Raw genomic sequence first — 56,596 nt, 5'->3', positions numbered from 1 at the left:
GGCCGATCGGCGAACGGGCGGCGCTGACGATGACGGCTTCGGGCATTGCGGGCTCCTCGCTGAGTGACGACGGACTTGGCGGTCCGGGAGGAAAGCTACCGCTTGGTAGCTCAACCGTCACCGGCCCCGGTGTGTGAGCTGGCCGACGTGTTCCCGGGGCCCTCGCCCCCCTCCCGCGCCGAGTCCGGGCCGACCCGCAGCCGGTGGCGCAGCAGGGCCCAGCGCCGGCTCGCGCCCTCCGCCTCCACGGCCGCGACCTCGGTGCCCGCCCGCCCGGCCGCCGCGGCGGCGGCCACCGCGACCGGCAGCACCGTCTCGCCCGGGACGGCGGCGCTCGGGCGCTCCTCCTCCGGCCACAGGCCCAGCACGGCGCACACCGAGGGCAGGACGGCCATCGCGGCGGTGGCGTAGCCCTGGGCGGAGGGGTGGTACCGGTCGGCGGCGAACATCTCCGGGCGGGCCGCGAACTCCGGGCCGAGCAGTGACCCCAGCGAGACGGTGCGCCCGCCCGCCTCCACCACCGCGATGGTCTGCGCGGCGGCCAGCTGACGGCTCAGCCGCCGGGCCACCCAGCGCAGCGGCGGGCGCACCGGCTTGATCGTCCCGAGGTCCGGGCAGGTGCCCACCACCACCTCGCAGCCGTTCGCGCGCAGCGCGGCGACGGCCTCGCCGAGCTGGCGGACGGCGAGTTGGGCGGGGCTGTGCCGGGTGACGTCGTTGGCCCCGACCATGATCACGGCGACGTCCGGGCGGTGCCGCAGGGCCTGTTCCAGCTGGCCGGAGAGGTCGGCGGAGCGGCCGCCGGAGCGGGCCACGTTGACCAGCCGCACCGGGCGCTCGGCCACCGAGGCGAGGCCGGCCGCCAGCAGCGCGCCCGGGGTCTCCCGGGCCCGGGCCACCCCGAGGCCCGCGCCGGTGGAGTCACCGAGGACGGCCAGCACCAGCGGCGCCTGCGGGGCGGCGTGGCGGTCGGCGAAGGCCTCGCCGTAGACGCCGTTCGCCTTGGGTGGGACGGTCTCCAGAACGCCGATGGCCTGGACGGCGAGCTTGCTCTCGGTCAGCAGCACCCCCACCAGGCCCACGCCCAGCAGGCCGAGCCCGCCGCCGCCGTACGCCGCCGCGGTGGCGATCCGCCGGGCCACCCGGGCCCGTGAGTCCTGTGCGCCTGGCATTCGGGACCCCCTTCGCGTCCTCGTGCCGTTCCCCTCGGGGCGGCGGCAACGCCTCACAGCGCTCTTACCCGCACCGGGGGCGGGAGTACCGGCGGCACGGACGGGGTGGGCCATTGGGGGCGCTGCGCCGGAGGGGAACCCCGGGGTGCCGCCCACGCCCTAGGCTTTGCAGTACCGAATGCACTCGCATGCCCATAGACCGGGAGGACCCCCGTGCGGTACCACAACTCGATCATCGACCTGGTCGGCAACACGCCGCTGGTCAAGCTGAACAAGGTCACCGAGGGCATCAGCGCGACTGTGCTGGCGAAGGTCGAGTACTTCAACCCCGGCGGCTCGGTGAAGGACCGCATCGCGATGCGCATGATCGAGGCCGCCGAGGCCTCGGGCGCCCTCAAGCCGGGCGGCACGATCGTGGAGCCGACCTCCGGCAACACCGGTGTCGGCCTGGCGATCGTGGCCCAGCAGAAGGGCTACAAGTGCATCTTCGTCTGTCCCGACAAGGTGTCCACCGACAAGATCAACACCCTGCGCGCGTACGGCGCCGAGGTGGTCGTCTGCCCGACCGCCGTCGCGCCGGAGCACCCGGACTCCTACTACAACGTCTCCGACCGCCTGGTCCGTGAGACCCCGAACGCCTGGAAGCCGGACCAGTACTCCAACCCGGAGAACCCGGCTTCGCACTACCACTCCACCGGGCCGGAGCTGTGGGAGCAGACCGAGGGGAAGATCACCCACTTCGTGGCGGGCGTCGGCACCGGCGGCACCATCTCCGGCACCGGCAACTACCTGAAGGAGGCCTCCGGCGGCAAGGTCAAGGTCGTCGGCGCCGACCCGGAGGGCTCGGTCTACTCGGGCGGCACCGGCCGTCCGTACCTGGTCGAGGGTGTCGGTGAGGACTTCTGGCCGACCGCCTACGACCGCAACGTCGCGGACGAGATCGTCGCGGTCTCCGACAAGGACTCGTTCCAGATGACCCGCCGCCTGGCCAAGGAGGAGGGCCTGCTGGTCGGCGGTTCCTGCGGCATGGCCGTGGTGGCCGCGCTGGAGGTGGCCCGCAAGCTCGGGCCGGACGACGTCGTCGTGGTGCTGCTGCCGGACGGCGGCCGCGGCTACCTGTCGAAGATCTTCAACGACGACTGGATGGCCGACTACGGCTTCCTGCCCTCCTCCACCGACGAGGCCCACATCGGCGAGGTGCTGGCCCGCAAGGAGTCCATGGAGCAGGGCGGCGTCCCGCAGTTCGTCCACATGCACCCCAACGAGACGGTCGCCGAGGCGGTCCGGGTGCTGCGCGAGTACGGCGTCTCGCAGATGCCGGTGGTCTCCCCGGGCGCCGGCCACCCGGACATCATGGCCGGCGAGGTGATCGGCTCCGTGGTGGAGAAGCTGCTGCTGGAGGGCATCTTCGCCAAGGAGATCGAGCTGTCCGACACCCTGGACAAGGTGATGTCCAAGCCGCTGCCGGTGGTCGGGTCGGGCGAGACCGTCACCAACCTGATGACCGTGCTGGAGAAGGCCGACGCGGCGGTCGTGCTGGTCGAGGGCAAGCCGCAGGGCATCGTCACCCGGCAGGACCTGCTCGGCTTCCTGACCACCCGCGGCGCGCACTGACGCCCGCGCACGGGGCGGGCGCGCGCTGACGCCCGCGCACGGGGCGGGCGCGCGCTGACGCCCGCGCACGGAGCGGCCGCGCGCTGACGCCCGCTCACCCCTGCTGCGCCCGTGGACGGACCGGAAGGATTCGTCCACGGGCGAAGTGGTACACCGGCGTCACCTGCCCGCAGCACGTGGTTAACAACGCTCCGGCATCGTGGTGGTCAACGGCGAGACGCCGAGCGAGACGGCAGCGGCCGACCGGGAGCGGCTCCCCGGCGGGCGCGGCCGGCTCCGGACACGTCGGACGGTCCTGACCCGACCGCCGTGTCCGCCCTCCCCGACCGGCATCGGAGGGAGGGGCCCTCCGCGGGAGGCGCCGTCGTCCCGCCCCTGTCCGGCTCCGGCCGGTCGACAGGGTGCGGCGGCTCCCGCGGCGATCACCGCGCCGCACGGCGCGGCTCCGCGGCTCCCGGGTGGGGGAGCCGAGGCGGAGGAAACGGTGGGGCCGGTCCTGTTCCGAGGGCCGGCCCTTCCCGTGCGCCCGGCCTCCGTGTGCGCGCCGGGGGGCCTTCGTTCCCGTACGCTCGCACGCATGACCAGCACTGAAACGACCGACGCCCCGCGCTACGTCAAGCTCAAGATCGAGCTCATCGCGGAGATCACCGACGAGGGCGCCCTCAAGGCGGCGGCCCTGCAGCAGGTCGCCGGGGACGAGTACCTCGACGACGAGGAGCGGGCCCAGTCCGTCGAGGCCATCGAGGTGGACCCGTCGGGTTCGCTCGCCCACTTCATCGACCCCGTCGCGCTGCTCGGCGACGTCCCGGGCGTCGAGCTCGCCTCGGCGACCTGGGAGTCGGCGCAGACGGAGTTCGACCCCGAGAGCGAGGAGTGGGACGAGTACACGGTGGAGGAGTCCGCCGAGTAACGGCCGTTCGTGCCGTGACCGCCCGTGAACGCCCGGCCCGCTCTCGGCGGGCCGGGCGTTTTGTCCATGTTCTGGGGGAAGTTGGGTCATCTCATACGATCGCTTACCCTTCGGTGATGGAACCGTGAGCAGCCGGATTGCGTTTCTGTATCCGTAATTGCCCGGGATGAATTCAGCAGGGAGACGCGACGTGACGGCACGGGACGGTCAGGGGCGGGTGGCCGGGGGCAACTGGAGCCGACGCGGAGTTCTCGCGGGCCTGATCGGTGCTCCGGTCCTGCTGCTCGCGGCCTGCAACGACAACAGCGGCAGCGGCAGCGGCGGCAACGCCGGCTCCGGCGGCGGCGCCAACGGCAACCAGGGTTCGGGCGGCGGCAGCGCCCCGAAGACCTCGGCCGCCGTGATCACCGTCACCCCCGCGGACGGCACCACCGGCGCCAGCTTCAGCGAGCCGGTCAAGGTCACGGTCAGCAACGGCACCCTGAGCGCCGTCAAGGTCACCGACTCCACCGGCAAGGAGCTGGCCGGCCAGCTCTCCTCCGACAACACCAGCTGGACCTCGGCGGCGGCCCCGGCCAGCGGTACCAAGTACTCCGTCACCGCCAGCGGCGTCGACAAGGACAAGCTGGAGGCGGACGCCAACGCCACCTTCACCACGGCCACCCCGGCCAACACCTTCGTGGGCTACTTCACCCCCGAGGACGGCTCGGTGGTCGGCGTCGGCATGCCGGTCTCGATCAACTTCAGCAAGCCGATCACGGACAAGAAGGCCGTCCAGTCGGCGATCAGCGTGATAGCCGAGCCGGGTGTCGAGATCGTCGGCCACTGGTTCTCCAGCACCCGCCTCGACTTCCGGCCGCAGGAGTACTGGGCCAAGGGCACCAAGGTCACCCTGAAGCTGCGGCTCAAGGACGTCGAGGGCGCCAAGGGCGTCTACGGCACCCAGTCCAAGGACGTGAGCTTCACCATCGGCCGCGCCCAGACCAGCGTCGCCGACCTCGCCACCAAGAAGCTCACCGTCACCACGGACGGCCAGGTCAGTGCCGTCTACAAGATCTCCGGCGGCGCCCCCGAGCACACCACCTGGGGCGGCAAGATGGTCATCTCCGAGCAGTTCACCCAGACCCGGATGAACTCGCAGACCGTCAACCTGGGCAGCGAGTACGACATCGCCGACGTGCCGCACGCCCAGCGACTGACCACCTCCGGCACCTTCATCCACGGCAACTACTGGTCCTCGCCGTCGATCTTCGGCGGGCAGAACACCAGCCACGGCTGCGTCGGCCTCCAGGACGCCAAGGGCGCCTCGGACAGCAGCACGGACGGCTACAAGTTCTACAAGTCCTCGATGGTCGGGGACGTGGTCGAGGTCGTGAACTCCGGGGACAAGACCGTCGCCCCGGACAACGGCCTGAACGGCTGGAACCTGAGCTGGGCCGACTGGAAGGCCGGCAGCGCGGTCTGACCCGCGGCTGACCACATCCGACCCGCAACCGTCCCGCATCCGACGCACACCTGAAGAAAGCCTCCGGGCGGACCGAACCTCGCGGTCCGCCCGAGGAGTCAGGTGGGTGTGAAACGCGAGCAGAGACAGCGACAGGACGCCGAGTTCAGCGCGTTCGTCGCCGGCAGCGGCCGCCAACTCCTGCGGACGGCCGAGCTGTTGACCGGCGATCCGGAACGGGCCAAGGACATCGTGCAGTCGGCACTGGAACGCGCCTACCTGCACTGGCACCGGATCACCGCCGACGACCCCACCGCGTACGTCCGCCGGATCGTGGTGAACCAGCACCGCGACTGGTGGCGCCGGCTGCGCAACCGCGAACTGCCCACCGACCGCACGCCGGACCGGCCGCTGGCCGAGGACCTGGCCGAACGGCAGGCCGAACGGGCGCTGCTGCACCAGGTTCTGGGCACGCTCACCCGCCGGGAGCGGACGGTCGTGGTGCTGCGGTACTACGGGGACCTCACCGAGGCCGCCATCGCGGACGAGCTGGGAATCGCCCGGGGCACCGTGAAGAGCACGCTCAACCGGGCGATGTCGAAGCTGCGCGCACACCCCGAACTCGCCGGCCGCACGGGCGGCCCGGTGGGTGCCACGACGCACATCGAGGTGACGGTATGAGCTTCGAGGACCGACTCGGAGAGCTGTTCAGGAACGAGGACCCCCGCGCGACCGGACCGGAAGCGGCGGCGGTCATCGCCGGTGCCCGGCGACGCCGTGCCCGGCACCGGGCGGGGGCCGGGGCGGTCGCCCTGGCCGTGGCGCTGATCTGCGGGGCGACGGCGGTGACGGCGGGCGGTGGCCGACCGGCCGGGAACGCCACGGCGGAGCTGGAGGCGGCGTCGGCGCCCTCGACGGGGGCGGCGCCCTCGGCGGGGGTGGCCGCGTCGACCCCGACCGGCTCGTCGACCCCGACCGGCTCGCCGACTCCGACCGGCTCGGCGAGCCCGACGCAGGCCGCGCTGCCGCTCTCGCCGGTGCGGCAGGTCGCCCCCGGGGAGAAGATCCTGATCACCGACGACACCCGGATCTGGTTCACCGCGAACCAGCGCTGCGACGAGTCCCGCGAGTCCGACGGGAGCTGGCACACCTCCTTCGGCTGCCGGGACGTGCGCAGCGACAACCTGGAGCACGGCCGGCCCAGCGTCTACGCGCAGACGAGCGGCAACCGTGACCACTCCGTCGTGGCCAGCTTCTACCTCGGTCCGACCCCGTCCCGGATCGTCGCGTTCTTCGACGGCAAGCCGACCGTCGCCACCATCGTCACCACCAGCGGGATGAAGGGCTGGACCGGCTACTACGTGGTCCTGCCGCCGATGCCTACGGGGGACCCGTCCGCGCACCGGCGGCCGGCCGGCCCCGCGATCGGGGTGTACGACGCCGAGGGCAAGCTGCTGGCGGAGAATCCCGGCACCGCCTCGGACGGCTCCGACGAGAGGGCGCCGCAGCGGCTGTGACCGGCCGCGGTCACCGCTTCGCGTAGTCCACGAAGCCCTGCCAGTCGACGATCACGCAGGCCTCGTCGCCGACCGTCCAGGCGTCGTGCCCGGGCGGGCAGATCATCAGATCGCCGGGGCCGACCTCGCACTCCTGCCCGTCGTCCATGACGAGCTTCATCCGGCCGGAGATCACGTACCCGGCGTGGGCCGCCTGGCAGCTGTCGGTCCTGGCGATCGGCTTCACGTGCTTGGACCACTGCCAACCCGGCTCGAAAACGGCCCGGCCCACCGGGCCCGCGTCCAGGTTGACCAGCCGAAGCTCTCCCGTTCCCTCCTCGAAGGGGCGGACTTCCTCCGGATCGTCGAAGTTCCGCTGGTAGAGACCGGCCATGGCGCACTCCTCTCCACACGAGGGACCGGCCCGGCCGCCGGGGGCGGCTGGGCCAGCCCTCTCCGGCCCTTCCAGTCTGCGCCCGGACCGGGGGCCGGTCACCTTGAGTGGCCGGTCGCCGGTCGGCCCCGGGCGTCCTACGGGCGTCCTACGGGCGGGCTCCGGAACGGGCCGGGCGGCGGAGGTCAGCCCTGGGTGCGGGCGACGCCGATCGGGCAGGAGGCGCCGGTACCGCCCAGCCCGCAGTAGCCGTTGGGGTTCTTGGCGTCCGACAGGTACTGCTGGTGGTACGGCTCGGCCGGGTAGAACGGGCCGGCCGGGGCGATCTCGGTGGTGATCGGGCCGTGACCGAGCGCGGTCAGCGCGGGCTGGAAGGCGTCCCGGGTGGCGGTCGCGGCGGCGGCCTGGGCGGGGGAGTGGGTGTAGAGCGCGGACCGGTACTGGGTGCCCACGTCGTTGCCCTGGCGGTTGCCCTGGGTCGGGTCGTGGGCCTCCCAGAAGGCCTTCAGCAGCCGCTCGTAGGAGATCACCGCGGGGTCGAACACCACCCGGACCGCCTCGGTGTGCCCGGTCAGCCCGCTGCACACCTCCTCGTACGTCGGGTTGGGCGTGTGGCCGCCCTGGTAGCCGACCAGCGTCGTCCAGACGCCGGGCAGCCGCCAGAACGTGCGCTCGGCGCCCCAGAAGCAGCCCAGGCCGAAGTCGGCCACCTCCAGCCCCTCCGGGTACGGCCCGGTGAGCGGGTGGCCGAGGACGGTGTGCGGCTCGGTCAGGGCGAAACCCGGGGTCTGGCGGCCGGGCAAGGCCTGGTCGGCGGGGACGAGCGAGGTCTTGTGGCGGTTGAACAGCACGGCCTGCTCCAGCGGGGTAGGGAGGGTTGCCAACGATTCAACGCACCGGGCCGTCCGCGGATTCCGGTCCGTCGATTCCGGCGAGCGCGCGGCCGTACGGCCGTTAGGCTCGGAGCCATGACCGAGCACCAGCTTCCCCACGGCTTCGAGACCCTCGCCATCCACGCGGGTCAGGAAGCAGACCCCCAGACCGGGGCCGTCGTCACGCCCATCTACCAGGTGTCCACCTACAAGCAGGACGGGGTGGGCGGCCTGCGGGGCGGCTACGAGTACAGCCGCAGCGCCAACCCGACCCGCACCGCGCTGGAGGAGTGCCTCGCGGCGCTGGAGGGCGGCGCCCGCGGCCTCGCCTTCGCCTCCGGCCTGGCCGCCGAGGACACCCTGCTGCGCACCATCCTCAAGCCGGGCGACCACATCGTGATCCCCAACGACGCCTACGGCGGCACCTTCCGGCTGTTCGCCAAGGTGCTGACCCGCTGGGGCGTCGAGTTCTCCGTCGCCAACACCCAGAAGCTGGACGACGTCCGGGCCGCGCTGCGCCCCAACACCCGCGCGGTGTGGGTGGAGACCCCGTCCAACCCGCTGCTGGGCATCACCGACCTGGCCGGGCTCGCCGAGGTCGCGCACGGCGCCGGCGCGCTGCTCGTGGTCGACAACACCTTCGCCAGCCCGTACCTCCAGCAGCCGATCTCGCTCGGCGCGGACGCGGTCGTGCACTCCACCACCAAGTACATGGGCGGCCACTCGGACGTGGTCGGCGGTGCGCTGGTGCTGGCCGAGGCGGGCCTCGGCGAGGAGGTCGCGTACCACCAGAACGCGATGGGCGCCGTGTCCGGGCCGTTCGACGCCTGGCTGGTGCTGCGCGGCATCAAGACCCTGGGCGTCCGCATGGACCGGCACAGCTCCAACGCGGAGAAGGTCGCCGAGCTGCTGAGCAGCCACCCCAAGGTCAGCCAGGTGCTCTACCCGGGCCTGCCCGAGCACCCCGGCCACGACATCGCCGCCAAGCAGATGAAGGCCTTCGGCGGCATGGTCTCGTTCCGGGTCGCCGGCGGCGAGGAGGCGGCCGTCGAGGTCTGCAACCGCGCGCAGCTGTTCACCCTGGGCGAGTCGCTGGGCGGCGTGGAGTCGCTGATCGAGCACCCGGGCCGGATGACCCACGCCTCGGCGGCCGGGTCGCCGCTGGAGGTGCCGGCCGACCTGGTGCGCGTCTCGGTCGGCATCGAGTCCGTCGACGACCTGCTGGCCGACCTCGAGCAGGCGCTCGGCTGAGGCTGTCGCCCGCTGTCACTGGCCCTGCTGGTCCGCCGTGTACGACTCCATCGCGAGGTTGAAGCGGGCCAGCAGGGCGCAGAACGCCTGCTGTTCCTCGGGCGGCCAGTCGGCCACCAGGCGGCGGGTCAACTCGGCCCGTCCGTCCCGGACTTCGGCCAGCCGACCGGTTCCGCAGGAGGTCAGTGCGAGCCGTACCGCGCGACGGTCGGCCGGGTCCTGCACCCGGCCGACCAGCCCGGCCGCGACCAGTGGGGCGACCTGGCGGGTCACCGTGGAGGAGTCCACGCCGAGCGCCTCGGCCAGCGCCTTGACGTTCGCCGGCCCGTGCCGCTCCAGGCGGTCGAGCAGCAGGTAGGCGGCCCGGTCCAGCGTGCCGACGCCGCCGCCGGAGGTCCGGACCTGTTCCATCCGGCGGGCGAACACCGCCAGCTGGTACTGGAGTTGGGTGTGCACGGGCTCGGTTCGGTCGGTGGCCTGGGGCGAGGGCGTCGTCATCGCGGCTCACGATCGTCATGCGGTGAGAGGAGCTCAGAAGCAGCAGCGTACGCGGGCGGAGCGGGCCCGGGAACAGGCCCGACACCCCCGATTGACGCCGCCCGCCGGTGCGGCCCGCCCCGACGCGGGGCGCCCTAGGCTGGGATCATGCACAACTGGCCGATCACCCTCGACGACGTCCGCGGCGCCCAGAAGATGCTCGCCGGGGTCGCCCGGGTGACTCCGATGGAGAGCAGCCGGCACCTGTCCGGGCTGATCGGCGCGCCGGTCCACCTGAAGTGCGAGAACCTCCAGCGCACCGGCTCCTTCAAGCTGCGCGGGGCGTACGTGCGGATCGCGGGACTCTCGCCGGTGCAGCGGGCCGGCGGGGTGGTGGCGGCGAGCGCCGGGAACCACGCCCAGGGGGTGGCGCTGGCGGCCTCGCTGCTGGGGGTGCGCTCGACCGTGTTCATGCCGGTCGCGGCGCCGCTGCCGAAGGTCGCGGCCACCCGTGAGTACGGCGCCGAGGTGCGGTTGCACGGCGCCACCGTGGACGAGGCGCTGCAGGCCGCGCAGCGGTACTCGGAGGCGACCGGCGCGGTGTTCATCCACCCCTTCGACCACTGGGACGTGGTCACCGGCCAGGCGACCGTCGGCCTGGAGGTCCTGGAGCAGTGCCCCGAGGTGCGCACCATCCTGGTCGGGGTGGGCGGCGGCGGGCTGCTGGCCGGGATCGCGGCGGCGGTCAAGCCGCTGCGGCCGGACGTCCGGGTGGTCGGAGTGCAGGCGGCGGCCGCGGCCGCGTACCCGCCCTCGCTGGCGGCCGGGCGGCCGGTGACGCTGGAGCACTTCGCCACCATGGCCGACGGGATCATGGTCGGGCGCCCCGGGGACATCCCCTTCGAGGTGGTCAACACCCTGGCGGACGGCATCCGTACGGTCTCCGAGGACGCCCTGTCCCGGGCCCTGCTGCTCGGCCTGGAGCGGCTGAAGCTGGTGGTCGAGCCGGCCGGGGCGGCCCCGATCGCGGCGCTGCTGGAGCAGCCGGACTCCTTCGAGGGCCCGGTGGTGGCGGTGCTGTCCGGCGGCAACATCGACCCGCAGCTGATGCAGCGGGTGCTGCGGCACGGGCTGGCTGCGGCCGGGCGCTACCTTTCGCTGCGGGTGCGGCTGGCGGACAAGCCGGGCTCGCTGGCGGACCTGCTGGGGGTGCTGACCAGGGTGGACGCCAACGTGCTGGACGTCGCGCACGTCCGGATCGACCCGCGGCTGGGGCTGACCGAGGTCGAGGTGGACCTGCACCTGGAGACCAAGGGACCGGAGCACTGCGCGCTGGTGGTGGGCGAGTTGCGGGACGCGGGGTACGTGGTCGCGGGCTGAGCACGTCCGGCCGCCGCCCCGGGGCCGCCCCCGGGGCCGCCCCGGCCGCCGCCCGGGGCTGTCTCCCCGGTCGTCTCCGAGCTTTCCCGGAAATCCCCTTGACGCGATGTATCGCGAGTTGCCAGACTCGCGATACATCGCGTTCTGTGCCGACGGCGGGGGACCGAGTCGCTCGCGCGCCCAAATGGAGGGCAAAGTGGGACAGATCGCTCAGATTCGTCCGAGGAGATGAGGCAGGCCATGGCGCCAGCCATCCAAGCCGAGAACCTGGTGAAGACCTTCGGCGACGTACGAGCCCTGGACGGCGTCAGCCTCGACGTCCCCGAGGGCACGGTGCTCGGGCTGCTCGGCCCGAACGGCGCGGGCAAGACCACCACCGTGCGCGTCCTCACCACCCTGCTCCGCCCCGACTCCGGCCGCGCGGTGGTGGCCGGGGTCGACGTCCTCGAACACCCGGACCGGGTCCGCAGCCTGATCGGGCTGTCCGGCCAGTACGCGGCGGTCGACGAGTACCTGACCGGCTTCGAGAACCTCACCATGGTCGGCGAGCTGTACCAGATGCGCACCCGCGACGCGAAGGCCCGCGCGCTGGAGCTGCTGGAGTGGTTCAACCTCGCCGAGGCCAAGGACCGCACCGCCAAGACGTACTCCGGCGGCATGCGCCGCCGCCTCGACCTCGCCGCCGCGCTGGTCGTGCGGCCGCCGGTGATGTTCCTGGACGAGCCGACCACCGGCCTCGACCCGCGCAACCGGCTCGCGCTCTGGGAGGTCATCGAGACCCTGGTCGAGCAGGGCACCACGCTGCTGCTGACCACCCAGTACCTGGAGGAGGCCGACCGGCTCGCCCACGACATCGCGGTGGTCGACCACGGCCGGGTGATCGCCCGTGGCACCGCCGACCAGCTCAAGGCCCAGATCGGCGGCGAGCGGATCGAGGTCGTGGTGCACGACCCGGGACTGGTCACGGACGCGGTCGCGGCGCTGTCCGGATACGCGCTGGGCGAGCCGGCGGTGGAGAAGAACACCCGGAAGATCACCGTCCCGGTCAGCGGCGGTGCCCGGGTGCTGGCCGACGCGATACGCGAACTGGACGGCCGGGGCATCGAGATCGACGACATCGGGCTGCGCCGTCCGACCCTGGACGACGTATTCCTCACCCTCACCGGCCACGTCGCCGAGACGGTCGAGGAGGGTGACGGCGCCGGCTCCGAGGGCGGCCGGGGTGGCCGGGGCGGCCGGGGCGGAGGGAAGAGCGGCGGCGCGGATGGCGCCGACGGGCACGGGGGCGACGGGGGCGGCGGTCAGGGCCACGACCAGCAGGCCGTCACGGCCGGAACGGAGCGCTGAGATGAGTACCGACACGGCCATCGAGCACGCCATCGGCGGGGCGGCACCGACGCCCCGCCGGGGCCTGTCCGCGACCCTGCACGACTCGTGGGTGGTCGCCAAGCGCAACCTGCGCAGGATGTCCAGGATTCCCGAGATCGTGGTGTTCGGGCTCATGCAGCCGGTCATGTTCGTGCTGCTGTTCTCGTACGTCATGGGCGGGGCGATCAAGATCCCCGGGGCGAGCTCCAGCTCCGACACGTACATCCAGTTCCTGATGGCCGGCATCTTCGCCCAGACCGTCACCTTCGCCACCGCCGGCGCCTCGGCCGGCATCGCGGAGGACATGACCAAGGGCCTGGTGGACCGCTTCCGTTCGCTGCCGATGGCCCGCTCGGCGGTGCTGGTCGGACGCACCCTCGCGGACCTGTGCCAGACCGCGTTCACCGTGGTCGTGCTGGCGCTGGTCGCGCTCGCGGTCGGCTGGCGGATCCACGACGGGGTGCTCGGCGCGCTCGGCGCCTTCGGTCTGCTGCTCCTGCTCGGCTACGCCTTCTCCTGGATCGGTGCGCTGATCGGACTGTCGGTGCGCAGCCCCGAGGCGGCCACCTCGGCCGGGCTGATCTGGCTGTTCCCGCTGACCTTCGTGTCCAACGCCTTCGTGCCGGTCAGCTCGATGCCGGGATGGCTCCAGGGCGTCGCGTACTGGAACCCGTTCAGCGCGACGGTGCAGGCCTGCCGGGACCTCTTCGGCAACCAGGTCGGGCCGGTGGACAGCGCCTGGTCGATGCAGCACGCGGCGCTGGTGTCGGTGCTGTGGTCGGTGGTGATCACGGCGGTGTTCTCCTGGCTGTCGGTGCGCAAGTACCGCTCGGCCGTGGGCTGAGCGTCGTGGGCTGAGCGTCGTGGGCTGAGTGTCGTGGGATGAGGGCTTGCCCCGTGGGGTGAATCGTTCCTGCCGGAAACGCCCGAGGGCGGCCGCGGGGTCCGTTCGGACTCCGCGGCCGCCCTCGGCGGTGTTTCGTGGGTGGGGTCAGCCGGCGTGCGGCACGACCTTGACGATCTTCACCATGGCCGGCTTGCCGTTCGGCAGCTCGTAGGTGGCCTCGTCGCCGATCTTCTTGCCGTCGATCGCGCGGCCCAGCGGCGACTGCGGCGAGTAGACGTCCAGGTCGTCGGCGCCCGCCACCTCGCGCGAGGCGAGCAGGAACTCCATGAGGTCGTCCTCGTCGCCGTCGAAGGCGACCGTGACGACCATGCCGGGGGCCACCACGCCGGAGTCCGCCGGGGCCTCGCCGACCTTGGCGCGCTCCAGGAGCTGGGTCAGCTGGCGGATGCGCAGCTCGTACTTGCCCTGCTCCTCCTTCGCCGCGTGGTAGCCGGCGTTCTCCTTGAGGTCGCCCTCCTCGCGCGCCGCCTCGATCTTCTGGGCGATCTCGATGCGCCAGGGCCCGGTCAGGTGATCCAGCTCGGCCTTCAGCTGGTCGTAGCCGGCCTGAGTGAGCCAGGTCACGTTCTCACTGGTCTGGGTCACGGGTGCTCCTCGTAGGTGCTGGGGCTGTGCTGAGGGTGTGAGTCGTCAGCAGGGTCGTCGGTGATATCGGTCGTAACTACAAAGCAACGCCCGCTCCCGTACCATCCGGTGCGGAAGGGGCGAAACCACGAGCCTAACAAGTCCTGCCGACAAGCGGGAGAGGCGTTGTCGTGGCATTGACGGTGGCGTTACGCCACGGTGTACAGGTACCGGGTGCGGGACTTCCTACGGATGCCCGTTCTGCCGGACGAATATGCGTCGCCGGGCCGCTCCGCGCGCCACTTCCGCCCGGTTCCCGGGTCCTCCCCGTCGCCTTCCCGCCTACTTCGCCGGGGTGCAGCCCAGCAGCTCGGCGGTGGTGCCGCGGGCGGTGGTGCGCAGGGTGACGGTGGCGTCGTAGCTCGACCCGGCCGCGGGGACGGGGAAGTCGGCCACCCCGACCACCGCGTGGTCGTCGCTCTGCGAGCGGACCGTGCAGGTGCCGGCCGTGCCGTCGCTCTTACTCACGGTCAGGTGCAGTTGCACCTCGGAGTCGGAGAGCACCTGGAAGGTCGGCACCGAGCCGTTGATCTTCGACTCGCGCAGCAGGTAGGAGCCGCCCAGCCAGGCGATCAGGCCCAGCCCGAGCACGCCGCAGACCGCGCCGACCACCTTCAGGCGGCGGTCCGACTCGCTGTCGCCGCGCCGGCCGTAACGCCCCTCGGGCAGCTGCGTGGCGGTGCTCTGTGCAGTCATCGGACTCCGTCCTCTCCTCGGGAGGGGCCGCGCAGGCGGTGCAGGGGAATGCGACGGTCCTCCAGTCCGTCACTATAGGAGGGGCACGCCCGCGGCCGGTCCGGCGGGGGCGGGGCTCGGCCGCGCCGGAGACCGGCCGCAGGCCGGCCTTGCGGCGACGCGGTCCCGAAGTGAGCGGTTCGTACGGTGGGCAGACCCGACTTCGCGGAACGCCCGATGATGTGGAAGGAACGCAAGGCGTTGACTGAGCAGTTGCGACTGATGGCGGTGCACGCCCACCCGGACGACGAGTCCAGCAAGGGCGCGGCCACCATGGCCATGTACGTCGAGCAGGGTGTGGACGTGCTCGTGGCCACCTGCACGGGGGGCGAGCGCGGGTCGGTTCTCAACCCCAAGCTCCAGGGGGACCCGTACATCGAGGAGAACATCCACGAGGTGCGCCGCAAGGAGATGGACGAGGCGCGGGCGATCCTCGGCGTCGAGCAGGCCTGGCTGGGCTTCGTCGACTCCGGCCTGCCGGAGGGCGACCCGCTGCCCCCGCTGCCCGACGGCTGCTTCGCCCTGGAGGACGTCAAGGAGGCGGCCGAGCCGCTGGTCCGGCTGATCCGCGAGTTCAAGCCGCAGGTCATCACGACCTACGACGAGAACGGCGGCTACCCGCACCCGGACCACATCATGACCCACAAGATCACCATGCTGGCCTTCGACGCCGCGGGCGACCCGGACGCCTACCCCGAGGCCGGCGAGCCCTGGCAGCCGCTCAAGCTGTACTACAACCACGGCTTCCCGATGGGCCGGATCCGTGCGCTGCACGAGTACCTCACCGAGCACGGCCACGACTCCCCGTACGGCGAGTGGATCGCCGGCTGGGAGAAGAGCGGCCGCAAGGAGCGGGAGATCACCACCCGGGTCCGCTGCGACGGCTGGTTCGAGACCCGCGACCGCGCGCTGATCGCCCACGCCACCCAGATCGACCCCGACGGTCCGTGGTTCCGCGTCCCGCTGGAGGTCCAGCGCGAGGTCTGGCCCACCGAGGACTACGAGCTCGCCCGTACCCTGGTTGACGTGGACCTCCCGGAGGACGACCTGTTCGCCGGGCTGCGCACCCCCACCCTGGCGGCCGAGGCCGTCGACGCGCGCGACTGACCCCCCGACGGCCCGGCTCGGCGTGAGCCGGGCCACCATAGAGATATGAGTGCCCCCGTGAACCTCATCCACCTCGCCGCTGACCTCGCCGTCGACGACGCCAAGGTCACCCCCGGTCTCCTCGGCTTCGTCGTCTTCGCCGCCCTCGGCGTGGCGACGTGGTTCCTGGCCAAGTCGATGAACCGGCAGTTCAAGAAGGTCGACTTCACGGAGGAGCCGGAAGCCCCGAAGGAGTGACCCGTCACGGCCGGTCCCCCGTCCCACGGCGGGGGACCGGCCGTGGGCGTGCCGACCGCGGCGGGAGACCCCGGGCCGTTGCGGATCGGCATCCGGGCTGGCCCGCCGGCTCGGCCCGGGACGACCGTCAAGCTCTGCCTGAACTCGGCCCTGCGGGGGCGGATTTCGGGGCGGAACGTGCGGCGGGGCGGGTCCCGGGAGCTGACCGGGGCGTCAAACTCGCCCGTTCGGCATATTCGGCCTGCTCAGAGGGGGTGGCCAAGTCGTCGAATGAGCCGATCGGCCGATGGAGGCCGGCCCGGAGCCGCATGAGGATGGCGCTGCGCCGAGGCGCCCGGAGGTGCTCCGGTCGCCGGGCGCGATCGTTCATCCGCGCCCGGCCCGGCCAGATTCCCGGGGCTTCGCCGCGCGGCCCCGGTTATGGGCCTTCAACTTGCGCTGCAAATCGGTCAGGTGCGTCTTGACGGTACTCAACGAGATGAACAGCTCGGCGCCGATGTCAGCGTTGGTCAGCCCTCGGCGACCAGGACGGCGACCTCCTCCTCGCGAGCCGTCAGGGGTTCGACCGGGGAGCTCGGGGAGCTGTGGGCCGGGCCTGACGCGTGGGTGGGCATGGATGCGCGAGGATGGGGGTCATGCCGAACCGTCTCGCGGACGCGACCTCGCCGTACCTGCTGCAGCATGCCGAGAACCCGGTCGACTGGTGGCCGTGGGGGGTGGAGGCCTTCGAGGAGGCGCGGCGGCGCGGGGTGCCGGTGCTGCTGTCGGTCGGGTACGCCGCTTGCCACTGGTGTCATGTGATGGCGCACGAGAGCTTCGAGGACGCGGAGCTCGCCGGGTACCTGAACGAGCGGTTCGTCGCGGTCAAGGTGGACCGGGAGGAGCGGCCGGACGTCGACGCGGTGTACATGGAGGCCGTGCAGGCCGCGACCGGGCAGGGCGGCTGGCCGATGACGGTCTTCCTCACGCCCGACGAGGAGCCGTTCTACTTCGGCACCTACTTCCCGCCGCAGCCCCGGCACGGGATGCCGTCGTTCCGGCAGGTGCTGGAGGGAGTGGACGCGGCCTGGCGGGACCGGCGGCAGGAGGTCGGGGAGGTCGCCGGGCGGATCCGGGCCGACCTGGCCGAGCGGGCCGCCGTGTACTCCGCCGGCGCCCACCACCCACCGGGCGACGCCGACCTGCACCAGGCGCTGGTCGCGCTCAGCCGGGACTTCGACCAGACCCGCGGCGGCTTCGGCGGGGCTCCCAAGTTCCCGCCGGCCATGGTCATCGAGTTCCTGCTGCGCCACCACGCCCGGACCGGTTCGGAGGCGGCACTGGAGATGGCAGTCCGCACCGCCGAGGCGATGGCCCGCGGCGGCATCCACGACCAGCTCGGCGGCGGCTTCGCCCGGTACGCGGTGGACGCCGGCTGGGTGGTGCCGCACTTCGAGAAGATGTTGTACGACAACGCCCTGCTGCTGCGGGTGTACCTGCACCTGTGGCGGGCCACCGGCTCCGGACTCGCCCGCCGGGTGGCGCTGTCGACGGCGGACTTCCTGCTGCGCGAACTCCGCACGCCGGAGGGCGCGTTCGCCTCCGCGCTGGACGCCGACAGCCTGGACGAGGAGACCGGCACCTCCGCCGAGGGCGCCTACTACGTCTGGGAGCCCGGCCAGTTGGTCGACCTGCTCGGCCCCGCCGACGCGGCCACCGCCGCCCGGCTGTTCACCGTAACCGCCGACGGCACCTTCGAGCACGGTGCCTCGGTGCTCCAGCTCCTCGCCGAACCCGACTCCGGGGACTTCGCCGAGTACGAGGAGATCCGGCGACGGATGTTCGAGGTCCGCGCCGCCCGGCCCGCACCCGCCCGGGACGACAAGGTGGTCGCGGCCTGGAACGGCCTCGCCATCGCCGCGCTCGCCGAGACCGGCGCCCTGCTGGACCGCCCCGACCTCGTCGAGGCCGCCGAACGCGCCGCCGACCTGCTGCTCGCCGTCCACCTCACCCCCGACGGACGGCTGCTGCGCACCTCTCGGGACGGCCGGCCCGGCACCAACGCCGGCGTCCTGGAGGACTACGCGGACACCGCCGAGGGCTTCCTCGCGCTGTACGCCGTCACCGGCGAGGCGGAGTGGCTCCAGCTGGCGGGCGGCCTGCTCGACACCGTGCTCAGGCACTTCACCGACGAGACCTCCGGCGCCCTCTACGACACCGCCGACGACGCCGAGGAACTCATCCGTCGCCCCCAGGACCCGACCGACAACGCCACCCCGTCCGGCTGGACCGCCGCCGCCGGCGCCCTGCTCGGCTACGCCGCCTACACCGGCTCCGCCCGGCACCGCACGGCCGCCGAACGCGCCCTCGGCATCGTCGGCGCGCTGGCCGGACGGGCCCCGCGCTTCATCGGCTGGGGCCTCGCCGTCGCCGAGGCGCTGCAGGACGGGCCGCGCGAGGTCGCCGTCGTCGGCCCCGCCGACGACCCGGCCACCGCGGCGCTGCGCCGGGCCGCGCTGCTGGGCACCGCGCCCGGCGCGGTGGTCGCGGTCGGCGTACCGGAGGAGGCCGCCGAGGTGCCGCTGCTGGCGGACCGGCCGCTGGTCGGCGGCGCGCCCGCCGCCTACGTCTGCCGGCACTTCGCCTGTGAGGCGCCGACCACCGATCCCGCCGTGCTCGGCGCGCGGCTGGGGGTCGTACTCGATTAATCGTGGGCGGGTGCGCGTCGAGTGGGGCGAGGATGGTCCATGACCTGGACCCTCAGCACCTCGCTCGACGACTTCCGCAGTCGGGCTGACGCTTTCCTGGCCGCCCGCCCGGCCGAGAACACCGTCCTGCTCACCATCGCCCACCGGCTCGCCGAAGCCGGGCTCGACGCGTTCGGGCAGCGGCCGCCGGTCTTCGGCTGGTGGCAGGCCGAGCCGGGCGGCCCGGTCGAGGGCGCCTTCCTCCAGACGCCGCCGTTCGCTCCCCGGCTCTCCGCCATGCCGCAGGCCGCGGCCGCCGAGCTGGCGGTCGAACTCGCCGCCGCCGGTGCCGGGTTCACGGAAGTCGCCGGGGTCGGCGGGGGAACGGAACCGGTTCGCGCCTTCGCCGAGGCCTGGACGGCCGCCACCGGCGCCGGGCAGTCCGTGCGCGTCGAGGAACGGCTCTACCGGCTCGGTGAGTTGACCGCTCCGCCGCGCCCACCGGCCGGCCGCCACCGGCTCGCCGGACCGGCCGACCGGGAGCTGGCGATCCGCTGGTGGCAGGAGTTCATGCTCGAAGTGAAGGTCCAACCCCACGACGTGAAACGGTCGGTGGACGACAAGATCGCATCCGGCGGTCTCCACCTCTGGGAGGACGCGGGCGCCCCCGTCGCCCTGGCCGGCAGCAGCCCGGTGCTCGCCGGGATGTCCCGGATCGGCCCGGTCTACACCCCGCGCGACCGTCGTGGCCACGGCTACGCCAGCGCCGTGACCGCCGCCGCCTCCGCCCACGTCCTCGGCCTGGGGGCGGAGGAGGTGCTGCTCTACACCGACCTCGACAACCCGACCAGCAACTCCATCTACCAGCAGATCGGCTACCGGCCGGTGGAGGACTGCCTGGTGCTGGACTTCCAGGTGCCGTAACGCCGTAACGCCGTGGCGTCGCAACGCCGTTGCGCCGTTGCGCCGTAACGTCGTAGCGAGGTCACGCGTCCTTGGTCAGATGGCCGCCGGTCACCCCGACCACCTTCGTCCCGAAGGGGTCGGAGGCCGGCGCCGCACCGGGCGGCGGCAGGTGGTCGGCGTTCTGGTATTCCTGCGCACAGGTGATCAGATGACCCCCGGCCGTCTTCATGTCGGTGGAGAGCTCGTTGAGCAGGCTCTTCCACGCACTGCTGCACCCCGTCAGCGCCGCCCCGCTCTGCCACCCGACCAGGCTCCCGGCGGCCGTGCTGCTGGGCTCCGCCAGCTTCGCGGTCTCGTCGGGGACTTTCCCGGCGACCGTCACCGCATTGTTCCCGGCAGCGGTCAACTCGCCTGGTTTGACCGTGAATCCCTTACCGTCCGCCATCGTGCTCCCCCGGTTTCGACGCGACAGTCGTGGGCTATGGTAGCGCCGAGTATTGGGGGGAACACTCATGGCTGATCCGGATCAGAAGGCGGGACAGAGCCGTCTTGACTTCGCAAGTCTGAAGAACGCCAAGCCGGCGGACCTGCATGCGGCGGGGGACGCCTTCGATGCGCTGCACAAGGCGTACACGCAGCACACCTCGGACTGGAAGAGCGGCACCACCGATCGGGTCCACGGTTCCGGCTGGAGCGGACCGGCCGCCGATGCCGCGATTCCCTCGCTGGACGCCACCACCACCCAACTGCACGCCGCCGAAACCGAACTGGCCGCGATCGGCCAGACCTTGCGGGATTACGCGGACCTCTTCACGCTCGCCCAGTCGAAGCTCCGGCAGGCCGTCGTGGACGCCGGTGCGAAGGGACTGACAGTCGGTGACGACGGAGCGGTGAGCTGGCCCGCGTCGAGTGGCCCGGTGGACGCCGACTGGGAAACGAAGCAGAAGGCGGCGGCCGACGGCATCGCCAAGCGGATCGGTGCCGCCATCACCGAGGCGAGCGCGGCGGACCAGACGCTGGCCGGTCTGCTCAACGGCTTCACCCAGCACGCCACCAGCAAGTCGGGTCTCACCCTCGCGGTCGCCGAGGCCGACCAGAAAGCGGCGAGCGGTCCGGGAACGCCGTATTTGAGGGACATGCCGGCGGTCGGGGCACCACCGACCGAGGTCAACAGCTGGTGGAACAACCTCGGCCCGGAGGGCCGACAGTGGTTCATCGATCACCACCCGGAGAACATCGGGAACCTGGACGGGATCCCGGCGGAGGTGCGGGACAAGGTCAACCGGCAGTACCTGGACAAGCGGGTGCGCGAACTCGAGGACGAGAACCGAACGACAGAAGAAGAGGCGGAGTACAACAAGCTCTGGCCCATCTTCGACCGCCTCAGGCAGGACGCCGAGGCGACGGACGGGCGGCCGCATACCTATCTGTTGGGTATCGGCACCGAAGGCCAGGGCCGCGCGATCCTGTCCTTCGGGAACCCCGACACGGCCACCGACATTGCGTCGTACGTTCCTGGTATCACCACCGATGCCAGCTCGCTCGGTAGGGCCAAGCCCGGTGACACACCAGGCACCAACGAGTCGGAGAACGCGCTGAACGTCTGGCGGGAGGCCAACAAGAAGGTCAAGCCTGGGGGGTCGGTGGCGTCGATCGTCTGGCTGGGCTACGACTCGCCGGGAGCCGACTTCGGTGCGGGCTCGCCGGAAGCCGCGATCAAGGGCGCACCGGCCTATGCGAACTTTGTCACCGGGCTGCGGGCGACTAACTCAGGCGGCCAGTGCCCGCACATCACGTCGGTTGGGCACAGCTACGGTTCGGTCGTCGTCGGTCAGGCCACGAAAATGGCCGCCCACAATCGGAACCACACCCTGCCGGATGACGTGGTGCTCATCGGTAGCCCCGGTACCGGTGTGGATCGCGCCGCGGACCTTCGACTCCCCGGTCATGTCTGGGCGGCAGCGGCGGACAACGACCCGGTCACCCACGCTGTGTCGGGCCGAGGCGCGATTCCTTGGCCTCTTGGCAGCCACCCGGACGAGAACTACTTCGGAAGAGATCCCGCAAGCGAATCGTTCGGCGCCAAGCGCTTCACCGTATCCAACTACAGCCAGGGGGTGAATCTGCTGGGGGCGCACACTAAGTACCTCACTCCGGAGTTCGGTGGCCCTTCTCTGGGCAATATCGCCTCCATCGTCACGGGTAAGGACAACGACGTTCACCTGACCGAGGGCCGATGACCTCGCGCCGGAACGCGGCCGGATCGATCCTTCTGGCCGTGGTCATTCTCATAACCATCGGTGGGGCGCTGTTCTTCAACGGTTACGGCCCGTTGGCGTTGGCCGATCGTCGGGTTCGGGTGAACCCTGGTGAGGCGAAGGGCTGGATCGACAACGCCCTGCGCACCACAATGGGAGCGGTCTCGCCGCCACTGACGTACGCAGGCGCCGACTTCGAGGTGAAGAGGGAAAAGGACCGCTGGGATGGTGAGCCGAGCATGGTCTCGGACGTTACCGAGATCATTGCGGTGCGGACCGTGATCTCCAAAGCGAAGCTCCCCGCCCTGATGGAGCAGGTGACTCGGGTTTGGCAGACACTCGGCAGTCGAGTGATCGATCGATCGGCGCCCTCCGATGAGATTCAAGCTCTGGACGGAGTGGGGCACGTGGGCGGAGAAACGTTCTTGACGTTCCTCGCGAAACCACAACAGGACTCGACCTACCTGGTGACGTTCAGGGTTGAGGCCGGAGGGGTGCTCTACCAACCTGCCCACGAGTACAAGCCACTGTCGCCGTTGGGTCGGACACCGCGTGACTCCAAGGGTTACGTGATCAACGCCCCCGTCGACGACCCGTACTGGTCGCACTGACCGCCCCCCTCACTCCCAGTCCCACCGGATTCCCAGGATGCACGGCCGTACCGCCGTCGCCACCAGGTGGACGCAGTGGTGGCCGTCGAGGGTCAACTCCTCCTCCTCGTAGGCGGCTTCGCCGGGCGAGCGGAGGGCGATGCGGTGGCAGCGGACGGGGAGGGCGGCGGGGTGGAAGGTGATCTGGAGGACGTACTGGCCGGCGCCGGAGTTGAAGCCGCGGACGTATTCGCAGCTGGGATCGGGGGAGGGGGCGTCGTCGAAGCCGTAGCCGAGGAGGTGGGTGTCGCCGGCGCGGAGGCGGCGGTCGAGGAGGAGTTCGGCGGCGAGGAGGTGGTGGGTGTGGTCGCGGCGGATGCGGCCGGGGCGGCAGTTCTCCTCGGCGCGGACGCCGACCCGGGTGATGTCGCTGCCCGGATCGCCCTGGTAGAGGGCGAGGTAGCGGTCGATGCCGTCGCGGTGGGCGCGCAGGGCGTGTTGGGAGTCGCGGCGGAGGACCTGGCGGTCGGGGCCGATCCGGACGCGTTCGATGTGGGTGATGGTGTGCAGACCGGTGTCGCGGGGGCTGGCCAGGGTGGCGAGCAGGTGGTCGACGGCGGTGGCCGGGGAGATCAGGTCGCGGTACGGGCGTACGGGTGGTCCGACGGCGGTGGACGCACGGCGGGGACCGAGGAGCCGGGTGAGGGAGTGTTCGGGCAGGTCGAGGACGTCTTCGAGGGCGGCGACGGCGCGCAGTGACTCGGGGCGTTCGGGGCGGCGCCGGCCCTGCTGCCAGTAACTGAGGCTGGTGAGGCCTACGGTGACGCCGCGCAGCGCTAGGTGGCGGCGGATGCGGTGCAGGGTGAGGCCGCGGGCGGTGATGGCGGTGCGCAGGGCGAGGTGGAAGGGGCCGGTGCGCAGGGCGGCGGCGAGGTCGGCTGGGTCGCTTCGGTGGATGGCGGCCTCCTGGCTGGTACCGAGCGGGTGGGACCGGGTTTTGACCGTGAATATTCACATCCGCGCGGCGGTTTGTCACCGGTCCGGGCGTCTCGCGCTGCGGTTTCCCGCGTGCCGTTCACATCCGGGCCACTCCGTTCACACGGTGATCGGGTCCCGTCCGAGGCCGTTGACCAGCCACCGACAACGGCGCGATGCTCGGGGCGCGATCCGGACCGCAACCCCCACACAGCACCTGGCTCCACGTGCAAGGAGGCATCCCCCCATGCCAGTTCCACGGATACGGCTGCGCCGTGCGGTCGCCCTGCTCGCCCTCGGCGTGCTGGGTCCGGCGCTCACCGTCGCTGCGACCACCCCCGCGGTCGCCGCCCCCGTCGCCCCCGGCGCCGTCCCCGCCCTGGACCGGGCCGCGCACCAGGTCCGCCCGGCGGCGGCACCCGGCAGTACGGCCGACCTGGCCGGCACGTACAAGAAGCTCAACATCGCCATGCAGCAGCAACAGCAGACCAACTGGTGCTGGGCGGCGAGCGGGAACACCATCGCCACCTGGTTCGGCTACAACTACAGCCAGAACCAGTTCTGCAACGCCGCGTTCGGCCGCTCGATCGACTCCAGCTGCCCGAACAGCCAGGCCTCGCTGGCGGACGTGCAGAACGGGCTGGACTGGGTCGGCATCAACCCGGGCTCGTACGTCACGGGGTACCTGCGCTACAGCACCGTGCAGTCCGAGGTGGACGCCAACCGGCCGATCGAGACGCGCATCCAGTGGAGTTCGGGCGGCGGGCACATGAACGTCCTGTACGGCTACGACACCGGCAACAACTGGGTCTACTGGGGCGACCCGTGGCCGTCCAACTACCGCTACAACTGGGCGGACTACTGGTACTACGTGAACAACGACACCTTCTCGTGGACCCACTCCCTGTACCGGATCGGCGCGTGAGGACGACCATGACCGAGCTCAGCAAGGCCTGTCGGGCCGCCGTGACCGCCCTGTTCGCCGCCGGCCTCGCGCTGGCGACCGCCCCGGCCGCGCACGCCGGCACCCCCGCTGCGGGCGCCCCGGCGCCGGTGTCCGCCGCCGACCTGGCCCGGGCCCACAGCGCGGTCCAGGACCCGACGGTGCTCGACAGGGTGGGCCACTTCTTCGCCCGCAAGGGCGTTCCGCCGACCCAGCAGCTGACCATCGGCGCCGCCGAGGAGGCGAAGGCGGCGGGCGCCGCCGCGCCCCGCCTGGCCGGGGACACCGTTCCGGTCTACACCCTGGACGCCGGTTTCGTGGCCGGCACCCCGGGCGCGCCCGTGGCGAAGGCCGAGTTCACGGCGAGCAAGGTGGTCGCGGCGGACGGGCAGACCGCCTCGGTCTGGACGGCCCGCCAGGGCGACTCCTGGCGGGTCGTCAACATCGCCTCGGGCGGCGACGAGAGCGACTACGCGGCGAAGGCGGCCGATGGCGGCGGCGGAACGGCCTTCCGGGAGCCGCAGGTCAACGCCTGGTACGTGCTGCGCGACGGTCGGGTGCTGCCGCTGGACGACGAGGCCCGGCGCTCGGTGGGCGCGGGCGGGGTGTCGCTGGCCGCGTACCAGAGGCTGGTGCACCAGCGGTACGGGGACAAGCTGCCCGGCTCGGCGTACGACCGGGAGGGCAAGGGCGGCGGCTACCGGCTGGACGCCGCACCGGAAGCCGGATCGGAGGCCGCACCCGGAGCCGCAGTTGTAGCCGCGGCGCAGCCTGCGGTGGGCAACGACCCGGCGGTCCCGGCCGTGACGGCGGCCGCGGCGCTGGGCGCCACCGCGCTGGCGGCCGCGGGCGTGGGCGTCGGCGCGGTGCTGCGGCGGAGGCGGGCCACCCGCTGATCAGACGGAGACCCAACGGGGCCCGGCTCGATTGAGCCGGGCCCCACGCCGTCATCGCGCGGGGGCGAACCCGCTCTCCAGTAGCGCGCAGGTGCGGTCGATCAGGTCGATCAGGTCGATCAGTCCGACCAGGTCGGCGAGATAGCGACCGTCGAGATGCATGAATCGTGATCGATCGGGCACTCTCGGTAATGTGTCCTGGAAGTGCTGCTTCCGCACGAGGAATTGACGCAACGTTGATCTGTCGTTCGCCGCCCCGGAGCGGTCCCGGGTGACGGACGGTAGATACCATGTGGCAATCGGTCAGTGCTGGCCGGACGCGTGCCGAGAGCGGAGAAGGGGTGGGACGGCAGGAGCCGACCACGAGCCCGGCGCCGGGAAAGGGGAGCCGAAGTGGCCGACAGTGACGACGGGCGGGCGGGTGCCCAGGTGTGGGGCGCGGCCGTGGTGGTGGGTTCCGCGCTGGCCGTGGTGACGGCCTATCTGATCAACGGCGCTCCGCTGGTCCTGGTGGTGGCCGGGGTCGAGACGCTGCTGGCCATGGTGTACGTCGGCCGCCGTTGGCGGGCGCTGCACCGGCAGGCCTCCCCGGCCGGGCACCGGCCGCGGCGCGGCACTCCGGACGCCGCCCACTGCGAGCGCTGCCGCCGGGCCCGGGAGTCGCTGGACGCCCGCCAGGCGCGCGGGGCCGGAGGGTCGGCCGTCCGCGCGGTGCGCCCGGAGGTCGAGTCGCAGCTGCCGGAGGCCGCGGAGGCGGTGCACTGCCCGCAGCCGGAGTCAGGGGCCGCCGACCACCCGCCGTACCCGCGCCGCCCGCAGGGCCGGGCCCCGTACGAGCGGCCCTGGACGGCCGAACGGGCGGCCGCCCGGTCCACGGACCGGTCGACCGCCCGTCGGGGAGCGCCGGGTTCAGCCGGCCGCGCTGTACGCCACCAGTGAGACGCCGACGTACTGGACGATGAAGGCGCCGAGGGTGAAGGCGTGGAACACCTCGTGGAAGCCGAACCAGCGCGGTGAGGGGTTGGGCCGCTTGAGCCCGTACACCACGCCGCCGATGCTGTAGAGCACTCCGCCGACGATCATCAGCACCAGGACGGCGACGCCGCCGGTGCGCAGGAAGTCCGGCAGGAAGAACGCGGCGGCCCAGCCGAGCGCTATGTACACCGGGGTGTACAGCCAGCGCGGCGCGCCGACCCAGAACACCCGGAACGCTATCCCGGCGAGCGCGCCGCCCCAGGCCACCCAGAGCAGCAGCTGCTGGTTGGCGCCCTTGAGCAGCAGGATCGTGAACGGCGTGTAGGTGCCCGCGATGATCAGGAAGATGTTCGCGTGGTCCAGCCGCCGCAGCACGGCGTCCCCGCGCGGGCCCCAGTCGAAGCGGTGGTACACCGCGCTGACTCCGAACAGCAGCCAGGCGCTGACCGAGTAGATCGCGCAGGCGATCTTGGCCGACGTGGAGTCGGCCAGGCAGATCAGCACGATCCCGGCGGCGACGGTGGCGGGGAACATCCCGGCGTGCAGCCAGCCGCGCCACTTCGGCTTGCCCTCCCGGCTCTCGGCCGGGCCCTCCCCAATGCTCTCCGCGAGCGCAGCAGCAGTCATGGGCAGCATGCTACCGGCGACCTACGGAACCGTAGGTTACTGGCGCGTATGGAAGTGGCGATCATCACTCTTGGACGTTTTGGAGCATTTGAAGTGTGGCCCCGCGCACTCGGGCTGGGACGCGGGTGACCCATTACTGGCCGGTAATCATACTTTCCGTAGTAAAAGATGCGTCAATTTCGCCTCGGCGCCGCGTTCGGGCCCTGGACCCGGAGCTACGCTGCAAGCACCCTCAGACCCCCGCAACGCCGTCTCCTCGACGAGACGGCGTGAAACGGAGCGATCGTGTCGTACGAGATCTCTGCTCTCAGCGCATCCGCGCCCACCCGCCACAAGCAGCTGCTCGCTTGGGTGAGCGAGATCGCCGAGCTCACCCAGCCGGCCCGCATCGAGTGGTGCGACGGTTCCGACGAGGAGTACCAGCGCCTCGCGGACCTGCTGGTGGCTCAGGGCACCTTCAAGAAGCTGAACGAGGAGAAGCGCCCCAACTCCTACTACGCCGCCTCGGACCCTTCGGACGTGGCGCGCGTCGAGGACCGCACGTTCATCTGTTCCGAGCAGGAGAAGGACGCCGGCCCGACCAACAACTGGAAGGCCCCCGCCGAGATGCGGGAGCTCTTCCAGGGCGAGCAGGGCCTGTTCCGCGGCGCGATGAAGGGCCGCACGATGTACGTCGTGCCCTTCTCGATGGGTCCGGTCGGCTCCCCGCTGGCCGCGTACGGCGTCGAGATCACCGACTCCGCCTACGTCGCCGTGTCGATGCGCGTGATGACCCGCATGGGCCAGGCCGTGCTCGACCAGCTCGGCGAGGACGGCGAGTTCGTCAAGGCCGTGCACACCGTCGGCGCCCCGCTGGCCGAGGGCCAGGCGGACGTGCCGTGGCCGTGCAACAGCACCAAGTACATCTCGCACTTCCCGGAGACCAAGGAGATCTGGTCCTTCGGCTCCGGCTACGGCGGCAACGCCCTGCTCGGCAAGAAGTGCTACGCGCTGCGCATCGCCTCGACCATGGCCCGCGACGAGGGCTGGCTGGCCGAGCACATGCTGATCCTGAAGCTCACCCCGCCGTCCGGCGAGGTCAAGTACGTCGCGGCCGCCTTCCCGTCGGCCTGCGGCAAGACCAACCTGGCCATGCTCCAGCCGACCATCCCGGGCTGGAAGGTCGAGACCATCGGCGACGACATCGCCTGGATGCGCTTCGGCGAGGACGGCCGCCTGTACGCGATCAACCCCGAGGCCGGCTTCTTCGGCGTCGCCCCCGGCACCGGCGTGGACACCAACGCCAACGCCATCGACACCCTCTGGGGCAACACCGTCTTCACCAACGTCGCCCTCACCGACGACGGCGACGTGTGGTGGGAGGGCCTCACCGAGGAGCCCCCGGCGCACCTCACCGACTGGCGCGGCAACGACTGGACCCCCGAGTCCGGCACCCCGGCCGCCCACCCGAACGCCCGCTTCGCCGTCCCGGCCGCGCAGTGCCCGACCATCGCCCCCGAGTGGGAGGACCAGGCGGGCGTGCCGATCTCGGCGATCCTGTTCGGCGGCCGCCGCGCCACCGCCGTCCCGCTGGTGACCGAGTCCTTCGACTGGCAGCACGGCGTCTTCCTGGGCGCCAACATCGCCTCCGAGAAGACCGCCGCCGCCGAGGGCACCGTCGGCGAGCTGCGCCGTGACCCGTTCGCGATGCTGCCGTTCTGCGGCTACAACATGGGCGACTACTTCGCCCACTGGCTGAAGGTCGGTGCCCAGGCGGACGCCGCCAAGCTGCCGAAGATCTACTACGTCAACTGGTTCCGCAAGAACGCCGAGGGCAAGTTCGTCTGGCCCGGCTACGGCGAGAACAGCCGCGTGCTCAAGTGGATCGTCGAGCGCCTGGAGGGCACCGCCGAGGGCGTCGAGACCCCGATCGGCGTGCTGCCGAAGGTCGACGGCTTCGACCTGGGTGACCTGAAGCTGTCCGAGGAGGACCTCGCCCTGCTCTTCACCGTGGACGCCGACATCTGGCGCCAGGAGGCCGCGCTGGTGCCGGCCCACCTGGAGCTGTTCGGCGACCACACCCCGAAGGAGCTGTGGGACGAGTACCGGAGCCTGGTCGCGCGCCTCGGCTGAGCCTGAGCCTCAGTCGAGCGAGAGGTCGGCGCGCGGCACGAACCGCGCGCCGACCGAGTGACGGGACGGCCGGAGTTCCGCCGGGTGGTCTTTCCCCGACCAAGGAGACCACCCGGGCCGGGACTCCGGCCGTAGTGTTTCCCTCTCCTGTTTCCCTCTCGTTTCCCGCTCCTGCTTCCCGCGACTGCTTCCCTCTTCGCGGCCGGGGGATCAGGGCTGGGTGTAGCCGCTGAGGAAGTCGCCGATCCGGGTCACCGCTTCGGTGATCTCCTCCGGCCGGGGCAGTGTGACCAGCCGGAAGTGGTCCGGCTCGGGCCAGTTGAAGCCGGTGCCCTGGACCAGCAGGATGCGCTGGGAACGCAGCAGGTCCAGCACCATCCGGGCGTCGTCCCTGATCTTGTGGACCTTGGGGTCCAGCCGGGGGAAGGCGTACAGCGCGCCCTTCGGCTTGACGCAGCTCACCCCCGGGATCTGGTTCAGCAGCTCGTACGCGGCGTCGCGCGAGGCGAGCAGCCGGCCGCCGGGCAGCACCAGGTCCCTGATCGACTGTCGTCCGCCGAGCGCGGCGGCCACGGCGTGCTGGGCGGGCATGTTGGCGCACAGCCGCATGGAGGCGAGCACGGTCAGGCCCTCGATGTAGCTGCGGGCGCGCTGGCGGTCGCCGGAGAGCACCATCCAGCCGGAGCGGAAGCCCGCGACCCGGTAGGACTTGGACAGTCCGTTGAAGGTGACGCAGAAGAGGTCCGGGGCCAGGGTGGCCAGCGGGACGTGCTCGGCGTCGTCGTAGAGGATCTTGTCGTAGATCTCGTCCGCGTACACCACGAGCTTGTGCCGGCGGGCGATCTCGACGATGCCCTCCAGCACCTCGCGCGGGTAGACCGCGCCGGTCGGGTTGTTCGGGTTGATCACCACGATCGCCCTGGTCCGGTCGGTGACCTTGGCCTCGATGTCGGCGAGGTCCGGGTACCACTCGGCCTGCTCGTCGCAGCGGTAGTGCACCGCGGTGCCGCCGGCCAGCGAGACCGAGGCGGTCCACAGCGGGTAGTCCGGCGCCGGGACGAGCACCTCGTCGCCGTCGTCCAGCAGTGCGGTCATGGCCAGCTGGATCAGCTCGGAGACGCCGTTGCCGAGGAAGACGTCGTCGACGGAGAGCCCGTGCAGCCCGCGGTCCTCGTAGTGCATGACGACCGCGCGGCGGGCCGAGAGCAGGCCCTTGGAGTCGCCGTACCCGTGCGCGTTCGCGAGGTTGCGCAGGATGTCCTGGAGGATCTCCGGGGGCGCCTCGAAACCGAAGGTGGCCGGGTTGCCGGTGTTGAGCTTGAGGATGCGGTGGCCCTGTTCCTCCAGCCGCATCGCCTCGTCGAGAACCGGGCCGCGGATGTCGTAGCAGACGTTGGCGAGCTTGCTGGACTGGATGACCTGCATGCCTGCCTACTTTAGGGGCACGCCGGGGCCCCGCGTCCGGCATCCGGGGAGAAGGCTCGCGGGTCCGGAAGGGCTTCCTTGGATCGGCAGGCGAGGTCATCGAACGGCCTTCCAATCCGGTACCCAGATGTCCGGAATGCTCTCGTGCGCGAGGAACGCGGCCGGTTCCTCGTACGGAACGAGACGGACGGCACACCGTCCGGGCGCCAGGGACGGGAAGATGGGCCCCGGTGCGTCGACGACGAGGGGGTGTGCCAGTGGTGGCGGTCGTGGCCGGGGCGGTACTGGTCGGTCTCCTGCTGGCTCCGCTGCTGCGCGGGCTGATCGCCCGCTTCGCCGTGCCCGATGGTGAACCCTGGTGCGAGGCCTGCCCGTTGTGCGCCCGCACGGTCGGGCTGCTGCTGCCCCCGACCGGACGCTGCCCGGGCTGCCGGGGCCGCCTCGGCCCCGGCGCCGGAGCGGTGGAGGCGGTCGCGGCGGCGGTCGCCGTCGCGGTGGCGTACGCGGCGGACGGGGCGCAGACGGCGGCGCTCGCCTGGGCGGGCGCGCTCGGAGTGGCGCTCGGCTTCACGGACGGGCGGGTGCGCCGGCTGCCGTACCGGCTGACCGTGCCGCTGCTGGCCGGGGTGGCCGCGCTGCTGGCGGTGGCGGCGCTGGCCGAGGGGCGCCCGGGGGTGCTGCTGCGCTGCCTGCTGGTCGCGCTGACCGTCGGTGCGCTGCTCGAAGTCGCCGTTCAGATCGGCGCGTTGGGCCCCGGCGACTCCCCGCTCGGGCTCGCCCTGGGCGGCCTGCTCGGCTGGTACGGCTGGTGGGTCGCGATCGGAGGGCTGTTCGCCGCTGTGGTGCTCGCAGGGCTCTGGGGCACGCTGCGGGCCGCCGTCCTGCTGGTCCGCCGGCGCCCGTGGCGCGGACTCGAAGTCCCGGTCGGCCCGTTCCTGCTGCTCGGCGCGCTCACCGCGCTGCTCACCCGGTGAGCGGCTGACGGAAGGGGCCCGCCGTACCGGAGTCGGTACGGCGGGCCCGCCGTCGGCGCGCGGGCCCCACCCTCAGGGAGCGGCGCGCCGGGGGGAGTCAGTCCCGGGGGTCACTCACGGCATCTTGTGGACGAACGGGCCGACCGCGTTCGAGAACGCGTTGCCGTTGTTGGCGTCCCAGTTGGTGGACCAGGTCATCGCGCCCCGGATGGTGGGCCACTTGGCCGGCGGCACGAAGCTGCCGCAGTTGTTGCCGGTGGCCAGGCAGTTGAGCGCGTTGTTCACCACCGACGGGTCGACGTAGCCGCCGCCGGCCGCCCGGCTGGAGGCGGGGACGCCGATGCCGACCTGGTCGGGCCGCAGACCGCCCTGGATGTGGGTGCAGACCTGTGAGGTGATGAAGTCGATCGTGCCCTGGGTGTAGACCTTGCCGTCGCAGCCGTTCATGCCGCCCGAGTTGTAGAACTGGGTGTTGACGACGGTCAGGATGTCCTTGGTGTTCAGCGCCAGCTGGAAGTAGGCGCCGGAGGTGCTGTACATCCCGATGGTCTCGGGGGCCATGGTCAGCACGAAGCGGGGGCCGACCTTGGCCTGGAGGGCGTGCAGCGCGTTGCCGAGCGGGCCCGCCTGGACGCCGTTCTCCAGGTCGACGTCGATGCCGTCGAAGCCGTAGTCCTTGATGATCGCGTAGGCGCTGTTGGCGAAGTTCGCCCCGGCGGTGGCGTCCCCGACGGTGATCGCGCCGTTCTGGCCGCCGATGGAGAGGACGACCTTCTTGCCGGCCGCCTGCTTGGCCTTGATGTCGGCGCGGAACTGGGCGTCGGTGTAGCCGCCGAGTGCCTTGGACAGCCCCGGGTCCAGGGTGAAGCTGATCGCGCCGGTCTGGGTCGGTAGGGCGTCGGCGAAGGAGACCGCGATGATGTCGTACGCGTTCTGCACGTCGCTCAGGCGCTGCGGGGTCGAGCCGTTGTCGAAGTTCTGCCAGTAGCCGGTGACCACGTGCGCGGGCAGGCCGGTGGCCGGCGGGGTGGTGGGGGTCGAGGTCGGCGTGGCCGTGGCCGTCGGCGTCGCGGTGGGGGTCGGCGTCGCGGTCTGGGTGGGCGTCGCGGTGGCGGTCGGTGTCGGCGTCTGGGTGGGCGTGGCCGTCGGCGACGGGTTCGGGGTTCCGCCCGGGCCGATCAGCGCGACGTCGTCGGCGAGGTAGGCGCCCTGCCCGTACCAGCCGTGCAGGTAGACGGTGACGCTGGTGGCGTTCGCCCCGGTGGTGAAGCTGGTGGACAGCTGGTTCCAGCTGGTCTGGTTCGACCAGGTGGACGGGTCGGTGCCGCCGGTGCCGCGCGCGCCGAGGTAGACGTACGGGCCCTGCACCCAGGCGCTGAGCGTGTAGCTGGTGTTGGGCAGCACGCTGATCGTCTGGGAGCACTCGGCGGTGTCGCCCGCACCCGGCGCGGCCTGCAGTGCGCCGCTGCCGGAGTGCGTCGGCGAGGACACCGCGGTCGCGCCGCCGGTGCAGGACCAGCCGCCCAGTCCGCCCTCGAAGCCGCCGTTGGTGACCAGGTTGCCGACCGCCGCGCCGGCACCGTCGGCGAAGAGGGCGAGGCCGCCGCCGGCCAGGGCGAGGGCGGTGGCGCCGGCCGCGAGGGCCGGGAGGGGGCTGCGCCGGCGCTTGTGCGCGGGCTCGTTCAGCGTACGGGCCATGGATGACGCTCCTGGGGAAGGAGCGGCCGCCGCGGTGGGGGGCGCGGCGGCCGCGTGTGGGGGAGGGGTCCGCAGGTGACTCGGGGGGCGGGCCGTCTCGTTCCGCCCCGGGACAAAAGCTGGACTAGACCATTGCCGGTCGTCAAGCACCGGTCGACCGGTTTACGGCTCCCTTAAGGATTCGGAGACCGTTCCGTGTCCGCGCCGGGGGCGCCGCCCTGCGGGCCGCGACACGCCCGTCGCGACAGACTTCGTACAGGACCGTGACCAGACCGCTACCTGGGGCTTTACCGTGCGCCCGCGCGCCGGAGTAGGCTGCGCCGGGGCGGTGACGCACCAGTCTGAACGAGCACGGAGGGGCCGGGAAACCATGGGTCTGCGCGATGTCGCCGAACGGACGCCGGGGCTGCGCACCCTGCTGGGCGGGATGTACGGACTCTACGGCCGCCGGGTCGAGGTCCACCTCGCGCGTACCCCGCACCACATCGGCGTGATCCTCGACGGCAACCGCCGCTGGGCCAGGGCCACCGGGGGTTCCACCGCCTACGGCCACCAGCGCGGCGCCGACAAGATCAGCGAGTTCCTCGGCTGGTGCGACGAGACCCACGTCAAGGTCGTCACCCTGTGGATGCTCTCCACCGACAACCTGGACCGCCCGGCCGACGAACTGGTCCCGCTGCTCGGCATCATCGAGGACGCCGTCACCGGCCTGGCCGCCGCCCGCCGCTGGAAGGTCAACCCGGTCGGCGCCCTGGACCTGCTCCCGCAGCACACCGCCGACGTGCTCAAGCGCGCCGCCGAGCAGACCGCCGGGATCGACGGCATCACCGTCAACGTCGCGGTCGGCTACGGCGGCCGGCACGAGATCGCCGACGCCGTCCGCTCGCTGCTCCAGGAGCACGCCGGGCGCGGCACCCCGATCGAGGAACTGGCCGAGATCCTGACGGTCGAGCACATCTCCGAGCACCTCTACACCGCCAACCAGCCCGACCCGGACCTGATCATCCGCACCTCGGGCGAGCAGCGGCTGTCCGGGTTCCTGCTCTGGCAGAGCGCCCACAGCGAGTTCTACTTCTGCGAGGCGTACTGGCCGGCCTTCCGCAAGGTCGACTTCCTGCGCGCGCTGCGCGCCTTCGAACAGCGGCACCGGCGGATGGGCCTCTGAGCCGGAGCCCCGCCCGGGCCGCTCCCGGGACGGGCCCAGGTGCGCGTCCGGGGGAATGACCGCCGTAGGCCTGGCCTACCCGGGCCGCGCGCGAGGCCAAACGTTCACCGGCAATGATCCGTCAGTTCGCCGGGGGTGCGAATGCACCGCTCCCCGCCTGGGAATACTCCAGTCAGTCCGGCCCCGAGGCCACCGGGGCAGCGGGGGCCGGCTTGCCGCGGATGACGCAGGGTCATCCGCTCTGGAGGCCTAGTGGTCAGTTCCAAGAGCCGCCGGACACCAGACCGGCGCACGTACGTTCTCGACACCAGCGTGCTCCTGGCGGACCCTCTCGCCATGACCCGCTTCGAGGAGCACGAGGTCGTCCTTCCGGTGGTGGTCGTCACCGAGCTGGAGGCCAAGCGGCACCACCCGGAGCTGGGCTACTTCGCCCGCCAGGCGCTGCGCCTGCTCGACGACTACCGCATCCGCTACGGCCGGCTCGACGAGCCGATCCCGGTCGGGGACCTGGGCGGGACCATCCGGGTCGAACTCAACCACTCGGACGTCTCGATACTGCCGGTCGGCTACCGGGCCGGCGGCGGCGAGGCGGACACCCGGATCCTCGCGGTCGCCCGCAACCTCCAGGCCGAGGGCTACGACGTCACCGTCGTCTCCAAGGACCTCCCGCTGCGGATCAAGGCCAGCTCGGTGGGCCTGCTCGCCGAGGAGTACCGGGCCGAGCTGGCGATCACCTCCGGCTGGACGGGCATGTCCGAACTGCACGTCGCGGCCGACCAGGTGGACGCGCTGTTCGCGGCCGGCCACGACGCGGCGGTGGACGTCGACGGTGCGGACGAGCTGCCGGTGCACACCGGACTGGTGCTCACCTCGGAGCGCGGCCGGGCGCTCGGCCGGGTCACCGGCGACGGGCGGGTCCGGCTGGTGCGCGGTGAGCGCGAGGCGTTCGGGCTGCGCGGTCGCAGCGCCGAACAGCGGGTGGCGCTGGACCTGCTGCTCGACCCGGACATCGGCATCGTGTCGATGGGCGGCCGGGCGGGCACCGGGAAGTCGGCGCTGGCGCTGTGCGCGGGGCTGGAGGCGGTGCTGGAGCGGAGGCAGCACCGCAAGGTGATGGTCTTCCGGCCGCTGTACGCGGTCGGCGGCCAGGAGCTCGGCTACCTGCCGGGCTCCGAGGCGGAGAAGATGGGCCCCTGGGCCCAGGCGGTCTTCGACACCCTCTCGGCGGTCACCACTCCGGACGTGATCGAGGAGGTCATCTCCCGCGGGATGCTGGAGGTGCTGCCGCTGACCCACATCCGGGGGCGCTCGCTGCACGACGCCTTCGTGATCGTGGACGAGGCCCAGTCCCTGGAGCGCAACGTCCTGCTGACGGTGCTGTCCCGGATCGGCCAGGGCTCGCGGGTGGTGCTCACCCACGACGTGGCGCAGCGGGACAACCTCCGGGTCGGCCGGTACGACGGCGTGGTGGCGGTGGTGGAGAAGCTGAAGGGGCATCCACTCTTCGCCCACATCACGCTGACGCGCTCGGAGCGTTCGCCGATCGCGGCGCTGGTCACGGAGATGCTGGAGGACATCCACCCGTGAACAGCTCCTGATCGGGGCATAGTCGGACAATAGGGTCAACTCGTGGCGCGGGGCCCGTTCCTGAGGGAGCGGGCCCTGTCCCTTTCATCACATCGAGTGCTTTCTGTCCGGGGAACTCCCGTACGGTGAATGTGACATGCGCCACGTGGGCGGGAATTGCGTCGACAGTGTCCGGTGCGGCATGGTGAGGGTTCTGTCAGGCCCCGCGTACGGCGCGGCAGGGCTTCCGGACCCCGGAAGTCAGGCCCCGGAAGGTCCGCCAACTCCCGTCGGTGGACGCACAATTGAAGACCGTTGAGCCGTACGCCGCCCGATTCCAACGCCCGGTCGCCTCACCTCGGCCGGACGCCGGGCCAGCACCTCCCGTGACCAGAGCACCGTGCGGAGGTCCGTGCCAAGGGGCATGTTGCGTCCGCACGGTCACGCGTGGGCGATGCTGGAAGGAATCCATGTGACTCGGATCTCGGTCCGGGGAGTTGCTGTGGCCTCCGCCACCGCCGTCACCGCTGTCGGTGCCGTCGTCGGCATGGCCTCGGGCAGCGAGGGCAAGACCACGCAGACGGTCGACGTCGCCGGCGCGACCCTGCTTGCCGAAGTCCCCTCTGGCGCCCAGGCGCAGACCATCAGTGACAACATCGGCCAGCAGGCGTCCGCCCAGCAGGCCTCCGCCGACGCCGCCGCCAAGGCCGCCGCCGAGCAGAAGGCCGCCGACGAGGCCGCGCGCCAGAAGGCCGCCGCGGACGCCCAGGCGAAGGCCGACGCCCAGGCCAAGGCCGACGCGGACAAGGCCGCCAAGGCTGCCGCCGACCAGCGCGCCGCCGACGCCGCTGCCGCCAACCGCTCCAAGTCGCGTTCGGCGATGGCCGCGGTGGACGACAGCGCTCCCTCGGTCAGCCCCGGCTCCGTCCAGGACCTGGCCCGGCAGATCGTCGGCAACGACGCCCAGTTCCAGTGCTTCAGCCAGATCGTGAAGCGCGAGAGCGGCTGGGATTACACGGCGACCAACAGCGGCTCCGGCGCCTACGGCCTGGTCCAGGCGCTGCCCGGCTCCAAGATGGCCTCGGCCGGTGCCGACTGGCGCACCAACCCGGCCACCCAGATCAAGTGGGGCCTCAGCTACATGAACAGCCGCTACGGCAGCCCCTGCGGTGCCTGGTCGTTCTGGCAGGCCCACAGCTGGTACTAGGAGGGCCCGCCGCCCGCGGGGCGGTGCACTCCGCACGGCCCCCGGCCACTCATCGAACGGGACGAGTGGCCGGGGGCCGTGGCGTTCTCCGCCCGTCGGCGAGGGCGGGCCGCGCCGCCCGGGCTGCGCTGACCAGTGCGCCCACGGGCGGTGCGGTCCTGGGTGCGGACGCGGGGCGCGGGAAGGGGTCCTGGTTGCTTCCCGCACCGGCCGGTCCGCCGACGGTTGGCTCGGTTGGTCGCGTGGGAGGGTGAGGCGAGTGGGACGACTGGGATGACTCGGTCGTCCCGTTCGGACTCCTCCCCAGCAGCGCGTGGGCGAAACCATCTGAAACCTGGAGGTTTGTCCGAATTCGCGGAGGGGGCGGTCGCCTCGAACATCCCCGGCGGGCGGACCGGCCCGAGCCCCGCCGGGTAGCGTCATCCCTGACGGCCGTGGCGGGACCCACGGCGTACCGCCGGACTCGGCGGGTCCGGCGGGGAAGCGGTGGTAGCGAGGATGGCGCGGGGCGGAAAGGCCTTCAAGGCCGTGGCCAAGGGCATGGCCGTGGTGGCGAGCGCGGCCGCCGTGATCGAACGGCGCCGACGCGCCGCGATGGCGGCCGACCCGCACGAACTCCCGGCCCCCGCCGAGGTGCCGGGGCCGGTCCCGGTCCCGCGCGCCGATTCCGCCCCCGCCCCCGCCCCCGCGCCGGTTGCCGCCTCGGCGGCCGAGGCCGGAGCCGCCGCGGCCGGGCCCCGGGCAGCGGCGCCCGCGACGGCCCCGACGGCGGCGCCACCCGCGCCCACCGCGCACGCCGGACTCGGCCGGGAGTACCACCCCGGCCGGCCCGCCACCCCCGCCGAGGCCGTGCCGTGGGGCCTGCGGGTGGCCGCCGAGTCGACCTGGCGGCTGCTGCTGCTCGGCGCCGCCCTCTACGTCCTCTTCTACGTCGTCGACATGCTGCGACTGGTCGCCTTCTCGGTGCTGGCCTCGCTGCTGATCACGGCCCTGCTGGAACCCTCGGTCTCCTGGCTGCGCCGGCGCGGGGTGCCGCGCTCGCTCGCCGCGGGCGGGGTGTTCCTCAGCGGCCTGGCCGGGATCGGGCTGGTGGGCTGGTTCGTGGTCTGGCAGGTGTCCACCAACCTGCCGGACGTCACGGCCCAGGTCAAGGACGGCGTCAACCAGCTGCGGGACTGGCTGATCACCGGGCCGCTGCACCTGACCCAGCAGCAGATCAAGGACTTCGCCGACCAGATCACCAAGGCCATCACCACCAACACCGATCAGCTCACCTCCGCCTCGATCACCGGCGCGCAGATCGCCGTCGAGGTGCTGACCGCGCTGCTGATGACCTTCTTCACCACCTTCTTCTTCCTCTACGACGGCGCGAGGATCTGGAACTGGGCGCTGCGCGGTCTGCCCCGGCAGTCCCGCTTCGCGATGGCCGGAGCCGGGCCGAAGGCCTGGACGACGCTCACCGCGTACGTGCGCGGCACCGTCTGCGTGGCCTTCATCGACGCGGTCTGCATCGGTATCGGCATCGACCTGCTGGGCGTGCCGCTGGCCATGCCGCTGGCCGTGATCATCTTCCTCGGCGCCTTCGTCCCGCTGGTCGGCGCCCTGGTCACCGGCACGGTCGCGGTACTGATCGCCCTGGTCACCCAGGGGCCGTGGACGGCCCTGATGGTGCTGCTCGTGCTGATCGCGGTGATGCAGGTGGAGAGCCACATCCTCCAGCCGCTCATCCTCGGCCGGGCCGTCCGGGTCCACCCGCTCGGCGTGGTCCTCGGCGTCGCGGCCGGCGGCATCATCGGCGGCATCGGGGGCGCGGTGGTCGCCGTCCCGCTGATCGCCGTCACCAACACCGTGGTCGGCCACCTGCGCCGTCGCAACGAGGCCGGCCAGGAGGTCTTCACCGCCCTCGAAGCCGCCCGCGAAGCCGCCGAACGCACGGCCGCCGCCCAGCCGACGGCGGCCCAGCCGGTAGCGGCGGACTAGCGAAGCGCGGACAGCACGGCGGTGGGGCCCGCCGCGACCGCCGGCCCGGCCGGCGCGCCGGTCGCGATCAGGGCCTCCCGCACCGCCCGGTGGGAAGGGCGGATGTCAGTGGATGTCAGTCGTGGCGTCCGGCCGCTGTCGTGATCCGGCCGCCGTGGCCGCTGACGATCCGCCCGATGTTGTCGACCGAGGTGTGGTCGCCGTCGGGGCCGTCGTCCCAGTAGGACGAGTGCGCGGTGAAGTCGGGGGACCCGCCGTCCACGGCGAAGCGGTGGGCGCCGAAGCCGGAGCCGGCCGGATCGCGGGTGTACCAGCCGAGGTGCGAGATGTGGTCCCAGGAGGCGGCGCCGACGTAGGTGTGATCGGCCCCCACCGAGAACTCGGAGGCGTGGAGCGCACCGGCGCCGGGACTGCCGACGAGGATGACGTCGTCGGCCGCGATGCCGGTCGGCTTCTGCGCGGCAAGGCCGACCAGGAGCGAACCGAAGCTGTGGCCCTCGGCCGTGACATGGGCCGGTGCGCCCTGGTGCGTGACGCGTTGCCCTTCGAGGAACCTGCGGTAGGCGTCGACGCCGCCCTGGGCACGGCTCCTGTCGCCGGCTTCCGGGAAGCTGAGCGGCGCGTCGTACCCCAGCCAGGCGATGGATGCGGTGCTGCGGGTCGGGTCGGCGCGCCGGGCCGCGTCGTACACGGCCTTCGCCCGGTCCGCGTCACCGCCGCCGATGCGTCGCAGCGTGGTGTCCAGGCCCCCGACGAGGGAGGTGACGTCCTGGGCGGTGTCGGGGTTCCCGAAGGAGAGGATGCCGCGCCCCCGTCCTTCCCCACCGATGCCGAGCAGGAGGACCGGGGGTTCCGTTCCATCACTCCGGCGCAGGCGCTCGGCGATCCTGCGGTACCCGTCCAGCCTCAGGTCGTCGTACGGGTCGGACGACGGGCCGCCCTTCTCGTACGCGGCGATGAGTTTCGGCAGGAGGATCCGGTTGGCCTGGTTCCTGGCGGCGGCGGGGACGCCGTCGCGGTTGCCGACCAGGTCCGGGTGCTCGTGGATGAGCCACTGCTGCTTGTCGGCGGGCAGCGCGTTCCACCAGGCGTTGACCTCGGTGGGCGGTGCGTCGTCCTTCGGGACGCTGCCGAGCAACAGGTCGTCCGGGGTGAGGGCGAGGTCGAGCTGGTCGCTGACGGCGGAGGCGGAGTCGAGGCCCGTGCCGTCCTGGGCGCGCTTGATGTAGTGCTGGAGCCTGGCGGCGATGGCCTGATCGACGGTCCTGGCCTCGGTCAGTGCGGTCGAGATGCGCCTGGCGAGTGCTTCGGCGGTGCGCTCGCGGCTCTTCCGGTATTCGGGGTCGTGCTGGTCGGCGTAGCTGCCGGGCGGCCAGGAGACGGTGCCGCGGGCGTCGACGGACATGCCGGCCGTCCGTGCGTCGGTCAGTGCCGTGCGCAGTGCGGACTGGGCGAGGGCCAGCGCGTCGGCTCCGGCGCGGATGCTCCTGCCGATCTGCCCGATCTCCCTGTGGGCGGCCCTCAGCTCGCCGGTGCTGCGGCGCAGTGCCGGGCGGGCGGCGTCGGCGGAGGGCCCGGACCAGTCGGCTGCCGCGACGCGGCCGTCGACGCCGTCGCGCCACTTGTCCACGTGCTGTCCGAAGGAGCCGTGCAGCTTGTCATAGGCGTCGGCAGCGGCGTACAGGTGGCTGAGGTCGGTGTCGCGCAGTGCGGCGAGGTCCATGCGGTCGCCCCCTAACCGAAGTGCAGGACGAAGTCCTGCTTCTGCCGTGCGGTCGGGCCCGCTGGAACGGTCCGGGTGTCCGGGCCGAACGCCGTGCTGATCCGCTGGTCAGTGCTCGCGTAGCCGAGGCCCGCGTCGATCAGGCCCCGGCCCTGCCGGTCCATCGTGGTGTGCAGGTCCGTCAGCAGGGTGTTCCAGACGCTGGTGCAGGTGCCGAGCGCGATGCCGCACCGGAGCCCGGCCAGTCCGGCGGCGGACTGGTCCGAGACGTCCAGCAGTGCTTTGAGTTCGCCGGGGATCCGGCCGGCCGTTTCGACGGCGGTGCCCCCGGTCCGCTGGAGTTCGTCCGGGTCGGCGCGGAAGCCCCCGCCGGCCTCCGGGTGGTCGGACACCGCAGTTCCCCCTCGGACCGAATGTCGTGTACGGATCGCCCGCACTGTAGCGGAGCCGGGCGCACCGGGGGATGCGGAAACGCCGACGGGCCCCTCCGTGAGCGGAGGGGCCCGTCAGGGGTCGCGGGGTGCGTCAGGCGTTGACGGCGGCGAGGGCGGCCTCGGAGTCGAGGACGCCGGCCACGGCCTGGAGGACGGCGGCGATCTTCATCGAGGCCTGGATGACCTCGCGCTCGACGCCGGCCTTGCGCAGGACGGCCTCGTGCGAGTCGAGGCACTGGCCGCAGCCGTTGATGGCCGAGACCGCGAAGCACCAGAGCTCGAAGTCGACCTTCTCGACGCCCGGGGTGCCGATGATGTTCATCCGCAGACCGGCCCGCATCGTGCTGTACTCCTTGTCGGAGAGCAGGTGCAGCGTCCGGTAGTAGACGTTGTTCATCCCCATGATCGCGGCCGCACCCTTGGCGGCGGTGTACGCCTCCGGGGAGAGGTTGGCCTTGGCCTCGGGCTCCAGCTCGCGCAGCAGGCCGGCGCTGCGGGTGGCCATCGCGCAGGACAGCACGGTGCCCCAGAGCTGCTGGGCGGGGAGGTCGGAGTTGCCGATGACCGAGCCCAGGTTGAGCTTGAGGTCCTTGGCGTAGTCCGGGAGGGCGGCCTTCAGGTCGTCGAGAGCCATCGGTCAGCCCGCCAGCAGGGCCTGGGCGTCGAGGGTGTCCTCGCCCTTGTTCCAGTTGCACGGGCACAGCTCGTCGGTCTGGAGGGCGTCCAGCACCCGCAGGACCTCCTTGGGGTTACGGCCGACGGAGCCGGCGGTCACCATGACGAACTGGATCTCGTTGTTGGGGTCGACGATGAACACGGCGCGCTGGGCGGTGCCGTCCTCGCCCTCGACGCCGCAGGCGCGCATCAGGTCGTGCTTGATGTCGGCCAGCATCGGGAAGGGCAGGTCGCGCAGGTCCTTGTGGTCCTTGCGCCAGGCGTGGTGCACGAACTCGGAGTCGCCGGAGACGCCGAGGATCTGGGCGTCACGGTCGGCGAACTCGTCGTTCAGCTTGCCGAACGCGGCGATCTCGGTCGGGCAGACGAAGGTGAAGTCCATCGGCCAGAAGAAGACGATCTTCCACTTGCCCTCGTAGGTCTTGTGGTCGATGTCGGCGAAGGCGCTCGCGGCGTCCAGGTCGACACAGGCCTTGAGGTCGAACTCGGGGAACTTGTCACCGATCGTGAGCACGTTCGCTTCTCCAGAACATTGAGACTGCGGGGAGGTTTGTCCGGATTCCGGACACGCCCAACAATTCCACATCGTGGACTGATCAGGGAAATAGCTACACTGGATGTGTCTGATCGGAGATTGCTATCAGTACCGAACCGCCCACGTCCCGGCCCGGCTCCCGCAGGGGCGTCGCCGCCAAACCCGAGCCGACTGTGGGGAGCGCCACAGTCCGCAGCCCGCGCACTCCGACGGTCGCCCAGCTCAGGGCCTTCGTCGCGGTGGCCGAGCACCGGCACTTCCGGGAGGCCGCCGCCGCGACCGGGACCAGCCAGCCGGCGTTGTCCGGGGCGATCGCGGCGCTGGAGGAGTCGCTCGGTGCGCAGCTGGTCGAGCGTACGACGCGCAAGGTGATTGTGACCCCTCTGGGGGAGCGTGTGCGCGAACACGCGCGCCGGGTGCTCGCCTCCTTGCAGGCCCTCACCGAGGAGGTGGAGGCCGCCCGCCGCCCGTTCACCGGGCCGCTGCACCTCGGAGTGATCCCGACCGTCGCGCCGTACCTGCTGCCCACCGTGCTGCGGCTGGTCCGCGACCGCTTCCCCGAGCTGGAGCTGCACGTCCACGAGGAGCGCACCCCCTCGCTGCTGGAGGGGCTGGCCGCCGGGCGCCTGGACGTCCTGCTGCTGGCGCTCCCGGCCGGCGGAGCCTCGCCGACCCGGGACATCCCGCTGTTCGACGAGGACTTCGTCCTGGTCACCCCGCCCGGGCATCCGCTCGCCGGGCGGATCGACGTCCCGCGCGACGTGCTGCTCGACCTGGACGTGCTGCTGCTGGAGGAGGGTCACTGCCTGCGTGACCAGGCCCTCGACATCTGCCGCGAGGTCGGCGCGGACCCGGCCGGCTCCACCACCCGGGCGGCCGGCCTGTCCACCCTGGTCCAGCTCGTCGCCGGGGGGCTCGGGGTGACCCTGCTGCCCGCCACCGCGCTGGACGTGGAGGCCGGACGCGCCGACCGGCTGGCGGCCGTCCGCTTCGCCGCCCCGGCACCCGGCCGCCGGATCGGGCTGGCCACCCGCCCGGGCTCGGCCCGCAGTGCCGAGTACGACCGCTTCGCCGCGGCGTTGCGCGAGGTGCTGGCCGAGCTGCCGGTCCGGATCGTCGGCGGGGAGGACGAGGGGGCGGCCTAGGGGCCCTGACGGTCCGCCGCCTCGCCGAGGCAGAGCCCGACCGTGGTCGCCACCAGCACGTCCAGCGCCTCCAGGGTCTCCTGGTCGGGCTGTTCGCCCGGGTGGCGCCGGATGAGGTGGCGGGCCGTCAGTCCGTCGAAGCCGCTGAGGAAGTGGACGGCGATCCGGCTCGCGGGGGCGGCCAGGGTCAGCCCGTGAGCGGCCGCGAGGGCGCCGATCATCTCGGTGGCGGTGCCCTCGATCGCGCGCTGGAGTCCGAGCATGATCTCCCGCACGTCCGGGTCGCGCATCGCGAGGGTCTCGAACTCGCTCAGCAGCACGCAGCGTCCGTCCTCGCCGGTGGCGGCGTCCCAGAGGGCGTGCACCAGGGTGCGGACCTGCTCGCCGAACGGACCGTCACCGGGGGAGGCGGCGCGCACCTGGCCGATGAACTGGGCGGCGACCTCCTCGACGACGGCCCGGTAGAGGTCCTTCTTGGTGCCGAAGGTGTAGTGAACCGTCGCCTGGGCCACGCCCAGCTCGGCCGCGACCGCGCGGGTGCTGGCGGCGGCGACCCCTTCCCGGGTCATCAGGTCGATCGCGGCCCGGACCAGCTGCGGTCGGCGTTCGGAGGCGGGGACATGAGCCATCCAGCCAGGGTAGCGCCATGGTCGGGCAACTGTGTCGACTGATCTGGTCGCCCAACTTTGTCACCTGACAAAGTTGGGTCTACCGTGGGAGGGGTTCGCTCAGGCACCCGCCTGTCCGCCGATCGCACGCGAGGGGTCAGACCTTGGCCACGTACCTGTACCGACTGGGCCGCCACTGCTTCCGGAGAAGGCGCGCCGTGCTGGCCGTCTGGGTCGCGCTGCTGATCGCGATCGGTGGGGCCGCGGGTGCCTTCGCGGGCAAGACCGGCGACGAGTTCAAGGTCCCGGGCACCGAGGCGCAGGCCACCCTGGACCGGATCAAGGGCACCTTCCCGGAACAGGGCCACGCCTCCGCCCAGGTGGTCTTCGCCGCCCCGGCGTCCGGCGGCGTCGCCTCTCCCGGGGCGACCAGGGCGGTCGGCGAGGCCGTCGGCCGGATCGCCCACGTCCCCGGCGTGGCCGCGGTGCCCGACCCGTACGCCACCGGCGCGGTCTCCCCCGACGGGAAGGTCGCGATCGCGCTGGTCTCCTTCGACCACAAGCTCGCCGACGTCACCGACCAGCAGCGCGACGCCGTCAAGGCCGCCGCCGAGCCGGCCCGCGCGGCCGGACTGGAGGTGGCCTTCGGCGGCGACGCGTACAACAGGTTCGCGCAGATCGAGGGCGGCTCCGAGGCGATCGGCCTGGTGGTGGCCGGGGTGGTGCTGGTGATCACCCTCGGCACCCTGGTGGCCGCCGGGCTGCCGCTGCTGACCGCACTGGTCGGCGTCGCCGTGACCATGGCCGGACTGCTGGCGCTGACCGGCTCGTTCGAGATCATCACCACCGCGCCGGTGCTGGCGCTGATGGTCGGCCTGGCGGTCGGCATCGACTACGCGCTGTTCATCCTGTTCCGCTACCGCCGCCACCTGGACGAGGGACTGGAGCCGGAGGAGTCCGCGGCCCGGGCCACGGCGACCGCCGGCAGCGCCGTCGTCTTCGCCGGCCTGACCGTGGTGGTGGCGCTCGCCGGACTCGCCGTCGTCGGCGTCCCGTTCCTCACCGTGATGGGCCTGGCCGCCTCCGGCGCCGTCGTGGTGGCCGTCCTGGTCGCGATCACGCTGCTGCCCGCGGTGCTCGGCTTCACCGGCCGGGCGATCGACCGGCTGCCGGTCTGGAAGCGGGCGCTGGCCACCCACGGCAAGGTCACCACGGGCGAGCGCTGGGCCCGCTTCGTGGTCCGCCGCCCGCTGCCCGTCCTGCTGGTCGGCCTGGCCGGGCTCGGTGCCATGGCGGCGCCCGCCGCGAGCCTGGACCTGGGACTGCCCGGCGGTGGCTCACAGGCCGTCGGGACGGACGGCCGCACGGCGTACGACCTGGTCAGCGACAGCTTCGGCCCGGGTTTCAACGCGCCGTTGGTGGTCGTCGTGGACGCCCACGGCACCCCGCAGCCGGAGCGGGCGGTGCAGGGCGTGGCGGCCGAACTCCAGGGGCTGAAGGGCGTGCGGACCCTGCTGCCACCGAAGATCGACCGGGCGAGCGGCACCGCCCTGGTGCCGGTCATCCCGAAGACCGGCCCGGATGACGAGGAGACCAGGGCGCTGGTCAACGAGATCCGCGACCAGCGCGCCGGGATCGGGGCCGCGACCGGCGCCGGCATCGCCGTCACCGGCACCACCGCCGCCAACATCGACGTCTCCACCAAGCTCGGCCAGGCCCTGCCGCCGTTCGTCGCGGTGATCGTCGGCATCGCGCTGGTGCTGCTCGCGCTGGCCTTCCGCTCGGTGCTGGTGCCGCTCAAGGCGGTGCTGGGCTTCCTGCTCAGCATCCTGGCCTCGCTCGGCGCGGTGGTGGCGGTCTACCAGTGGGGCTGGCTGGACGGCCTGATCGACGTGCCCAAGGTCGGCCCGGTGGTCAGCTTCGTGCCGATCCTGCTGATCGGTGTGCTGTTCGGGCTGGCGATGGACTACGAGCTGTTCCTGGTGTCGGGGATGAAGGAGCAGCACGTCCACGGTAAGGCGCCGCGCGAGGCGGTCGTCGGCGGGGTGAAGGGCGGCGCCAGGGTGGTGACGGCGGCCGCGCTGATCATGATCTCGGTGTTCGGCGCCTTCGTGCTCGGCCACGACCCGATCGTCCAGCCGATCGGCTTCGCCCTCGCGGTGGGCGTGCTGGTGGACGCCTTCGTGGTGCGGATGGCGTTGGTGCCGGCCGCGATGGCGCTGTTCGGCAAGGCGGCCTGGTGGTTCCCCGGGCCGCTGGAGAAGGTCGTGCCGAAGGTCGACATGGAGGGCGAGCAGCTGATCGCCCGGCTGGAGGAGGACCGGCGGGAGACGAGGCAGCCCGCCGGGGTCTGAGTCCGGTCACGCGCGCGCCCGCCGGGAGCACCTCCCGCAGGGCGCGCGCGGCCGGTTCCCGGACGGGGACGGCAGGTTCACGGGCCGGAGGGCCACTTCACGGGCCGGAGGGCTACTTCACGGGCAGGACGGCCACTTGGGGCAGCCGCTGCTCGAACCAGACCACCTTGCCCGTGCCCAGCCGGGTCGCGCCCCAGCGGTCCGCGCACCGGGCCACTATCTGCAGCCCGCGCCCGCGTTCGTCCTCCGGACCGGTACGGCGCGGGCGCGGCAGCAGCGGACTGTCGTCGCCGACCTCGCAGCGCAGCCGGGTGGTGCGCACCAGGCTGAGGGTGACCGGCCGGGTCGCGTGCTGGACCGCGTTGGTCACCAGCTCGCTGACCATCAGCTCGGTCGCCTCGCTCAGCGCGTCCAGCCCCCAGCGGCGCAGCGTGTGCGCGGCCAGCCGGCGGGCCCGGCCGGGCGTCTCGTTGCGCGGCTGCAGGTACCAGTGGGCGACGTCCCCGGCCGGGATGCCGTCGAAGCAGGCGCCCAGCAGGGCGATGTCGTCGCCGCGGTCCCCGGGCGGCAGGATCCGCAGCGCCTCCTGGCACAGCTGCTCGGGGGACTGCCAGCGGGCGGCCGCGATCCGCGCGCGGAGCACCTCCAGGCCGTCGCTGAGCGGGCGGGTGCGGGTCTCCACCAGGCCGTCGGTGAACAGCAGCAGGGCCGAGCCGGGCGGCGCGGGCAGTTCGACGGAGTTGAAGTCCACCCCGCCGACCCCGATCGGCGCCCCGGAGTCCAGCTCCACCAACTCGGCCGTGCCGTCCGGGCGGACCAGCACCGGCGGGACGTGCCCGGCGTTGGCCAGCACCACCCGGTTGGCGATCGGGTCGTACACCGCGTACACGCAGGTGGCCAGGTGCTGTTCGCGGCCGAGCCGCTGGGCCTGTTCGTCCAGGTGGTAGAGCACCTCGTGCGGGGGCAGGTCGAGCGCGGCCAGGGTCTGGGCGCTGGTGCGCAGTTGGCCCATGATGGCGGCCGAGGTGAGTGAGTGGCCCATCACGTCGCCGACGATCAGGGCGACCCGGTTGCCGGGCAGCGGCACCGCGTCGTACCAGTCGCCGCCGACCTGCGCGCCGCGCTCGCCGGGCAGGTAGCGCTGGGCGAGCCGGACGCCGTGCGACTGCGGCAGGCGCAACGGCAGCATGCTGCGCTGGAGTTCGTTGGCTATCTCCCACTCGCGGGCGTACCTCAGCGCGGTGTCCACCGCCAGCCCGGCCTGGGTCGCTAGGTGGGCGGCGGTCGCGGTGTCGGCCTCGTCGAAGGCCGGGCGGCCGGTGCGTTCAGGGGGCCGGCGGATCAGCACCAGCAGACCGAGGACGGCCTTGCGGCCGCGCAGTGGCAGGGCGACGACCGAGGTGCCGGGGGCCAGCCGGGCCAACCCGCGGGTGCCGTACAGCTCGCGCAGCAGCACATCGGTGCGTTCGGCGGCGGGCGTGCCGAGGACGGCCGACTCGGCGGGGCGGCGGCTCAGCAGGATGTGCGCCAGCGCGCCGCCGCGGGTGACGGGGGTGGCCGGGCCCGTGTCGGCGGTCGACCGGGAGCCGTACCGGGAGCGGTGCCGCTCGTCCGCGCCGCTCTTGCGGCCGCGGCGGCCGATCCGGGTGCCGGTGCTGTGGTGGATCCGCAGCTCCTCCGGGAAGCCGGGTTCGCGCTCGACGTTGGGCAGCGGGTCTCGCAGGTGGACCACGGCGGCGTCGGCGAGGGTCGGGACCAGCACCCGCCCGATGTTGCGCAGGGTCGCGGCCAGGTCGAGGGCGCTGTTGATCCGCCGGGTCGCCGCGTCGAGGTAGGCGAGGCGGTCCGCCACCCCGTCCGCCGCCCCGGCGCGGTCCGGCCGTGCAGTCGGCGGCTTCGCCGGGGCCGGTGTCCGGGCCGGGAACCGGGGGCGCTGGCCCGGGACGGCGGGCGGCGGCTCGGCCTCGGTCTTGAGCTGGTCGCGCACGGCTGCCTGTCCTGGATTCGATGTGGTCGGGAGGTGTGGTCGGGGAACTGGTGCGGTCCTCCGGGCGGTCAGCCGACGCGTCGACAGCACAGGAACAGCTGTTCCTCCGGCGGCAGCGTGGTACTGGCCGGCGCGTACGGATGCCCCGAGCACTCCTCGACGGCGAAACCGGCGGCGACCAGAACCCGCTCCAGATCCTCCCTCAGATACCCGCTGATCCGCAGCTCTCTGCCAAGGAACGGAAGCGGAACGTGATCCAGGTCGGCCTCGACCATGCCGAGGGCCAGCAGTCCGCCGGGCCGTAGGAGTTCGCGCAGTCGGCCGAGCACGGTCGGGATCTCGTCCTGCGGGAGCATGATCAGCGAGAAGAACGCGGTGACGGCGGCGAAACCGCCGTGGCCCGCCGGGCCCAGTCCGGGCGCGCCCCAGGCCCTGTCGGCGCGTTCGGTGGCCAGATCGTACAGGTCGATGCGGTGGAACTCGGCCGGAAAGGGACCGGTGATCCGGGCTCGGCGGGCCAGCGTGAGCATCACGTCCGAGAGGTCCACCGCCGTCACCCGCAGCCCGCCGGTGGTCAGCTGGCGGACGGTCGGCTCACCGGTGCCGCAGCCCACGTCCAGCACCCGGGCCCCGGGTTCGAGCGCGGCGAGCAGCTGCCGCCCGCACTCCAGCTGCCCCTCCTTGGCGGGGAACGCCTCGCCGTACCCGGTGCCGATGGTGTCGAAGGCGACCGCCTGGAGGGCCCGTGCTGCCCGGCGTCGCCGCACGTCGGGCCCGTCGTCCCCGGCGTCCTCGCCGACGGGGAACGGGTCGGATATCTGTCCGGTCGTCACGTTGAGAGGCACCCTTCCACCCGTGGCCTCCGGTCGGCTCCTCCGCAGCCTCCTGGGCCGCTGCCGGTGGCGGTACGTCACGCTCCCCGCATCACACAGACGGCCTGCACCCCGACACGTTGTCGGCAGACACTCGTGTGCGTACTGGCATCTGAGAATATGCGTGATCACTGCGCCATGGGGTCCCTTTCCGGCCAACTCGTCATACTTGGGCCGATGTGGGTCGGGTCCGCGGAAGCACTTCGGTGCGGGCCAGGGTGGTGCGCGGGGCGCCGCACGCCGCACGGCACGCCGGGTCGACGGCGCTGACCTGCGCTTTCTCCGGTCGGCAGGCTGGCAATCGGACGTTTATCGAACGTCAATCGGCGGAGTGCACAGTTGTGTCCAGCGCCGGGGAAGCGTTGAGGGCGCTCCCGCAGCCGGGGGGCTGCGGGGGCGCCGACGCGCGGATCGGGGGAGGTGCTCCGAGGGGGAGCGGAGGCCTTACGGCGCGGGGGGAGAGGAGAAGGGCTCGGTGTGCTGTCGGGAGATGAGGTCCGCCACGGGGGAGGCCTCCGGCACACCGAGCCGCGTGAAGATCGCGTGCGCCTCCTGGAGACAGGCCAGCCCACGGGCCGGCTGGGCCAGGGCGAGCAGCGCCTCGCCGAGCGCGGCGTTGGCCAGGCCCTGGCAGTACGCGGAGTCCAGCTCCTGGGCGATCGCCAGCGACTCACCGGCCGCCTCGGCCGCCTCGGTGGGCTGCTCGGCGACGAGCAGGGCGGAGGCGAGACGGGCCAGGGTGTAGCCCTCCCAGAGTGGGTTGCGCTGGGACTGGTAGAGCTGGTGGGCCTCGCGCAGGTGCGGGACGGCCTCGGCGTTGGATAGCACCACGCCGAGTTGGTAGAGGGTCTGGGCGAGCAGTGGGCCGTTCTTGGACTCCCGCGCGGCGGCGACACCCTCTCCGGCGGACCGGATCGCCGTCTCGGTCATCCCGAGCCGGTGCTGGATCCGGGCGATGTTGCTGATCAGCCTGGCCTCGCCGATGGCAGTGCCGACCTGCCGGTTGATCGCGAGGGCCTGTTCGAGGAACGGCAGGGCCTCGGCAGGGCGGTTACCCACACTGAGGATCACGCCCAGGACGTTGGCCGTCGCCAGCAGCAGGACGGTCGCATCATCCGGTGCCTGATGGTCGATACTCCGGCGCAGCGACTGCTCGGCGCCCTGGAAGTCGCTGGTGACGTTCTGCAGGGTGCCGAGGGCGAAGTACACCCGGGCGAGTTCGGCCGGGTCGTGACGAAGCTCCGCGTCGTGGCCGATGGCTTCCAGGGCGCGAAGCACGCGCGGGCCTCGGGTCGGGTCCGGATCGATGCTGAACAGGTAGTTCAGCAGGTCGACGGCCGCACGCTGCAGAGCACTGGGGCCACTCGCGGCGGCTTCGACCGCGCTGAGCAGCAGAGCACCCTCGGCACGGAGCCAGTCCTGCGCGGACTGGCTCGTCGGCAGGCTGAGGCCCCATGAGCCGGGCAGGGTGAGCGGTTCGGGCTCCGGGTCGTCCGGTTCGATGACCTGGGCGGCGTTGCGTACGGTCGGGATCAGCAGGTCGAGCAGCCGCAGTACCGCTCCTTCCTGCTCGTCGGTGTCTCCGACCCGATCGTTCTTCCGTTGGGCGTACAGGCGGAGCAGGTCGTGGTAGCGGTAGCGGCCAGGGGTGAAGCACTCCAGCATGTTGGCCTCGACCAGTGCCTCAGCGAGGTCCTCGGCGGTGTCCTGGTCCACGCCGAGCAGCGCCGCGGCGGCTGCCAGCGGAATGTCGGGCGAGTCGATCACGGCGAGCAGCCGAAAGGCGCGGGCCTCGTCCACGGACAGTTGCCCATAGCCGAGCCCGATGGTGGTTTCCACGGCGAGGTTGCCGAGCTGGAGTTCGTCCAGCCTCCGGCGCTGGTCGGCTAACCGACGGGCCAGGTCGGAAACGCTCCAGCGCGGACGGCTGGCCAGCCGAGCGGCGGCGATGCGGACGGCCAGCGGCAGGAAGCCACAGGCGGTGACCACCTTCATGGCAGCCTCGGGCTCGGCGGTGACCCGGTGTTCGCCGACGATGGCCGAGAACAGGGAGAGTGCCTCGGCTGCTGTCAGCTCCTCGACGTCGAACAGCTGGGCGCCGGGGATGCCGGCCAGCCGGGAACGGCTGGTGGCGAGGACAGCGCAGCCCGAGACGCCGGGGATGAGCGGCCGGATCTGGTCGGCGTCGCGGGCGTTGTCGAGCAGGATCAGCATCCGCCGGCTGGCGAGCAGCGAACGGTAGAGGGCGGCGCGCTGTTCGAGCGAGTCAGGGCTCTCGGCGACGCCGAGTGCGTGCAGGAAGTCGCCCAGAACGACCACCGGGTCGGCGGGCGAGGTGCCGGCTCCGCGCAGGTCGACGTACAGCTGCCCGTCCGGGAACTCGGCGCGGACGCGGTGGGCGACGTGGACGGCCAGGGTCGTCTTCCCGACGCCGCCGATGCCGGCCAATGAGGTGACCACCACGGCCTGGCCCGTGGCGTTCATCAGGACTGCCGAGAGGTCGCCGACCAGCTCCGAACGTCCGCTGAAGTCCGAGACATCGGCAGGGAGTTGGGCTGGCGCAGGCGGCGTGGTCGGGTCGTCCTCGTGGGTGGCGGGGGCTGGGATGGCCGGGACGTCGAGTGCCGGGTCGGCCGCGAGGATGCGGTTGTGCATGGAGGACAGGCCGGTGCCCGGCTCGACCCCGAGCTCCTCGATCAGGAGCTTGCGGGTGTCGGTGTAGACGCCGAGCGCTTCGGCCTGTCGCCCGCAGCGGTACAGCGCCAGCATCAGCAGCTCGCGCAGGCGCTCGCGCAGCGGGTGCTCGGCGGTCAGGGTGTTGAGCTCACCGACGATCTCGGCGTGCAGGCCGATGTCGAGGGCGGCTGCGCACAGCTCCTCGGAAGCGGCGACCTGGCGCTCGGCCAACCGCAGCCGCTGGGCGTCGGCGTACGGGCCGGGGACACCGGTGAGGGGACGGCCGCTGAACAGGTCCAGGGCCTGCACCAGCAGCCGGTGAGCCTCTTGCTTGTCACCCGATGTGCGGGCGGCCGCGGCTTCGGCGGAGAGCCGCTCGAAGAGCGACAGGTCGAGGGCCTCGCCCGGGATGCGCAGGGCGTAGCCGTCGGCGACCGAGACCAGCAGCTCGGCGGGGCGTCTGACCTCCCGCCGGGGCTCGATGACGGAGCGCAGACGGGAGATATACGTGCGCAACGCGGCTACGGCCTGGGCCGGGGGGCGCTCGCCCCAGAGAGCGTCAACCAGGTCCTGCGTGGTGACCGGGCGTCCGGAATGCAGCAGAAGGGCGGTCAGAACGGCCTGTTGCTGGGGTGAGCCGAGGGAGAGGGGCTTGCCGTCGAGCCAGGCCTGGACCGGACCGAGGACTTGGAAGCGCAGCGCAGGGGTCTGCGGCGTCTCCCGAAACTCCATGAAGTCCCCCGATGGCCTGTGGTGTCGATTCCGTGAAAGGGCGCTCGGCGGTCCGCCGTGGTGCTTCAGCTTAGGCGGACGTCCGACTCTGCCGGACGGCACCGTAAGCCGCACGATGTTTATCGGACATTTAATCAACCCTACGATACTGTCCCCGCGCCCGCGCCACGGAGGCCGGGCTGGACACATTTGATGACCGAAAGGCGGCCGCCCAATGGCCAACGACCAGAGCGAGACCCCGGTGCCGTCGACGCCGCAGAACGCGCCGCAGACCGGCGCCCCGGCCGCCGCTGTGGAGGCGGGAACGGCTGTCGAGGGCGCGGTCACCGCGTCCTCGAACCCGGCTGGATACACCACGCCGACCGACGCGCAGAAGACGGCGATCGAGAACGACCTGTTCGGCGACGAGGCCGACCACGTGGTCGAGCCCGCCACGCCGGCCACCGGTGAGCCGGGCGGGCCGTACGAGCCGGAGAGCGTCATCGCCGGCCACCCGTAAGCGGCCCCCACCGAGTGCCCCCCTGCCCCCGTCCGGGCACGGGGGCACTGTCGTGATGTGCGCGCCAATTCGTGTGCGGGTCCATCGGCGGCCGATTCCCGCCCCCGCTGCACGCATGGTGACCGGGGTCATCCGTAACGTGCCGGGCGGCGCCCCCCGAAGCGTTCCGGAATTCCGGATTCAACGGGGGGATTACCGGCGCCCGAATGCCATGGTTTGCGTGGGTTTCGCCGCAATTACCGGGGCTGATCGCATTCAGCCGAATCGCGGGGCTCGGGGACGGGGGAGACGTGGTTCGGTTCGGCGGTCCATTCGAGGCCGCCGTGCTCGGGGCGCAGGTAGTGCTCGCCGCCGATGGTGTCCATGTAGATGCCGGTGCGTCCGGTCCTGCGGTCGAGGACGAGTTCACCCGCGCGGGGCCGGTAGGCCGGGGCGTTGCGCTGTCGGATGGTCACCGCACTGCTCCTTCGCTCCGTCAGCGACTGGCAGACATCTCTAGAGAAGCTAATATCTCTAGAGATGTCAACGGTCGTATCTCCTTACCGGCGACCGCGAGCGCGCCTACGATTGTCCGAGGGAGAGGGAGCGGCGATGAGCGGCAGCAGTGGCGACAAACAGCCCAAGTACCAGCGGATCGCCGACTCCCTGAAGGCGGCCATCGACGCCGGCCGCTACCGCGCGGGCGACCGGCTGCCCGGCGAGAACGACCTCATGGACGAGTACGGCGTGGCCCGGATGACGGCCCGCCAGGCGCTGGGCGTGCTGCAGAGCGAGGGCATCGCGGAGGCCCGCAGGGGTGCCGGGGTGTTCGTCCGGGACTTCCGGCCGCTGCGCCGGCGCGGCATCCAGCGGCTGGCGCAGGGCCAGTGGGGCTCCGGCCGGTCGATATGGTCGGCGGACATCGACAACCGCAGCCTGGTGGTCGACCAGGTAGCCGTCACCGAGCAGGGCGCGCCCGACCACGTGGCCAGGGTGCTCGGGGTGGAACCGGGCGCCCCGATGTGCGTACGGCACCGCCGCTTCGTCCTGGACGGCAAGCCGGTGCTGCTCTCCACCTCCTACCTGCCGGCCGTCCTGGTCGCCGGCACCGCGATCACCCGCGAGGACACCGGGCCCGGGGGCACCTACGCCCGGCTGGCCGAGATCGGCGCCAAGCCCGTGCACTTCCGCGAGGAGGTCCGCTCCCGGATGCCCGCCGCCGAGGAGGCGGCCTGCCTCGAACTCTCCGCCGGCACCCCGGTCATCCTGATCTGCCGCACCGCCTTCGCCGACGAGGGTCAGGTCGTCGAACTCAACGAGATGATCCTCGACGCCGCCTCCTACGTCCTGGAGTACGACTTCGACGCCTGAAACCGGACGGCGGCGGCCGGTCGGTGCTCCTGGCAGTGGTAGCGCGCCTTGAGGACCTTCACTTCCTTCTCGTCGGCCCGGTACGGGATTCATCAGAAAACCGCCCCGGCCGCAGGGGCGGCCGGGGCGGTTGGGAGGCGGTCGGGGGCACTCCTCCGGGCTACTCCTTGGAGCGGATCCGCAGGTTGGTGATCAGCGGGCCTTCCGTCGTCTCGCGGAAGAAGTCGTTGCCCTTGTCGTCGACGACGATGAAGGCCGGGAAGTCCTCGACCTCGATGCGCCAGACGGCCTCCATGCCGAGTTCGGCGTACTCCAGCACCTCGACCTTCTTGATGCAGTCCTGGGCGAGGCGGGCGGCCGGGCCGCCGATGGAGCCGAGGTAGAAGCCGCCGTGGGCGGCGCAGGCGTCGGTGACCTGCTTGCTGCGGTTGCCCTTGGCGAGCATGACCATGGAGCCGCCGGCGGCCTGGAACTGGTCGACGTAGGAGTCCATCCGGCCGGCCGTGGTGGGGCCGAAGGAGCCGGAGGCGTAGCCCTCGGGGGTCTTGGCCGGGCCGGCGTAGTAGACCGGGTGGTCCTGGAGGTACTTGGGCATGCCCTCGCCGGCGTCCAGGCGCTCCTTGATCTTGGCGTGGGCGATGTCGCGGGCGACGACGAGCGTGCCGGTGAGCGAGAGCCGGGTCTTGACCGGGTACTTGGACAGCTCGGCGCGGATCGCGGACATCGGCTGGTCGAGGTCGACGCGCACCACGTCGTCGTCGAGGTGCGCGTCGGTGGTGTCCGGCAGGTACTTCGCCGGGTCGGTCTCCAGCTGCTCCAGGAAGACGCCCTCGGCGGTGATCTTGCCGAGCGCCTGGCGGTCGGCGGAGCAGGAGACGGCCATCGCGACCGGCAGCGAGGCGCCGTGGCGCGGCAGCCGCACCACGCGCACGTCGTGGCAGAAGTACTTGCCGCCGAACTGGGCGCCGATGCCGATCTTCTGGGTCAGCTCGGTGACCTTGGCCTCCAGCTCCAGGTCCCGGAAGCCGTGGCCGGTCCTGGCGTTGCCGGAGGTCGGCAGGTTGTCCAGGTAGTGTGCCGAGGCGTACTTGGCGGTCTTGAGCGCGAACTCGGCGCTGGTGCCGCCGATCACGATGGCCAGGTGGTACGGCGGGCAGGCGGCGGTGCCGAGCGAGCGGATCTTCTGCTCCAGGAACGAGAGCATGCTCGCCTCGTTCAGGATGGCCTTGGTCTCCTGGTACAGGTACGACTTGTTGGCGGAGCCGCCGCCCTTGGCCATGAACAGGAACTTGTACGCGTCGCCGTCGGTGGCGTACAGCTCGATCTGGGCCGGCAGGTTGTTGCCGGTGTTCTTCTCGTCCCACATGGTGACCGGGGCCATCTGGGAGTAGCGCAGGTTGAGCCTGGTGTACGCGTCGTACACGCCGCGCGCGATGGCGGAATCGTCCGCGCCGGAGGTGAGGACGTTCTGGCCGCGCTTGCCCATGACGATCGCGGTGCCGGTGTCCTGGCACATCGGGAGGATGCCGCCGGCCGAGATGTTGACGTTCTTCAGCAGGTCGAGCGCGACGAAGCGGTCGTTGGGGCTGGCCTCCGGGTCGTCCAGGATGCGGCGCAGCTGGGCGAGGTGCGCGGGGCGCAGGTAGTGCGAGATGTCGTGCATCGCCTCGGCCGTGAGCAGGCGCAGCGCCTCGGGCTCGACCTGGAGGAAGGTGCGGCCGCCGGCCTCGAAGGTGGAGACACCCTCGGAGGTGAGCTTGCGGTACGGGGTCGGGTCAGCGCCCAGGGGGAGCAGGTCGCTGTACTCGAAGTCTGGCGTGGGAGCCATCGGGGCGGTCCTTAGGTGTCCAGTGGTCCGGCTGCGTCGGCGAAGCACCATCCAGGGTAGGACCCGGTCGCGGTGGGCACGCGGACAGGTCAGCCTTGCGTGACCGGGCTCACTCGGGCAGGAGTGCGAGCGACTAGGCCCGTCTTTCGCAGGTGGGGAATCGAGTGTCCAGCCAGCGTGGTCGGGTTGGATCGACGTCGAGTAGTTCCAGTAGTTGGGCCTGGATA

The 56,596-nt window shown here is 72.0% G+C and carries 51 protein-coding genes (1 of these 51 cut by a window edge); 28 read left to right on the top strand and 23 right to left on the bottom strand.

The window, feature by feature from the left end:
- On the bottom strand, positions 1–46 hold the start of the coding sequence (locus tag ACH4J0_RS35525; RefSeq protein ID WP_396245273.1) for an acetyl-CoA C-acetyltransferase. 1,175 nt of this gene lie to the left of the window's left edge; the window shows 46 of its 1,221 coding nt (coding positions 1–46); it begins with the start codon at positions 44–46; its stop codon lies beyond the left edge, outside the window.
- 64 nt (positions 47–110) lie between these two features.
- The gene (locus ACH4J0_RS35520) at positions 111–1,172 is read right to left on the bottom strand and encodes an SGNH/GDSL hydrolase family protein (protein ID WP_396245271.1); all 1,062 of its coding nucleotides are present in this window, start codon (positions 1,170–1,172) and stop codon (positions 111–113) included.
- Positions 1,173–1,385: 213 nt separating this feature from the next.
- On the opposite strand from ACH4J0_RS35520, the gene ACH4J0_RS35515 reads away from it, so the two are divergent.
- The 5 genes from ACH4J0_RS35515 to ACH4J0_RS35495 all read left to right on the top strand — a co-directional run bounded on the left by ACH4J0_RS35515 (position 1,386) and on the right by ACH4J0_RS35495 (position 6,657).
- Entirely contained in the window at positions 1,386–2,786 is a 1,401-nt protein-coding gene (locus ACH4J0_RS35515; RefSeq protein ID WP_396245269.1) for a cystathionine beta-synthase, read from the top strand.
- 577 nt (positions 2,787–3,363) lie between these two features.
- Positions 3,364–3,696, top strand: a complete 333-nt coding sequence (locus ACH4J0_RS35510) for a hypothetical protein (RefSeq protein WP_030286581.1) — start codon at positions 3,364–3,366, stop codon at positions 3,694–3,696.
- Positions 3,697–3,886: 190 nt separating this feature from the next.
- Entirely contained in the window at positions 3,887–5,161 is a 1,275-nt protein-coding gene (locus tag ACH4J0_RS35505) for an Ig-like domain-containing protein (protein ID WP_396245268.1), read from the top strand.
- A gap of 108 nt (positions 5,162–5,269) precedes the next feature.
- Positions 5,270–5,821, top strand: coding sequence for a SigE family RNA polymerase sigma factor (locus tag ACH4J0_RS35500; protein ID WP_396245267.1), 552 nt, complete (start codon positions 5,270–5,272; stop codon positions 5,819–5,821).
- Complete coding sequence (locus ACH4J0_RS35495) at positions 5,818–6,657, top strand: hypothetical protein (protein WP_396245265.1); 840 nt, start codon at positions 5,818–5,820, stop codon at positions 6,655–6,657. Before ACH4J0_RS35500 ends, ACH4J0_RS35495 begins: the two co-directional genes overlap by 4 nt.
- A gap of 10 nt (positions 6,658–6,667) precedes the next feature.
- Here the strand turns inward: ACH4J0_RS35495 and ACH4J0_RS35490 are convergent, their stop codons facing one another.
- Both ACH4J0_RS35490 and msrA read right to left on the bottom strand, forming a co-directional pair.
- Positions 6,668–7,030, bottom strand: a complete 363-nt coding sequence (locus ACH4J0_RS35490; RefSeq protein WP_396245263.1) for a cupin domain-containing protein — start codon at positions 7,028–7,030, stop codon at positions 6,668–6,670.
- A gap of 185 nt (positions 7,031–7,215) precedes the next feature.
- The gene (gene msrA, locus ACH4J0_RS35485) at positions 7,216–7,881 is read right to left on the bottom strand and encodes a peptide-methionine (S)-S-oxide reductase MsrA (protein ID WP_396245279.1); all 666 of its coding nucleotides are present in this window, start codon (positions 7,879–7,881) and stop codon (positions 7,216–7,218) included.
- A 117-nt stretch (positions 7,882–7,998) separates the two neighbouring features.
- Here msrA and ACH4J0_RS35480 point away from each other — a divergent pair, with 117 nt between their 5' ends.
- Positions 7,999–9,153: a cystathionine gamma-synthase gene (locus ACH4J0_RS35480; protein ID WP_396245261.1), complete on the top strand. Its 1,155-nt coding sequence runs from the start codon at positions 7,999–8,001 to the stop codon at positions 9,151–9,153.
- Between the two features lie 15 nt (positions 9,154–9,168).
- On the opposite strand, the gene ACH4J0_RS35475 is transcribed toward ACH4J0_RS35480, so the two are convergent.
- Positions 9,169–9,651 (bottom strand): MarR family winged helix-turn-helix transcriptional regulator, encoded by a 483-nt coding sequence (locus ACH4J0_RS35475; RefSeq protein WP_396245259.1) that lies wholly within the window; start codon positions 9,649–9,651, stop codon positions 9,169–9,171.
- A 147-nt stretch (positions 9,652–9,798) separates the two neighbouring features.
- On the opposite strand from ACH4J0_RS35475, the gene ilvA reads away from it, so the two are divergent.
- From ilvA to ACH4J0_RS35460, 3 genes are all read left to right on the top strand, one after another.
- Positions 9,799–11,010: a threonine ammonia-lyase gene (gene ilvA / locus ACH4J0_RS35470; RefSeq protein WP_396245258.1), complete on the top strand. Its 1,212-nt coding sequence runs from the start codon at positions 9,799–9,801 to the stop codon at positions 11,008–11,010.
- 240 nt (positions 11,011–11,250) lie between these two features.
- A complete protein-coding gene (locus ACH4J0_RS35465; protein ID WP_396245257.1) occupies positions 11,251–12,357 on the top strand; it encodes an ATP-binding cassette domain-containing protein in 1,107 nt (368 codons plus the stop codon).
- A gap of 1 nt (position 12,358) precedes the next feature.
- Complete coding sequence (locus ACH4J0_RS35460) at positions 12,359–13,222, top strand: ABC transporter permease (RefSeq protein WP_396245256.1); 864 nt, start codon at positions 12,359–12,361, stop codon at positions 13,220–13,222.
- 147 nt (positions 13,223–13,369) lie between these two features.
- On the opposite strand, the gene greA is transcribed toward ACH4J0_RS35460, so the two are convergent.
- Both greA and ACH4J0_RS35450 read right to left on the bottom strand, forming a co-directional pair.
- Positions 13,370–13,870: a transcription elongation factor GreA gene (gene greA / locus ACH4J0_RS35455; RefSeq protein WP_030286600.1), complete on the bottom strand. Its 501-nt coding sequence runs from the start codon at positions 13,868–13,870 to the stop codon at positions 13,370–13,372.
- A gap of 321 nt (positions 13,871–14,191) precedes the next feature.
- A complete protein-coding gene (locus ACH4J0_RS35450; protein WP_396245255.1) occupies positions 14,192–14,605 on the bottom strand; it encodes a DUF4307 domain-containing protein in 414 nt (137 codons plus the stop codon).
- A 240-nt stretch (positions 14,606–14,845) separates the two neighbouring features.
- On the opposite strand from ACH4J0_RS35450, the gene mca reads away from it, so the two are divergent.
- Together mca and ACH4J0_RS35440 are read left to right on the top strand one after the other, a co-directional pair.
- Positions 14,846–15,751 carry a mycothiol conjugate amidase Mca gene (gene mca / locus ACH4J0_RS35445; protein WP_396245254.1) on the top strand — a complete coding sequence of 302 codons (906 nt, stop codon included), beginning with the start codon at positions 14,846–14,848 and terminating at the stop codon, positions 15,749–15,751.
- Positions 15,752–15,796: 45 nt separating this feature from the next.
- Complete coding sequence (locus ACH4J0_RS35440; RefSeq protein ID WP_270144532.1) at positions 15,797–15,988, top strand: hypothetical protein; 192 nt, start codon at positions 15,797–15,799, stop codon at positions 15,986–15,988.
- 366 nt (positions 15,989–16,354) lie between these two features.
- On the opposite strand, the gene ACH4J0_RS35435 is transcribed toward ACH4J0_RS35440, so the two are convergent.
- Positions 16,355–16,462 carry a LuxR C-terminal-related transcriptional regulator gene (locus ACH4J0_RS35435; protein WP_396245253.1) on the bottom strand — a complete coding sequence of 36 codons (108 nt, stop codon included), beginning with the start codon at positions 16,460–16,462 and terminating at the stop codon, positions 16,355–16,357.
- Positions 16,463–16,623: 161 nt separating this feature from the next.
- Between ACH4J0_RS35435 and ACH4J0_RS35430 the strand changes: the two genes are divergently transcribed.
- Positions 16,624–18,675, top strand: coding sequence for a thioredoxin domain-containing protein (locus ACH4J0_RS35430; protein WP_396245252.1), 2,052 nt, complete (start codon positions 16,624–16,626; stop codon positions 18,673–18,675).
- Between the two features lie 39 nt (positions 18,676–18,714).
- On the top strand, positions 18,715–19,578 hold the full coding sequence (locus tag ACH4J0_RS35425) for a GNAT family N-acetyltransferase (protein ID WP_396245250.1): 864 nt from the start codon (positions 18,715–18,717) through the stop codon (positions 19,576–19,578).
- Between the two features lie 61 nt (positions 19,579–19,639).
- Here the strand turns inward: ACH4J0_RS35425 and ACH4J0_RS35420 are convergent, their stop codons facing one another.
- Entirely contained in the window at positions 19,640–20,005 is a 366-nt protein-coding gene (locus tag ACH4J0_RS35420) for a hypothetical protein (protein WP_396245248.1), read from the bottom strand.
- A 67-nt stretch (positions 20,006–20,072) separates the two neighbouring features.
- Between ACH4J0_RS35420 and ACH4J0_RS35415 the strand changes: the two genes are divergently transcribed.
- Both ACH4J0_RS35415 and ACH4J0_RS35410 read left to right on the top strand, forming a co-directional pair.
- Positions 20,073–21,800 carry an alpha/beta hydrolase gene (locus ACH4J0_RS35415; protein ID WP_396245247.1) on the top strand — a complete coding sequence of 576 codons (1,728 nt, stop codon included), beginning with the start codon at positions 20,073–20,075 and terminating at the stop codon, positions 21,798–21,800.
- A complete protein-coding gene (locus ACH4J0_RS35410; protein WP_396245246.1) occupies positions 21,797–22,429 on the top strand; it encodes a hypothetical protein in 633 nt (210 codons plus the stop codon). The genes ACH4J0_RS35415 and ACH4J0_RS35410 overlap by 4 nt, the downstream gene beginning before the upstream one ends.
- A gap of 9 nt (positions 22,430–22,438) precedes the next feature.
- Here ACH4J0_RS35410 and ACH4J0_RS35405 read toward each other — a convergent pair whose 3' ends face one another.
- Entirely contained in the window at positions 22,439–23,365 is a 927-nt protein-coding gene (locus tag ACH4J0_RS35405; protein ID WP_396245277.1) for a hypothetical protein, read from the bottom strand.
- 265 nt (positions 23,366–23,630) lie between these two features.
- On the opposite strand from ACH4J0_RS35405, the gene ACH4J0_RS35400 reads away from it, so the two are divergent.
- The 3 genes from ACH4J0_RS35400 to ACH4J0_RS35390 all read left to right on the top strand — a co-directional run bounded on the left by ACH4J0_RS35400 (position 23,631) and on the right by ACH4J0_RS35390 (position 26,161).
- Positions 23,631–24,308, top strand: a complete 678-nt coding sequence (locus ACH4J0_RS35400; protein ID WP_396245245.1) for a papain-like cysteine protease family protein — start codon at positions 23,631–23,633, stop codon at positions 24,306–24,308.
- Between the two features lie 8 nt (positions 24,309–24,316).
- Positions 24,317–25,222 carry a hypothetical protein gene (locus ACH4J0_RS35395; RefSeq protein ID WP_396245244.1) on the top strand — a complete coding sequence of 302 codons (906 nt, stop codon included), beginning with the start codon at positions 24,317–24,319 and terminating at the stop codon, positions 25,220–25,222.
- Positions 25,223–25,615: 393 nt separating this feature from the next.
- Positions 25,616–26,161, top strand: coding sequence for a hypothetical protein (locus tag ACH4J0_RS35390; RefSeq protein WP_396245243.1), 546 nt, complete (start codon positions 25,616–25,618; stop codon positions 26,159–26,161).
- On the opposite strand, the gene ACH4J0_RS35385 is transcribed toward ACH4J0_RS35390, so the two are convergent.
- Complete coding sequence (locus ACH4J0_RS35385; protein WP_396245241.1) at positions 26,132–26,824, bottom strand: hemolysin III family protein; 693 nt, start codon at positions 26,822–26,824, stop codon at positions 26,132–26,134. The genes ACH4J0_RS35390 and ACH4J0_RS35385 overlap by 30 nt on opposite strands.
- A gap of 285 nt (positions 26,825–27,109) precedes the next feature.
- On the opposite strand from ACH4J0_RS35385, the gene ACH4J0_RS35380 reads away from it, so the two are divergent.
- Positions 27,110–28,936, top strand: a complete 1,827-nt coding sequence (locus tag ACH4J0_RS35380) for a phosphoenolpyruvate carboxykinase (GTP) (protein WP_396245240.1) — start codon at positions 27,110–27,112, stop codon at positions 28,934–28,936.
- Positions 28,937–29,146: 210 nt separating this feature from the next.
- Here ACH4J0_RS35380 and ACH4J0_RS35375 read toward each other — a convergent pair whose 3' ends face one another.
- Positions 29,147–30,361 carry a pyridoxal phosphate-dependent aminotransferase gene (locus tag ACH4J0_RS35375; RefSeq protein ID WP_396245238.1) on the bottom strand — a complete coding sequence of 405 codons (1,215 nt, stop codon included), beginning with the start codon at positions 30,359–30,361 and terminating at the stop codon, positions 29,147–29,149.
- A gap of 251 nt (positions 30,362–30,612) precedes the next feature.
- Here ACH4J0_RS35375 and ACH4J0_RS35370 point away from each other — a divergent pair, with 251 nt between their 5' ends.
- Positions 30,613–31,335: a prepilin peptidase gene (locus ACH4J0_RS35370; RefSeq protein ID WP_396245237.1), complete on the top strand. Its 723-nt coding sequence runs from the start codon at positions 30,613–30,615 to the stop codon at positions 31,333–31,335.
- Positions 31,336–31,449: 114 nt separating this feature from the next.
- Here ACH4J0_RS35370 and ACH4J0_RS35365 read toward each other — a convergent pair whose 3' ends face one another.
- Positions 31,450–33,033 (bottom strand): chitinase, encoded by a 1,584-nt coding sequence (locus tag ACH4J0_RS35365; RefSeq protein ID WP_396245236.1) that lies wholly within the window; start codon positions 33,031–33,033, stop codon positions 31,450–31,452.
- 370 nt (positions 33,034–33,403) lie between these two features.
- Between ACH4J0_RS35365 and ACH4J0_RS35360 the strand changes: the two genes are divergently transcribed.
- From ACH4J0_RS35360 to ACH4J0_RS35345, 4 genes are all read left to right on the top strand, one after another.
- On the top strand, positions 33,404–34,198 hold the full coding sequence (locus ACH4J0_RS35360) for an isoprenyl transferase (protein WP_396245235.1): 795 nt from the start codon (positions 33,404–33,406) through the stop codon (positions 34,196–34,198).
- A gap of 252 nt (positions 34,199–34,450) precedes the next feature.
- The gene (locus ACH4J0_RS35355) at positions 34,451–35,785 is read left to right on the top strand and encodes a PhoH family protein (RefSeq protein ID WP_396245233.1); all 1,335 of its coding nucleotides are present in this window, start codon (positions 34,451–34,453) and stop codon (positions 35,783–35,785) included.
- A gap of 433 nt (positions 35,786–36,218) precedes the next feature.
- A complete protein-coding gene (locus ACH4J0_RS35350) occupies positions 36,219–36,971 on the top strand; it encodes a transglycosylase SLT domain-containing protein (RefSeq protein ID WP_396245231.1) in 753 nt (250 codons plus the stop codon).
- Positions 36,972–37,469: 498 nt separating this feature from the next.
- Positions 37,470–38,951 (top strand): AI-2E family transporter, encoded by a 1,482-nt coding sequence (locus ACH4J0_RS35345; RefSeq protein WP_396245229.1) that lies wholly within the window; start codon positions 37,470–37,472, stop codon positions 38,949–38,951.
- 115 nt (positions 38,952–39,066) lie between these two features.
- On the opposite strand, the gene ACH4J0_RS35340 is transcribed toward ACH4J0_RS35345, so the two are convergent.
- The 4 genes from ACH4J0_RS35340 to ACH4J0_RS35325 all read right to left on the bottom strand — a co-directional run bounded on the left by ACH4J0_RS35340 (position 39,067) and on the right by ACH4J0_RS35325 (position 42,297).
- Complete coding sequence (locus ACH4J0_RS35340; protein WP_396245227.1) at positions 39,067–40,674, bottom strand: alpha/beta hydrolase; 1,608 nt, start codon at positions 40,672–40,674, stop codon at positions 39,067–39,069.
- A gap of 11 nt (positions 40,675–40,685) precedes the next feature.
- Complete coding sequence (locus ACH4J0_RS35335) at positions 40,686–41,066, bottom strand: hypothetical protein (protein WP_396245226.1); 381 nt, start codon at positions 41,064–41,066, stop codon at positions 40,686–40,688.
- Positions 41,067–41,199: 133 nt separating this feature from the next.
- A complete protein-coding gene (locus tag ACH4J0_RS35330) occupies positions 41,200–41,742 on the bottom strand; it encodes an alkyl hydroperoxide reductase (RefSeq protein WP_396245225.1) in 543 nt (180 codons plus the stop codon).
- A gap of 3 nt (positions 41,743–41,745) precedes the next feature.
- On the bottom strand, positions 41,746–42,297 hold the full coding sequence (locus tag ACH4J0_RS35325) for a peroxiredoxin (protein WP_030286645.1): 552 nt from the start codon (positions 42,295–42,297) through the stop codon (positions 41,746–41,748).
- Between the two features lie 194 nt (positions 42,298–42,491).
- On the opposite strand from ACH4J0_RS35325, the gene ACH4J0_RS35320 reads away from it, so the two are divergent.
- Entirely contained in the window at positions 42,492–43,463 is a 972-nt protein-coding gene (locus ACH4J0_RS35320) for a LysR substrate-binding domain-containing protein (RefSeq protein WP_396245224.1), read from the top strand.
- Here the strand turns inward: ACH4J0_RS35320 and ACH4J0_RS35315 are convergent.
- Positions 43,460–44,092: a TetR/AcrR family transcriptional regulator gene (locus ACH4J0_RS35315; RefSeq protein ID WP_396245222.1), complete on the bottom strand. Its 633-nt coding sequence runs from the start codon at positions 44,090–44,092 to the stop codon at positions 43,460–43,462. The two genes, ACH4J0_RS35320 and ACH4J0_RS35315, sit on opposite strands and share 4 nt — an antisense overlap.
- A gap of 143 nt (positions 44,093–44,235) precedes the next feature.
- On the opposite strand from ACH4J0_RS35315, the gene ACH4J0_RS35310 reads away from it, so the two are divergent.
- On the top strand, positions 44,236–46,425 hold the full coding sequence (locus tag ACH4J0_RS35310; RefSeq protein WP_396245220.1) for an MMPL family transporter: 2,190 nt from the start codon (positions 44,236–44,238) through the stop codon (positions 46,423–46,425).
- A 112-nt stretch (positions 46,426–46,537) separates the two neighbouring features.
- On the opposite strand, the gene ACH4J0_RS35305 is transcribed toward ACH4J0_RS35310, so the two are convergent.
- From ACH4J0_RS35305 to ACH4J0_RS35295, 3 genes are all read right to left on the bottom strand, one after another.
- Positions 46,538–48,412 carry a SpoIIE family protein phosphatase gene (locus tag ACH4J0_RS35305; protein ID WP_396245218.1) on the bottom strand — a complete coding sequence of 625 codons (1,875 nt, stop codon included), beginning with the start codon at positions 48,410–48,412 and terminating at the stop codon, positions 46,538–46,540.
- Positions 48,413–48,480: 68 nt separating this feature from the next.
- A complete protein-coding gene (locus ACH4J0_RS35300) occupies positions 48,481–49,245 on the bottom strand; it encodes a methyltransferase domain-containing protein (protein WP_396245216.1) in 765 nt (254 codons plus the stop codon).
- 483 nt (positions 49,246–49,728) lie between these two features.
- On the bottom strand, positions 49,729–52,692 hold the full coding sequence (locus tag ACH4J0_RS35295) for a BTAD domain-containing putative transcriptional regulator (protein ID WP_396245214.1): 2,964 nt from the start codon (positions 52,690–52,692) through the stop codon (positions 49,729–49,731).
- A 214-nt stretch (positions 52,693–52,906) separates the two neighbouring features.
- Here ACH4J0_RS35295 and ACH4J0_RS35290 point away from each other — a divergent pair, with 214 nt between their 5' ends.
- Positions 52,907–53,191: a hypothetical protein gene (locus tag ACH4J0_RS35290; RefSeq protein ID WP_396245212.1), complete on the top strand. Its 285-nt coding sequence runs from the start codon at positions 52,907–52,909 to the stop codon at positions 53,189–53,191.
- A gap of 236 nt (positions 53,192–53,427) precedes the next feature.
- Here ACH4J0_RS35290 and ACH4J0_RS35285 read toward each other — a convergent pair whose 3' ends face one another.
- Positions 53,428–53,646: a hypothetical protein gene (locus ACH4J0_RS35285; RefSeq protein ID WP_396245211.1), complete on the bottom strand. Its 219-nt coding sequence runs from the start codon at positions 53,644–53,646 to the stop codon at positions 53,428–53,430.
- Between the two features lie 136 nt (positions 53,647–53,782).
- On the opposite strand from ACH4J0_RS35285, the gene ACH4J0_RS35280 reads away from it, so the two are divergent.
- Positions 53,783–54,541, top strand: coding sequence for a GntR family transcriptional regulator (locus tag ACH4J0_RS35280; RefSeq protein ID WP_396245209.1), 759 nt, complete (start codon positions 53,783–53,785; stop codon positions 54,539–54,541).
- Positions 54,542–54,701: 160 nt separating this feature from the next.
- Here ACH4J0_RS35280 and ACH4J0_RS35275 read toward each other — a convergent pair whose 3' ends face one another.
- Entirely contained in the window at positions 54,702–56,369 is a 1,668-nt protein-coding gene (locus ACH4J0_RS35275) for a fumarate hydratase (RefSeq protein ID WP_396245207.1), read from the bottom strand.
- Positions 56,370–56,596 lie beyond the last annotated feature (227 nt).

Origin of the sequence: Kitasatospora sp. NPDC017646 (assembly GCF_044329365.1) — a bacterium.
Classification (GTDB): domain Bacteria; phylum Actinomycetota; class Actinomycetes; order Streptomycetales; family Streptomycetaceae; genus Kitasatospora.
This window is presented reverse-complemented; position numbering and strand designations above follow the sequence as displayed.

Bases quoted from the DNA above. Each gene is read 5' to 3' on its own strand.
- ACH4J0_RS35520 (WP_396245271.1), bottom strand. From the start codon at position 1,172: ATGCCAGGCGCACAGGACTCACGGGCCCGGGTGGCCCGGCGGATCGCC.
- ACH4J0_RS35510 (WP_030286581.1), top strand. From the start codon at position 3,364: ATGACCAGCACTGAAACGACCGACGCCCCGCGCTACGTCAAGCTCAAG.
- ACH4J0_RS35495 (WP_396245265.1), top strand. From the start codon at position 5,818: ATGAGCTTCGAGGACCGACTCGGAGAGCTGTTCAGGAACGAGGACCCC.
- ACH4J0_RS35490 (WP_396245263.1), bottom strand. From the start codon at position 7,030: ATGGCCGGTCTCTACCAGCGGAACTTCGACGATCCGGAGGAAGTCCGC.
- ACH4J0_RS35480 (WP_396245261.1), top strand. From the start codon at position 7,999: ATGACCGAGCACCAGCTTCCCCACGGCTTCGAGACCCTCGCCATCCAC.
- ACH4J0_RS35475 (WP_396245259.1), bottom strand. From the start codon at position 9,651: ATGACGACGCCCTCGCCCCAGGCCACCGACCGAACCGAGCCCGTGCAC.
- ilvA (WP_396245258.1), top strand. From the start codon at position 9,799: ATGCACAACTGGCCGATCACCCTCGACGACGTCCGCGGCGCCCAGAAG.
- ACH4J0_RS35465 (WP_396245257.1), top strand. From the start codon at position 11,251: ATGGCGCCAGCCATCCAAGCCGAGAACCTGGTGAAGACCTTCGGCGAC.
- ACH4J0_RS35460 (WP_396245256.1), top strand. From the start codon at position 12,359: ATGAGTACCGACACGGCCATCGAGCACGCCATCGGCGGGGCGGCACCG.
- ACH4J0_RS35450 (WP_396245255.1), bottom strand. From the start codon at position 14,605: ATGACTGCACAGAGCACCGCCACGCAGCTGCCCGAGGGGCGTTACGGC.
- ACH4J0_RS35440 (WP_270144532.1), top strand. From the start codon at position 15,797: ATGAGTGCCCCCGTGAACCTCATCCACCTCGCCGCTGACCTCGCCGTC.
- ACH4J0_RS35430 (WP_396245252.1), top strand. From the start codon at position 16,624: ATGCCGAACCGTCTCGCGGACGCGACCTCGCCGTACCTGCTGCAGCAT.
- ACH4J0_RS35425 (WP_396245250.1), top strand. From the start codon at position 18,715: ATGACCTGGACCCTCAGCACCTCGCTCGACGACTTCCGCAGTCGGGCT.
- ACH4J0_RS35420 (WP_396245248.1), bottom strand. From the start codon at position 20,005: ATGGCGGACGGTAAGGGATTCACGGTCAAACCAGGCGAGTTGACCGCT.
- ACH4J0_RS35415 (WP_396245247.1), top strand. From the start codon at position 20,073: ATGGCTGATCCGGATCAGAAGGCGGGACAGAGCCGTCTTGACTTCGCA.
- ACH4J0_RS35410 (WP_396245246.1), top strand. From the start codon at position 21,797: ATGACCTCGCGCCGGAACGCGGCCGGATCGATCCTTCTGGCCGTGGTC.
- ACH4J0_RS35400 (WP_396245245.1), top strand. From the start codon at position 23,631: ATGCCAGTTCCACGGATACGGCTGCGCCGTGCGGTCGCCCTGCTCGCC.
- ACH4J0_RS35395 (WP_396245244.1), top strand. From the start codon at position 24,317: ATGACCGAGCTCAGCAAGGCCTGTCGGGCCGCCGTGACCGCCCTGTTC.
- ACH4J0_RS35385 (WP_396245241.1), bottom strand. From the start codon at position 26,824: ATGACTGCTGCTGCGCTCGCGGAGAGCATTGGGGAGGGCCCGGCCGAG.
- ACH4J0_RS35375 (WP_396245238.1), bottom strand. From the start codon at position 30,361: ATGCAGGTCATCCAGTCCAGCAAGCTCGCCAACGTCTGCTACGACATC.
- ACH4J0_RS35365 (WP_396245236.1), bottom strand. From the start codon at position 33,033: ATGGCCCGTACGCTGAACGAGCCCGCGCACAAGCGCCGGCGCAGCCCC.
- ACH4J0_RS35360 (WP_396245235.1), top strand. From the start codon at position 33,404: ATGGGTCTGCGCGATGTCGCCGAACGGACGCCGGGGCTGCGCACCCTG.
- ACH4J0_RS35350 (WP_396245231.1), top strand. From the start codon at position 36,219: ATGCTGGAAGGAATCCATGTGACTCGGATCTCGGTCCGGGGAGTTGCT.
- ACH4J0_RS35345 (WP_396245229.1), top strand. From the start codon at position 37,470: ATGGCGCGGGGCGGAAAGGCCTTCAAGGCCGTGGCCAAGGGCATGGCC.
- ACH4J0_RS35340 (WP_396245227.1), bottom strand. From the start codon at position 40,674: ATGGACCTCGCCGCACTGCGCGACACCGACCTCAGCCACCTGTACGCC.
- ACH4J0_RS35330 (WP_396245225.1), bottom strand. From the start codon at position 41,742: ATGGCTCTCGACGACCTGAAGGCCGCCCTCCCGGACTACGCCAAGGAC.
- ACH4J0_RS35315 (WP_396245222.1), bottom strand. From the start codon at position 44,092: ATGGCTCATGTCCCCGCCTCCGAACGCCGACCGCAGCTGGTCCGGGCC.
- ACH4J0_RS35295 (WP_396245214.1), bottom strand. From the start codon at position 52,692: ATGGAGTTTCGGGAGACGCCGCAGACCCCTGCGCTGCGCTTCCAAGTC.
- ACH4J0_RS35290 (WP_396245212.1), top strand. From the start codon at position 52,907: ATGGCCAACGACCAGAGCGAGACCCCGGTGCCGTCGACGCCGCAGAAC.
- ACH4J0_RS35280 (WP_396245209.1), top strand. From the start codon at position 53,783: ATGAGCGGCAGCAGTGGCGACAAACAGCCCAAGTACCAGCGGATCGCC.
- ACH4J0_RS35275 (WP_396245207.1), bottom strand. From the start codon at position 56,369: ATGGCTCCCACGCCAGACTTCGAGTACAGCGACCTGCTCCCCCTGGGC.